At 47.3% G+C, this 57,671-nt stretch carries 47 protein-coding genes (2 of these 47 cut by a window edge); 36 read left to right on the top strand and 11 right to left on the bottom strand.

The window, feature by feature from the left end:
• The 3 genes from ACLHR0_RS16235 to ACLHR0_RS16225 all read left to right on the top strand — a co-directional run.
• Positions 1-1,025 carry the 3' portion of a T9SS type A sorting domain-containing protein gene (locus ACLHR0_RS16235; RefSeq protein WP_436487935.1) on the top strand. Its footprint begins 1,891 nt before the window's first position, so only the last 1,025 of its 2,916 coding nucleotides appear in the window; the start codon falls outside the window, past its left edge; the stop codon is at positions 1,023-1,025.
• Between the two features lie 126 nt (positions 1,026-1,151).
• Positions 1,152-2,054, top strand: coding sequence for a helix-turn-helix domain-containing protein (locus tag ACLHR0_RS16230; RefSeq protein ID WP_436487933.1), 903 nt, complete (start codon positions 1,152-1,154; stop codon positions 2,052-2,054).
• A gap of 107 nt (positions 2,055-2,161) precedes the next feature.
• Complete coding sequence (locus ACLHR0_RS16225; RefSeq protein ID WP_436487931.1) at positions 2,162-2,938, top strand: alpha/beta fold hydrolase; 777 nt, start codon at positions 2,162-2,164, stop codon at positions 2,936-2,938.
• A 49-nt stretch (positions 2,939-2,987) separates the two neighbouring features.
• On the opposite strand, the gene ACLHR0_RS16220 is transcribed toward ACLHR0_RS16225, so the two are convergent.
• A complete protein-coding gene (locus ACLHR0_RS16220) occupies positions 2,988-4,610 on the bottom strand; it encodes an NADP-dependent glyceraldehyde-3-phosphate dehydrogenase (protein WP_436487929.1) in 1,623 nt (540 codons plus the stop codon).
• A 330-nt stretch (positions 4,611-4,940) separates the two neighbouring features.
• Here ACLHR0_RS16220 and ACLHR0_RS16215 point away from each other — a divergent pair, with 330 nt between their 5' ends.
• Genes ACLHR0_RS16215 through ACLHR0_RS16205 form a run of 3 tightly spaced genes read left to right on the top strand, consistent with a single transcriptional unit; the run spans position 4,941 to position 8,510 of the window.
• Entirely contained in the window at positions 4,941-5,777 is an 837-nt protein-coding gene (locus ACLHR0_RS16215) for a hypothetical protein (RefSeq protein ID WP_436487928.1), read from the top strand.
• A gap of 39 nt (positions 5,778-5,816) precedes the next feature.
• Positions 5,817-8,108 carry a glycoside hydrolase gene (locus tag ACLHR0_RS16210; protein WP_436487926.1) on the top strand — a complete coding sequence of 764 codons (2,292 nt, stop codon included), beginning with the start codon at positions 5,817-5,819 and terminating at the stop codon, positions 8,106-8,108.
• A gap of 12 nt (positions 8,109-8,120) precedes the next feature.
• A complete protein-coding gene (locus tag ACLHR0_RS16205; RefSeq protein WP_436487924.1) occupies positions 8,121-8,510 on the top strand; it encodes an STAS/SEC14 domain-containing protein in 390 nt (129 codons plus the stop codon).
• A 78-nt stretch (positions 8,511-8,588) separates the two neighbouring features.
• On the opposite strand, the gene katG is transcribed toward ACLHR0_RS16205, so the two are convergent.
• Complete coding sequence (katG, locus tag ACLHR0_RS16200; RefSeq protein ID WP_429063817.1) at positions 8,589-10,865, bottom strand: catalase/peroxidase HPI; 2,277 nt, start codon at positions 10,863-10,865, stop codon at positions 8,589-8,591.
• Between the two features lie 312 nt (positions 10,866-11,177).
• Between katG and ACLHR0_RS16195 the strand changes: the two genes are divergently transcribed.
• Positions 11,178-11,546, top strand: a complete 369-nt coding sequence (locus tag ACLHR0_RS16195) for a peroxiredoxin family protein (protein ID WP_436487922.1) — start codon at positions 11,178-11,180, stop codon at positions 11,544-11,546.
• Here the strand turns inward: ACLHR0_RS16195 and ACLHR0_RS16190 are convergent.
• From ACLHR0_RS16190 to ACLHR0_RS16175, 4 genes are read right to left on the bottom strand one after another with little or no spacing between them, the layout of a single operon-like run.
• Complete coding sequence (locus ACLHR0_RS16190; protein WP_436487920.1) at positions 11,535-12,284, bottom strand: NADPH-dependent F420 reductase; 750 nt, start codon at positions 12,282-12,284, stop codon at positions 11,535-11,537. The two genes, ACLHR0_RS16195 and ACLHR0_RS16190, sit on opposite strands and share 12 nt — an antisense overlap.
• A complete protein-coding gene (locus ACLHR0_RS16185) occupies positions 12,281-12,751 on the bottom strand; it encodes an SRPBCC family protein (RefSeq protein WP_436487918.1) in 471 nt (156 codons plus the stop codon). The genes ACLHR0_RS16190 and ACLHR0_RS16185 overlap by 4 nt, the downstream gene beginning before the upstream one ends.
• 12 nt (positions 12,752-12,763) lie before the next feature.
• A complete protein-coding gene (locus ACLHR0_RS16180; RefSeq protein ID WP_436487916.1) occupies positions 12,764-13,087 on the bottom strand; it encodes an ArsR/SmtB family transcription factor in 324 nt (107 codons plus the stop codon).
• Positions 13,068-13,520 carry an SRPBCC family protein gene (locus ACLHR0_RS16175; protein ID WP_436487914.1) on the bottom strand — a complete coding sequence of 151 codons (453 nt, stop codon included), beginning with the start codon at positions 13,518-13,520 and terminating at the stop codon, positions 13,068-13,070. Before ACLHR0_RS16175 ends, ACLHR0_RS16180 begins: the two co-directional genes overlap by 20 nt.
• Before the next feature lie 234 nt (positions 13,521-13,754).
• Between ACLHR0_RS16175 and ACLHR0_RS16170 the strand changes: the two genes are divergently transcribed.
• The 15 genes from ACLHR0_RS16170 (at position 13,755) to ACLHR0_RS16100 (ending at position 34,092) form a co-directional block, all read left to right on the top strand.
• Positions 13,755-14,576 carry an alpha/beta fold hydrolase gene (locus tag ACLHR0_RS16170; protein ID WP_436487911.1) on the top strand — a complete coding sequence of 274 codons (822 nt, stop codon included), beginning with the start codon at positions 13,755-13,757 and terminating at the stop codon, positions 14,574-14,576.
• Between the two features lie 147 nt (positions 14,577-14,723).
• Positions 14,724-15,326: an RNA polymerase sigma factor gene (locus ACLHR0_RS16165; RefSeq protein WP_436487909.1), complete on the top strand. Its 603-nt coding sequence runs from the start codon at positions 14,724-14,726 to the stop codon at positions 15,324-15,326.
• A 163-nt stretch (positions 15,327-15,489) separates the two neighbouring features.
• Positions 15,490-16,638, top strand: coding sequence for a FecR family protein (locus ACLHR0_RS16160; protein ID WP_436487908.1), 1,149 nt, complete (start codon positions 15,490-15,492; stop codon positions 16,636-16,638).
• 206 nt (positions 16,639-16,844) lie between these two features.
• Complete coding sequence (locus ACLHR0_RS16155) at positions 16,845-21,062, top strand: TonB-dependent receptor plug domain-containing protein (RefSeq protein WP_436487906.1); 4,218 nt, start codon at positions 16,845-16,847, stop codon at positions 21,060-21,062.
• Between the two features lie 20 nt (positions 21,063-21,082).
• Positions 21,083-22,468: a RagB/SusD family nutrient uptake outer membrane protein gene (locus ACLHR0_RS16150; RefSeq protein ID WP_436487904.1), complete on the top strand. Its 1,386-nt coding sequence runs from the start codon at positions 21,083-21,085 to the stop codon at positions 22,466-22,468.
• 10 nt (positions 22,469-22,478) lie between these two features.
• Positions 22,479-23,210 carry an RNA polymerase sigma factor gene (locus tag ACLHR0_RS16145; RefSeq protein ID WP_436487902.1) on the top strand — a complete coding sequence of 244 codons (732 nt, stop codon included), beginning with the start codon at positions 22,479-22,481 and terminating at the stop codon, positions 23,208-23,210.
• Between the two features lie 106 nt (positions 23,211-23,316).
• Positions 23,317-23,784 carry a DUF2059 domain-containing protein gene (locus ACLHR0_RS16140; RefSeq protein ID WP_429049229.1) on the top strand — a complete coding sequence of 156 codons (468 nt, stop codon included), beginning with the start codon at positions 23,317-23,319 and terminating at the stop codon, positions 23,782-23,784.
• Positions 23,785-23,851: 67 nt separating this feature from the next.
• A complete protein-coding gene (locus tag ACLHR0_RS16135; protein WP_436487899.1) occupies positions 23,852-24,781 on the top strand; it encodes an ABC transporter ATP-binding protein in 930 nt (309 codons plus the stop codon).
• Between the two features lie 10 nt (positions 24,782-24,791).
• The gene (locus ACLHR0_RS16130) at positions 24,792-27,134 is read left to right on the top strand and encodes a Gldg family protein (RefSeq protein ID WP_436487897.1); all 2,343 of its coding nucleotides are present in this window, start codon (positions 24,792-24,794) and stop codon (positions 27,132-27,134) included.
• Positions 27,135-27,146: 12 nt separating this feature from the next.
• Positions 27,147-29,495, top strand: a complete 2,349-nt coding sequence (locus tag ACLHR0_RS16125) for a Gldg family protein (protein ID WP_436487895.1) — start codon at positions 27,147-27,149, stop codon at positions 29,493-29,495.
• 26 nt (positions 29,496-29,521) lie between these two features.
• Positions 29,522-30,853 carry a MutS-related protein gene (locus ACLHR0_RS16120; protein ID WP_436487893.1) on the top strand — a complete coding sequence of 444 codons (1,332 nt, stop codon included), beginning with the start codon at positions 29,522-29,524 and terminating at the stop codon, positions 30,851-30,853.
• Between the two features lie 54 nt (positions 30,854-30,907).
• Complete coding sequence (locus ACLHR0_RS16115) at positions 30,908-32,233, top strand: MutS-related protein (protein WP_436487892.1); 1,326 nt, start codon at positions 30,908-30,910, stop codon at positions 32,231-32,233.
• The gene (locus ACLHR0_RS16110; protein WP_436487890.1) at positions 32,230-33,171 is read left to right on the top strand and encodes a S1 family peptidase; all 942 of its coding nucleotides are present in this window, start codon (positions 32,230-32,232) and stop codon (positions 33,169-33,171) included. Before ACLHR0_RS16115 ends, ACLHR0_RS16110 begins: the two co-directional genes overlap by 4 nt.
• Positions 33,172-33,298: 127 nt before the next feature.
• Entirely contained in the window at positions 33,299-33,649 is a 351-nt protein-coding gene (locus tag ACLHR0_RS16105; protein ID WP_429049213.1) for a hypothetical protein, read from the top strand.
• A 53-nt stretch (positions 33,650-33,702) separates the two neighbouring features.
• On the top strand, positions 33,703-34,092 hold the full coding sequence (locus tag ACLHR0_RS16100; RefSeq protein WP_436487888.1) for a DUF1801 domain-containing protein: 390 nt from the start codon (positions 33,703-33,705) through the stop codon (positions 34,090-34,092).
• Between the two features lie 15 nt (positions 34,093-34,107).
• On the opposite strand, the gene ACLHR0_RS16095 is transcribed toward ACLHR0_RS16100, so the two are convergent.
• From ACLHR0_RS16095 to ACLHR0_RS16085, 3 genes are all read right to left on the bottom strand, one after another.
• Positions 34,108-34,437, bottom strand: coding sequence for a hypothetical protein (locus ACLHR0_RS16095; protein WP_370911973.1), 330 nt, complete (start codon positions 34,435-34,437; stop codon positions 34,108-34,110).
• 103 nt (positions 34,438-34,540) lie between these two features.
• Positions 34,541-35,362 (bottom strand): helix-turn-helix domain-containing protein, encoded by an 822-nt coding sequence (locus ACLHR0_RS16090; protein WP_370911974.1) that lies wholly within the window; start codon positions 35,360-35,362, stop codon positions 34,541-34,543.
• 71 nt (positions 35,363-35,433) lie between these two features.
• Positions 35,434-36,456, bottom strand: coding sequence for an SDR family NAD(P)-dependent oxidoreductase (locus ACLHR0_RS16085; RefSeq protein WP_436487886.1), 1,023 nt, complete (start codon positions 36,454-36,456; stop codon positions 35,434-35,436).
• 187 nt (positions 36,457-36,643) lie between these two features.
• Between ACLHR0_RS16085 and ACLHR0_RS16080 the strand changes: the two genes are divergently transcribed.
• Genes ACLHR0_RS16080 through ACLHR0_RS16070 form a run of 3 tightly spaced genes read left to right on the top strand, consistent with a single transcriptional unit; the run spans position 36,644 to position 38,239 of the window.
• A complete protein-coding gene (locus ACLHR0_RS16080; RefSeq protein ID WP_436487884.1) occupies positions 36,644-36,823 on the top strand; it encodes a hypothetical protein in 180 nt (59 codons plus the stop codon).
• 11 nt (positions 36,824-36,834) lie between these two features.
• A complete protein-coding gene (locus ACLHR0_RS16075; RefSeq protein WP_436487882.1) occupies positions 36,835-37,587 on the top strand; it encodes a DUF2314 domain-containing protein in 753 nt (250 codons plus the stop codon).
• A gap of 19 nt (positions 37,588-37,606) precedes the next feature.
• The gene (locus tag ACLHR0_RS16070) at positions 37,607-38,239 is read left to right on the top strand and encodes an ankyrin repeat domain-containing protein (RefSeq protein WP_436487880.1); all 633 of its coding nucleotides are present in this window, start codon (positions 37,607-37,609) and stop codon (positions 38,237-38,239) included.
• A 6-nt stretch (positions 38,240-38,245) separates the two neighbouring features.
• On the opposite strand, the gene ACLHR0_RS16065 is transcribed toward ACLHR0_RS16070, so the two are convergent.
• Entirely contained in the window at positions 38,246-39,055 is an 810-nt protein-coding gene (locus ACLHR0_RS16065) for a class I SAM-dependent methyltransferase (RefSeq protein WP_436487878.1), read from the bottom strand.
• Between the two features lie 90 nt (positions 39,056-39,145).
• Between ACLHR0_RS16065 and ACLHR0_RS16060 the strand changes: the two genes are divergently transcribed.
• The 7 genes from ACLHR0_RS16060 (at position 39,146) to ACLHR0_RS16030 (ending at position 51,452) form a co-directional block, all read left to right on the top strand.
• A complete protein-coding gene (locus ACLHR0_RS16060) occupies positions 39,146-39,733 on the top strand; it encodes an RNA polymerase sigma factor (RefSeq protein WP_436487876.1) in 588 nt (195 codons plus the stop codon).
• A gap of 77 nt (positions 39,734-39,810) precedes the next feature.
• Positions 39,811-40,983: a FecR family protein gene (locus tag ACLHR0_RS16055; protein WP_436487874.1), complete on the top strand. Its 1,173-nt coding sequence runs from the start codon at positions 39,811-39,813 to the stop codon at positions 40,981-40,983.
• A 401-nt stretch (positions 40,984-41,384) separates the two neighbouring features.
• Positions 41,385-44,615, top strand: coding sequence for a SusC/RagA family TonB-linked outer membrane protein (locus tag ACLHR0_RS16050; RefSeq protein WP_436487873.1), 3,231 nt, complete (start codon positions 41,385-41,387; stop codon positions 44,613-44,615).
• Positions 44,616-44,628: 13 nt separating this feature from the next.
• On the top strand, positions 44,629-46,041 hold the full coding sequence (locus ACLHR0_RS16045) for a RagB/SusD family nutrient uptake outer membrane protein (RefSeq protein WP_436487871.1): 1,413 nt from the start codon (positions 44,629-44,631) through the stop codon (positions 46,039-46,041).
• A gap of 92 nt (positions 46,042-46,133) precedes the next feature.
• Positions 46,134-47,066, top strand: a complete 933-nt coding sequence (locus ACLHR0_RS16040) for an ABC transporter ATP-binding protein (protein ID WP_370911982.1) — start codon at positions 46,134-46,136, stop codon at positions 47,064-47,066.
• A gap of 9 nt (positions 47,067-47,075) precedes the next feature.
• The gene (locus ACLHR0_RS16035) at positions 47,076-49,364 is read left to right on the top strand and encodes a Gldg family protein (RefSeq protein ID WP_436487870.1); all 2,289 of its coding nucleotides are present in this window, start codon (positions 47,076-47,078) and stop codon (positions 49,362-49,364) included.
• Positions 49,365-49,583: 219 nt separating this feature from the next.
• Complete coding sequence (locus ACLHR0_RS16030) at positions 49,584-51,452, top strand: tetratricopeptide repeat protein (RefSeq protein WP_436487868.1); 1,869 nt, start codon at positions 49,584-49,586, stop codon at positions 51,450-51,452.
• Positions 51,453-51,482: 30 nt separating this feature from the next.
• On the opposite strand, the gene ACLHR0_RS16025 is transcribed toward ACLHR0_RS16030, so the two are convergent.
• Entirely contained in the window at positions 51,483-52,328 is an 846-nt protein-coding gene (locus tag ACLHR0_RS16025; protein ID WP_429049189.1) for a class I SAM-dependent methyltransferase, read from the bottom strand.
• Between the two features lie 341 nt (positions 52,329-52,669).
• On the opposite strand from ACLHR0_RS16025, the gene ACLHR0_RS16020 reads away from it, so the two are divergent.
• The 4 genes from ACLHR0_RS16020 to ACLHR0_RS16005 form a co-directional block, all read left to right on the top strand.
• Positions 52,670-55,018 carry a TonB-dependent siderophore receptor gene (locus ACLHR0_RS16020; protein WP_436487866.1) on the top strand — a complete coding sequence of 783 codons (2,349 nt, stop codon included), beginning with the start codon at positions 52,670-52,672 and terminating at the stop codon, positions 55,016-55,018.
• A gap of 200 nt (positions 55,019-55,218) precedes the next feature.
• Positions 55,219-55,998 carry a pseudouridylate synthase gene (locus ACLHR0_RS16015; RefSeq protein ID WP_436487864.1) on the top strand — a complete coding sequence of 260 codons (780 nt, stop codon included), beginning with the start codon at positions 55,219-55,221 and terminating at the stop codon, positions 55,996-55,998.
• A 26-nt stretch (positions 55,999-56,024) separates the two neighbouring features.
• Entirely contained in the window at positions 56,025-56,873 is an 849-nt protein-coding gene (locus tag ACLHR0_RS16010; protein WP_436487862.1) for an isocitrate lyase/PEP mutase family protein, read from the top strand.
• A 55-nt stretch (positions 56,874-56,928) separates the two neighbouring features.
• Positions 56,929-57,671: the 5' portion of an NADH:flavin oxidoreductase gene (locus ACLHR0_RS16005; protein WP_436487861.1), read on the top strand. It continues 343 nt past the right edge of the window; only the first 743 of its 1,086 coding nucleotides appear in the window; its start codon is at positions 56,929-56,931; its stop codon lies off the right edge, out of view.

The raw sequence follows: 57,671 nt of genomic DNA, 5'->3' as shown, positions 1-57,671 counted from the left end.
CGCAGCATGCGTCGCTCGCCAATAATTATACATTGGGAAGCACCGCTGCATTGTATGTTGTTTATAACCATGATGTAAATGCGCCGGGGCAAGTCATGACCGAAGGCCATGAAATCCCTGTTACCCGGTCGCTGCATAACATCACCATCAACAACCCCGGTGGCGTAATGCTCAGCGACAGTCTCACGCTGAAGTCGAGCAATGCGGCTATCACATTGACGGAAGGCATCATCCACCTGCCGGCAGGCAAAGCGCTGATTTGTACCAATACTTCATACAATGGTATTTCGGGCAGCAGCAGTAGTTTTGTGAATGGCGCAGTGGCGCTTACTGCAGGTGCAACGCCTGTTACCAAAACTTTCCCAACCGGATCTGCGGGGGAGTACAGGAAAGTAGTATTAACTGGATTGTCGTCTGTTACCGGCGCGCTGCTGATGCAGGTGTCTGCTGACAGTGCGGTGGGTACGCCGGGTACGGGCATGAGCAGTTTGTCTGCTGCAAGACGCTGGCGTTGCGCCGTGCGCAGTGGCAGTCTTGCTGGTTTCACGGCCATCAGTATCGCTTACGGCACAGATGACGGAGCCACACAAAACCGGCTCGCATTTTCAACTACGCGTACGGGCGCGTATAATGTAATACCCACCGATACCAGCACCGCCGATGCTGTTACCAGTTCAATGGGTAGCTACGGAGCGGGATGGTATTCAACAGGACTGAACGATAGTACTATGCTGCGGACATCCAGGCCCGCCGTGGTTTCCGTAAGTAGCACGCACGAGGCGGATGCTTTTGTTTATCCCAATCCGGCAGCGGAGGTGATTTATGTGGTATGTCCGCGGGCATTGAAACAGAAAATGTATGCAAGCCTGCTTGATTTGCAGGGAAGGGTAGTTCATTATTGGATGTTAACACAGGGGCAGGTGCGGCAGCCGCTGCGGTTCCCTGCGAAAACCGGCAGTGGCGTTTATTTGCTGGTGCTGGAAGGAACAGGATTCCGGCAAACATTTAAAGTGGTGAAATTATAAACAATATGGCGGCGCTTCACGATGAAGCGCCGCTTTGTTATTTGAGCTTACTATATTTTTCCTATCTTCAATAGTGTAGTAAAAATAAGGTGCTTTAGCTGTTTGATTAAAAACCATCTCTAAGTAATGGGCAATTCCAAAGGTGTTATTCCTTTTTACGATGATATTAATGAATTCTTTGCCAGTACGCCGTTTCCTGATAGAACAAATGATCCGGATCTGTTTTGTTTCCGGGTGAGGAAAGGAGAAGACGTAAAAAAATTCTATAAACCCCCGTTCAGAAGATCATTTTATTTTATGGGGCTGATGAGTGGTGTTAGTCAGTCGCAGATTGTTTATGACAATATGAATGAAGTGCGGATGAACAGCTTTCTCGTTTGTCAGGCGCCCGGACTGCTTTCCAGCTTTTACAACTCAGGACTTGCTTATGGATATTTTGTTTATTTTAAGCTGCCCTGTTTTTCTTTCTTCAGACCGGACTTTGAAAAGCAGTTTTCTTTTTTTGATGTACAACAAACGCACTTTTTTGAATTATCGCAGGAAAAATATAATGAGTTCTCCCTGGCGTTTGAGGATTTTTTTATTGCATATGAAAACGCAGACGATAAACTGCACACAGTAGCCAGTTTGAAGATATTGGCTGTTCTGTATCAATTAAAAAGTTTCATCCAGCTTAACCAGCAGCAGGAGCGGATCACCAGACCTGAGTCAATTTTGCTGAAGCAGTTTCTCCAGCTTGTCAACGACAATTATATAGAACGGAGAACAGTGAATGAATACGCCGAAATGCTTTCCATTACCCCTAAATATCTTTCCGAGTATATCAAAACCACCACCGGGAAGAATGCATTGTTCTTAATGCACGAGAGAATAGTAGCCGAGGCAAAATCACTGATCCTATATACTGATTTGGATATGGCTGAAATCTGTTACCAGCTTAATTTCTCTGATCCGGCAAATTTTAATAAATTCTTTAAGAAAAATGCAGGCGCCACCCCTTTGGAATTCAGAAATCAGTATAACAGGTAAATTTACCATTCAAAGCGGTTTTTGGACAAAGCTATCGTAAGTGGCCCATCTATCTTTGTGTTGAAATTACATCGGAACATTAAACAAATCTTTAAAAACAGATCACGATGAAAACAACACACTCCAAAGATGGAACAAAGCTGGCTTACAATATGACTGGCAAAGGCCCTGCCTTAATCTATATTACGGGGGCTACATGCCACCGTGAATTTAACCCGGTACTGTACGATGCATCGGTTTTTTCGGAAGAATTTACAGTGTACAATTATGATCGCCGCGGCCGTGGCGACAGTGGCAATACTTTGCCTTATGCGGTGGAGCGTGAAATAGAAGATATTGAGGCGATGATAGCTGCCGCCGGAGGCCGGGCGTTTTTGTATGGTCATTCTTCCGGCGCTATCCTGGCGCTAAAGGCTGCTATGACACTCGGCAACAAAGTGAGTAAACTGGTAATGTACGACGCGGCTTATTGTCACAATGAAGCCTACCTGGAGGAATTTAAAACCCTCAGCAGGGGTTTATACCAATTGCTGGAGAATGGTAAAAACGAGGCCGCGATCACCGGATTCCTGGAAGGTATTGGTATCCCTGGCGAGGCATTTGATAGCTTATTCCCCGACTGGCCAACCATGGTGGCTTTGGCGCCAACGCTTGCCTACGACACTACTTTGGCCAGTAGCTTAGCACCCGTAAAGGAGGTGGCAACGCTCACTACGCCCACCCAAATTATTGTGGGGGAAAAAAGCCCTGAATCTATTCAGGAAGTCGCCAAACAATTGAATGCTGCCATCCCGAACGTTACCTACACCATGCTGAAAGGCCAGGATCATATGCCTGCGGCAGAAGTGGTGTTGTCTGTTTTAACCAGGTTCCTGAAATCTTAAAAGCGGGTATCATGCCTTGCAGCGGGCAGCTGCAAGGCATAAAGTAATTTTAGAAAATGAAATTGGTGCTGAGGAAGTCGGAGCTATGCTCATTCACAATATCTTCCAGCAGTTTTTTATTCGTATCGTTCATTTTGGTGGCCACCAGTGAGCGGATAGAGAATGACCGCAGTGCATCATGCACGGAGAGCGTTCCTTCTGCACTGTCTTTCCGGCCGGTGAACGGGAATACATCCGGTCCGCGCTGGCACTGGCTGTTAATATTCACCCGGCTTACCTGGTTTACCAGTGGATCTATCAGTGTCGCCACTTCATCAGCGTTGTTGCTGAAAATGCTTACTTGCTGGCCGTGTGGCGATTCGATCAGGTAATCAATGGTTTCTTCTATATCATCATAGGGCACAACCGGGATTACCGGCCCGAATTGTTCTTCCCGGTAGAGTTTCATTTTATCATTCACCGGGTATACCACTGCCGGGAACACAAAGGATTCGTTGGTAGCGCCACCGTTTTCATTAACAACGGCTGCACCGTGGGCAATGGCGTCGTCGAGCACTTCACGGATATAGGCGGGTTTGCCAGGTTCCGCTACCGGCGTGAGTTGTACACCTTTTTCCCAGGGCATGCCGAATTTCATTTTGCCGATAGATTCGCCCAGGCGCGCATTGAATTCGTCGGCGATGGAGCGGTGCACAAACAGTATTTTGATGGCGGTACAACGTTGACCGTTATACGATAATGCACCCAGGATACATTCGTTCACGGCCACTTGTATATCTGCATGCTGCGTGATGATGGCGGCATTTTTGGCATCCAGGCTCAGTACCGCGCGGAGGCGGTTCAGTTTGGGATGGTGCTTGCGCAGGTCGTTGGCTACTTTACTGGAACCGATAAAGGCCAGTACATTGATTTTACCCGTGGCCATAATGCCTGGTATTACAGAAGCGCCGCGGCCATAGATGGTGTTCACCACGCCTTTCGGGAAGGATTCCATGAATGCACGCAGCAGCGGGTAATGCACCAATGTGCCGTGCTTAGGCGGTTTGAAGAGGATGGTGTTGCCCATCAGCAATGCCGGGATCAGGGTGGTAAAGGTTTCATTCAGCGGGTAGTTGAATGGTCCCATGCAGAGTACTACCCCTAATGGCGAACGGCGGATCTGCGCGATGGTGCCTTCTTTGATTTCAAAGCGGGAAGAGCTGCGGTCTATTTCCTTAAGCGCATCTATGGTGGCGTTGATGTATTCTATGGTGCGGTCAAATTCCTTGATGGAGTCAGCAAAGGATTTCCCGATTTCCCACATGATCAGCTTTACGATCAGGGCGCGTTGCTCCGTCATTTTGCGGGCAAATACAGACAAACAGTTGATGCGTCCATCCAGTCGCATGGTAGGCCATTCACCACGGCCGTTATCATATGCGGCGAGGGCGGCATCCAGCGCTTCAAAGGCTTCTTTTTCGGTGCCCAGCGGGTAAGTGCCTATCAGCTTGCGTTTCAGGCCATTTGCAGTAGGGATGTTGATAGGGGAGTACACTTCACTCACCGGCCCATCCCATTGTTTCATTTCCCCGTTTACCAGGTACTCTTTCTGATGAATTTCGGAAATACGGAATTCCTCGGGTATTTCATTTTCTTCAACAAAAAGTTTCTTCAGCTCATCTTGAAAACTCATGTGTTAAAATTTTATGCGTACAAATTACACAAAATAGGCCGGATTGTACGCATAGAATGTTTCGATCGGGGGAATGGAGGAAATCTATAAGGTGGGTAAACCACCAGGAAAAATATGAACTGAACCGGTGCTAACTTTTTTATTTTCAACGATTCACCTATTTTCGCCGGATGTTTTACAGGAGAGAATTAATACAGCGCATAATAGAAAAAGGTTACCGGGAATTGTTTTATGGTCCGTATCATTCATCGTTGCACCAGGGGAAAGAAAGTATTTAAAATAACCCTGGCGGAAACCATTGGATTTGCATATTTATAAAACATCTTGCGCATGCCTTCGACAAAAGTTTTGATTACCGTTAAAAGTTATCCCTCCGTATCTTCCCATTATGAGGAGCAGGTTAGCATTGCCGGTTTCCGGGAAGACGGCGTTTTTATCAGGATATATCCCATCCCTTTTTCAAAGAAAACCTATGACGAACAATATCAGCTCTACGATTGGGTGGAGCTGGATCTCGAAAGGAATACCCGGGATTTCCGGCTGGAAAGTTTCAGACCGGTAAACCCGGATGCACCGGTAAAAAAGACCGGGCACCTGGGAACGGAAGATCATTGGAGTGAGCGGAAAGCCATTGTGCTGAAGAATGTATACCGTAACCTGTCTACGGTCATCATGGAAGCGAAACACGAAGCATTTTATACTTCACTGGTGGTATTCAAACCTGCCAGGATACTGGATTTTGTGGTAGAGGAAACGGAGCGGGAATGGAACCGCAACCGTTTGAATGCATTGCAGGAAGAGCTGCTGCGCGGCGTGGTAGCTGAGCAGCCGGAAGATCCTTTTGCCGCGATGCCAAAGCTGCCGTACAAATTTTCTTTCCGTTTTATTGATGACAAGAACGAAGAAATCACCCTGCCGGTGGAAGACTGGCAACTGGCGTCCCTGTATTTGAAAAGCCTGCAAAAGCAGCGTGGCGCTGATAAGGAACTGAAAGCCATTAACGAGGTGAGAAAGAAATACCTGCACGAATATGCAAGGAACAGCGACCTGTATTTCTTCCTGGGTACTACGCAAAATGTACATGCAAGTGCCAGGCAACCGTTTACGATCGTTGGCTTGTTTCATCCTACGATGCCGCCGGCGGTAATACAGGGCAGTTTATTTTAGCGAAATTGTATATTTGAGCAAATCGCTTAAATAAATAGCATGAAACAAGTACGGGAATGGATGTTAACTGTACGGATCATAATAAGTGTTAACCTGCTTGTTTGTATCTTATCTTATGGGCAACTATTCGCATTTCAGCAGGTTAAACCGGTAGTACCTGCAAACTTTACGTTTGAGGTTATCCCGGAAACCTTTGAGCTGAATCTTTATTACAACGGAATAGCGGAGAAAGCGGGCGATCCGCTGCCTCCCATGCGGGTAGCCAATTTGAAAAAGACCGCTGATTCGGTATCGTGGTTCTATCCTGATGTTCTTGTTTCGGTAAACATTGTAAAGAAAGAAAACTACCTCGACGTTAATATCCGCTCGGAAGGCGCCGGCAAATTTGTATGGCCGCATGTTCGGGCAGAAAGTTATATGCTGCCTTTGTGGGAGGGGAAATATATTCCCGCTAAGGATAACTATTGGAAGTCTTTTTTAAAGCATCAGTCGTTAGATTTTCCCGGAAGTTTTTCAATGGGATTTTTTGCTGCCAACAAGCCGGAGTATACAATTGTGTATGTACTGAAAAATGTTTTTAACAGCGACCTGCATTTCGATGTGAACCCGGACATCAGTTTTTCCTTCTTCCATCAATTTCCCTCTATTAACCCGGACAAAACCTATGGCTTCAGCATTTATGTTACTGCAAATGATCCCGTAGCTGTAAGTACCGTATATAAAAATTATATCCGGGAAAAAAACAGGTTTGAAACACTGGAGGAGAAAGCGGCTAAAAATCCTAACGTCCGGAAATTATACGGCGCACCACATGTCTATTTTTGGCCGCACGGACTTATTACCGTAAAAAATATCCGGTGGAAGCAGTTGCAGGCCTCCTGGCCAGCGAAGGAAAAGTTTTTTTCCCGGCTTATACAATCGTTAAAAGATAATGAAGAAGACGATGCTGCCAATGCGTTTAACCAGGTGTGGCTGGAATGCAAGAAGCAAACGCCCATTAATGATTATCAGAAAAGAATTATCCTTGAAGCCCTGAATAAAGCACTCCGGACGAAAGCGCTGTATCAGCCGGATGTTTTTGGCAGCATGCCAGGGACATCAGCAAGCGCGCTGAGCGAGCAGCAACTGTATGTTTGGAATAAGCGATTAATAAAAAAGGCACTGGGAGATGTTATAGATGATCCCGGCGACTGGGGAAAAGAAAATGTGAGCCTGATGGCGGATATGTACCAGTCGGGAATAAAGAAGGCGTGGATCGGTTTATCTGATTGGGCAGATGGATTGAAGAACCCGCTTTTGGTAGAAGAAGCTAATAAATCCGGTTATCTCATTGGCCCATACGACAGCTATCATTCCATTCATTCAAAAGAGGACAGGGAATGGCGTACCTGCTGGTTTCCTGATTCATCTTTATACGACAATGCTACTGTGACCAATGCCTCGGGGAAAAAAACAGGTGGTTTTATAGGGGTAGGAAGGCAGCTGAATCCCACGCTGGCATTTTCATCTGTAAAACAGCGGGTAGCCGCCATTTTGAGCGATCGTATTCCGTACAATTCCTGGTTTGTAGATTGTGATGCTACCGGTGAGGTGTTTGATGATTACTCGCCAAGTCATGTTACTACAAAGGAGCAAGACTTTAAGGCCCGTCTCCAGCGGATGGAATACATCGGTAATGAAGTGGCGATGGTAGTAGGATCTGAAGGCGGAAATGATTTTACGGCTAAATCACTGGCATTTGCCCAGGGTTTGGAAATGCCGGTGCTGTTCTGGGGCGATCCCGATCTGAGGGAAAATAAAAACAGCCCTTATTATGTTGGGAGTTACTGGGGACAAGGCGGCACCATTCCATCTATCTACACCAAAGTAATACCCATCAAGGAACGCTATGAAAAAATATATGTTGATCCAACCTATTCACTGCCGCTGTTCCGCCTTGTTTACAATGATGCGGTGATAACCACCGCACACTGGGAAAATGGTTCTCTTAAATTAAAGGATGAAGTGGGGACCCGGATGCTGTCGGAACTTTTATATAACACGCCACCTTTATACCATATTGATCAGGCTGAATGGAAGCTCAATAAAACACGGATCATCGATCATATAAAAGTGTGGAGCCCATTGCATGAAAAAGCAGTGGTTCTGCCGGTGACGGCTTTTAATATTCTTTCTGATGACCGGCAGGTGCAACAAATGATATACGGCAACCAGATAAAAGTCACCGTAAATTTTTCCAATAAAGCTGCCATGGCGGGTACAGTACCCATTAAGGCCCGGTCTGCAATTATCGATGATGGAATTAAGAAAGTAAATTACAGCGTACAATAAAACAGTCATTTCATGAACCCGCCCAATAACATTCCACTTATTGAAGGAGAAATAGCGGACTATTATTATGATAGTACGGGGATTTTATATTCCTATTCGAAAAGCACACTGCGAACAGTAGAGAATATTTCGCGCAATATTGCATTGGTGAAACAGATTACCGGGAATAAGAAAGTACCCTTGCTGATTTATCTTTCCAATTCTCCTGTTCCCGATAAGGCCACAAGAAAATTTTCAACAGAGCAATTACCTCATGTATATACTGCCATGGCAATGGTTTCAAAGCCGGGCTTGTCGAAGCTGATCATGAATATACTGTTTAAGTTAAAAACGCCGCCTATTCCCATGAAGTCGTTTACAAACGATGCGGAGGCAAAGGAATGGCTGCTGCAGTATGTTTAGAGGGCGTTTCGCTGGTGAGAAACGGGCATAAAAAAAGAGCCCCCGGTGAAGGAGGCTCCTGTTATTCTTTTAATTTAATTAAGCGAGATCAAACCTGTCGAGGTTCATTACTTTGTTCCAGGCTGCGACGAAGTCTTTCACAAATTTTTCCTGGCCATCTGCGCTGCCATATACTTCCGCGTTAGCTCTCAGTTCTGCGTTAGCGCCCAATACCAGGTCGGCACGGGTGCCGGTCCATTTTACTTCGCCGGTGGTGCGGTCGCTGCCTTCATAGAGTTCCCTGTCTTCAGACACTGCTTTCCATGCAATGCGCATATCAAGCAGGTTCACAAAGAAGTCAGTAGTAAGCTGGCCGGGGCGGGAAGTGAAAACGCCATGTTTAGATCCGTCAAAGTTAGTGTTCAGCACGCGCATACCACCCAGCAGTACTGTTAACTCCGGTGCGGTAAGGGTGAGCAACTGGGCCTTATCTATCAGCAATTCTTCAGTAGACACGGGGAACTTTGACTTGCGGTAGTTGCGGAAGCCGTCGGCCACAGGTTCCAGGTAGCCTACTGATTCCACGTCGGTTTGTTCCTGCGAAGCATCCATGCGGCCGGGGGTAAAGGGAACCGTGATGGTTTGTCCCGCATCTTTCGCTGCTTTTTCAACACCGGCTGCACCTGCCAGTACGATCAGGTCGGCCAGGGAAACTTTTTTACCACCCGACTGGGCGCCGTTAAATTCTTTCTGAATGCTTTCCAGTGCATCCAGTACTTTTTGTAATTGGGTGGGATTATTTACTTTCCAATATTTTTGAGGAGCCAGGCGAATGCGGGCGCCGTTAGCGCCACCGCGTTTGTCGGATCCACGGAAGGTGGAAGCTGACGCCCATGCAGTGGAAACCAGCTCGGATACGCTTAATCCGGATGCCAGTACTTTTGCTTTCAGGGCCGCAATATCTTTCTCATCTATCAGCGCATGGTCAACCGCAGGAATAGGATCCTGCCAAAGCAGTTCTTCTTCCGGCACATCGGGGCCCAGGTAACGCGCCTTGGGGCCCATGTCGCGGTGTGTTAATTTAAACCAGGCCCGGGCAAAAGCATCTGCAAATTGATCGGGATTTTCCAGGAAACGCCTGGATATTTTTTCGTAGGCCGGATCCATTCTTAGAGCGAGATCGGTAGTCAGCATGGTTGGCAGGTGCTTTTTGGAGCTGTCGTATGCATCAGGGATAATGCTGTCTGCGTTTTTAGCTACCCATTGGTGTGCACCAGCCGGACTTTTAGAAAGTTGCCATTCAAATCCAAAGAGGTTTTCGAAGAAGTTATTGCTCCATTGGGTAGGCGTTTTCGTCCATATTACTTCGAGTCCGCTTGTAATGGTGTCTGCGCCTTTACCGGAGCCATAGCTGTTTTTCCAGCCCAGGCCCTGCATTTCCAGGTCAGCTCCTTCCGGTTCTGCGCCTACGTGGGTGGCAGGTGCGGCGCCGTGGGTTTTGCCAAAGCTGTGTCCACCGGCTATGAGGGCCACTGTTTCTTCGTCGTTCATGGCCATGCGGCCAAAAGTATCCCGGATATCTTTGGCGGCTGCGATGGGATCTGGATTACCATCGGGGCCTTCGGGGTTTACATAGATAAGGCCCATTTGCACAGCGGCAAGGGGCTTCTCGAGGTTGCGGCCGTGAATATTACCATCTGCGTCGTCGTCTGATACCAGTACGCCATGATTTTCTTCCACGCCGGGGGAGCCGTGCGCATAACGCAGGTCGCCACCGAGCCAGGTGGTTTCGGAGCCCCAGTATACATCTTCATCCGGTTCCCATACATCTTTACGTCCCCCGGCGAAGCCAAATGTTTTGAAGCCCATTGACTCCAGTGCAATATTGCCGGTAAGGATCAGGAGATCTGCCCATGAAATTTTGTTACCATATTTTTGTTTGATGGGCCAGAGCAATCTGCGGGCTTTATCCAGACTTACGTTATCGGGCCAGCTGTTAAGCGGGGCAAAACGTTGCTGTCCTGAGCCTGCGCCGCCACGGCCATCACCTACACGATAGGTGCCTGCACTGTGCCATGCCATACGGATGAACAGGGGGCCATAATGACCAAAGTCGGCCGGCCACCAGTCCTGCGAGTCAGTCATGAGTGCATGAAGGTCTTTCTTCACTGCTTCCAGGTCGAGGCTTTTAAAAGCTTCGGCATAGTCAAAATCTTCACCCAACGGGTTTGATTTGGAGGAGTGCTGGCGCAGGATACTCAGTTTTAACTGGTTGGGCCACCAATCCCGGTTCCTGGTGCCGCCACCGCCAACATTGTGCTTCATACTGCCATTATGAAACGGACATTTACTGATGTCGTTTGATTCTTTTCCCATTTTTAGAAGTTTTATGGTATTGAAAGAACACTTGCCTGCACCTTTTAGTTGTGCATAATGATAAAGTTATGGTATTGAAAGAATAATCACAATCAATTAATTTCTATGTTTCAATAGTTAAAATCTATTTGTAGTGTGTTCCTGCACGGAGAGAGAATTTAAGCATAAAAAAGGGAATTTGCCCTATCTTGTTAAAACAAGTCGATAACGCTAACCACCATAAGATGATTTATACTATAAAAAGGTTTACCTGGCCATTTATTTGCCTCCTGTTAGTGTTGTTGCATTTGGATGTTCACGCACAGCAGGAAGATGTCATCTGCACAAATGAAAGGTAAAGTGATGTTACTGGATTTCTTCTTTATCGGGTGTGCGCCCTGTATGCTTTCCCTGAAACCATTGAATCGTCTTCATGAAAAATATAAGAACCAAAACGTTGCCATGGTGAGCCTGACGGAAAGGGACAGCCGGAAATCCGTTCTTGGATTCCAAAGGAATTATCGCATAAAGTATCCCATGTATGTTGATGCAAAGGAGGTGGTGCAATCATACCATGTAGCAAGCTTCCCGACTTTCTATTTCATTGGCAAAAATGGAAAAATTGCCCAGGTCATTGAAGGGTATGAGGAGGGGTTTGAAGAGAAGGCTACTGCCATCATCAACGACCTGTTAAAGAAATAGCCGTTCATCCTGCAGGCTTTCCAGATAAGCAGGATAGTCTGTCTTCATCAGTACTTCATCGCTGTTCCGTTTTCCAATGATTACATTGTGCATGTCTGTCCATGCAGTTCCCATTGCATGTACCCTTTTTTTTAATTCTTCCAGGTTAATATCCCTGCAATAAATGGTGGAACCTGGCTGCTGCTTCCATGATTGGGCGATAGTACCCACATCGAAGGGATCAAAACCTACATCGTTTACCAGTGTAAATACTACTTCTTTAGCGGCGTCGTTATCGCCCGAAACGGCCAGTGCGATGCGGTTTTGAGCACCTTTGGGTTGGCCCAGGGCTTCCAGGCTTTCCACAACAATAGAGTTAAAAACTTTCACAACGGGAACGCCTAACTGCTCCTGTACCCACAGGCTGTCGATGCCACTTTGAATAAGTGCCGGTATGATGCCATCGCGGAGGGTAGGGTAATAATTTCCCGTGTCAATAACCACTACATCTTCCGGAAGATCTTTAAAAATATTTTTAGGAAGATCGGTGATGCTTTTCTGGGGAATAGTAACAACAATCACTTTTTTATTCCTGGCAGCTTCTTCTACACTAACGGCTTTTGCCCCGGTGTTCTCTGCCACTTGTTGCAGGGATGCGGGACCACGGGAATTAGCGATTGAAACGGTATGTCCCAGTTTTACAAATTTTGATGCCAGACAGCTTCCGATAGCGCCTGCGCCGATAATGCCTATATTCATGGCTTAGTATTTTTAATGGCATTCTCAATGGGATTTGGCTGGCCTTTACCTGTAGTGATCAGGTTGCGCAGGCTGTTCCCGATATAGTTGCTCCAGGCATCAAAACAAACATGATAGCATTCATATGCGGGAACCAGTCCGTGGTGCGTGAAGTGAAGCTGTGTCTGATGTTCTTTTTCAGAGATCTCAAATTCGATTTTTGTACCAGTCCATTCTGTTTTGTCTTCCGTGAAATCGAAGTAGTTGTCCAGCACCTGCCAGGTAACTTTTTTATCCGGGACCACTTCTGTCAATTTCATGGTACACTTATGAACGTCTTTGAACTGGTAGGTAAACTCATCATTGAGCTGTGCAGTACCGCCTTCAATGTTTTGGGACCACCATCCGCGAACATTCGTAATGGCATTGAATACCTCCGCGGGCGTTTGATCTACCAGGATGGTAGTGTTAAAATCTGATGCAGACATGTTGTTGACTTTTTAGTTGGGTAATTTGTTATTTAATAAAGTTTCTAACTTTTTCAGTTTAGATGTCCAGAACTTATCGAAGTAGGAGATCCAGTTCTGCAATTCCTTAAACCCGTCCTGTTTCAGTGTGCAATACCGTTCCCGGCCTATATCCTCGATGGAAATAAAGCCTGCGTTATACAGTATTTTGATGTGCTTTGAAACGGCGGGGCGGCTCATATCAAAGTTATCTGCCAGGCTGTTGATGGTCAAACTATCTTCTGAGAGCAGCATCAGCATTTTCCGCCTGCTGGGATCTCCGATTACCTGGAATGCGTCAAGTGTTGGTGTTGCCATGTTGTGCTGCGTTTATACGGTCCGCAATTTTGTGCAAATTCTTCAGCCAGCCGTCGGTCAGAGCATTGAACATATTCAGGTTTTCATCTTTCGTGAAACCGCTATGCTCCAGGAAAAGCTCTGTGCCTTTATCGGTTGGTTCCAGTTTCCATAATACTACAGAATCCAGTGTGATCTTACCATCGCCGGGGCCACTTTTCCAGGAGTAGGAGAGCCGCTTAAAGGGAACAACCTCCAATACCTTACAGTAGAAGATCCCGTCGAAGTCGAGGCTGGGTATCGGGTTTGTTCTGAACTGAAAGTCGAGTCCCACGATGGGCTGGAAATCATTTTTCATAAGCCACAGCTCCATCAGTTCGGGTTTGGTGAGGTAGTTCCAAACTGTTTCAGCCGGGTGTGGGAAGAAGAACTGGTGTTTAATTGATCTGGTCATGATAAGTAACTTTGAAGTTACATAAAGGTATGTGTAACTTTTGAGTTACCCAAATATTTTTCAGAAATAATGTAAAATGGAGAAGAAGCATGATACAGATCAGCGGAATAATTTTTTGTTTTTCAGACGAACAACATCTATTAAATCTTTGTTAGCAGGAATGAATGCCGGCTAAACAAGCTTAAATTGATGACATCTGAAAAATTTTTAACCAAATAAATAAAGCCAAACAACATGAGTAAAATCACCGTAAAAGATGGTACTGAAATTTATTATAAGGACTGGGGAACGGGCCAGCCCATTGTATTTCATCATGGCTGGCCTTTGTCCGGCGACGACTGGGACGGGCAAATGATGTTCTTCCTGGAGCAGGGCTACCGGGTTATTGCGCATGACCGGAGAGGTCATGGAAGATCCAGTCAAACCGCCACCGGCCATGACATGGATACCTATGCCGCCGATGTGGCGGAGCTTACCAAGGCGCTTGATTTAAAAGATGCCATCCACGTTGGTCACTCTACCGGCGGCGGGGAAGTAATCCGTTATGCTGCGAAATATGGTAAAGGCCGTGTGGCAAAAGCGGTGCTCATCAGCGCGGTAACGCCCCTGATGGTGCAAACAGCCGGTAACCCCGACGGCGTGCCGATGTCTGTATTTGATGATATCAGAAAAAATACGGCCACACAACGCCCGCAGTTCTTCCAGGATTTTACGCTGCCATTTTATGGATACAACCGTGAAGGGGCAAAGATATCGCAGGGCGTGAGGGATAACTGGTGGCGCCAGGGTATGATGGGAGCCATCAAGGCGCATTACGATTGCGTGAAGGCATTCTCTGAAACAGATTTTACAGAAGATCTTAAAAGTGTAGACATTCCCGTGCTGGTGCTGCATGGTGAAGATGACCAGATCGTTCCGTTTCCCATTTCAGGCGCAAAAGCAGTGGGCCTGTTAAAGCATGGAAAGCTCATTTCCTATCCGGGGTTCCCTCATGGTATGCCCACTACAGAAGCGGCCACGATCAACAAGGATCTGCTGGCCTTTATCAAATCATAATATAGTAAGATATTAGTGCCACAGCGATGAAAAAGCGTGATACCTTCTTCCGGATGGTATCACGCTTTTTCATTTGCCGGCGCCGATAAAATTAGTTTGATATTTTCCGGCAAAGGATTATCTTGTTATCTCAACATCTAAGCCACTTTGCTGCCGGGTACTTTTTCATATGATGAAGAGAAGTTAGTTATACAGATCTCAGAAGGAGACGAAGAGGCCTTTACCCGCCTGTTTTACCATTACGGGGCTATTATTCATCCCATTGTACTTAAAATAGTAAAAGAGGAAGCTGCTGCTGAAGATGTGGTAGCGGAAGTATTTCTGAAGCTCTGGATAAATAGAAAAGGGCTCACCGCTGTTACCAATCTCTCCGGCTATATTTACCGCATGGCCACCAATTTTTCCATCAATCACCTGAAACGTAACAAAACAGAGGCGCATGTATTACAGGATATGTACCTGGATGTGCCGGGTCATGATGCTACCGCGGACGAACAGCTTACTGTACAGGAACTGAGAAAATCCATCCACAAAGCGGTAGACGGGCTACCCGGGCAACGCCGCAGGATATATGAGTTAAGCAGGGAAAAGGGATTATCCAGGAAAGAAATTGCCGACCTGCTCCAGATTTCAGAAAATACTGTAAAGAACCAACTGCGTATTGCGTTACGCCACATACAGGAATCTATACTAAAGGACCAGGGCACTTTAATAGCGGGTATCTTTTTTATAGAGATCATCACGCATTAACGCCCTGCTATCACCGGTCAATGCCCACCACCTGCCGGTTGCTGCAACAAACACTTCCTATGTATTACGCTTAAATTTTTTTTTATTCCGGAGGAGTACCGGTAATCATTTTTGGTGTCTATTACTAAGAACGACCTGGCCGGACCGGGACAAAACGTATACTGTGATACAGGAAGACCATATAAAACAGTTGTTAGAACGATATATAAATGATCTGTCCACAGAAGAGGAGAGGATACAGCTATTGGACATCATCGACTCCCGGCCTGAGATAGACTGGTATGCCCTGCTGGCGCCTGCATTTACGGATGCCGTTGCCGATAAAGCGTTTACTTCTGAAAAGTGGCAGCCGGTACTGGATAGCATCCTGAAGTATCCGCAGGTAGAGAAAGAGACGAAGGTAGTACCTCTTTTCAGAAGATGGTGGTCAGTAGCCGCAATGCTTGCCATACTGCTGGGAGCAGGGTGGTGGTTTTATCGCGCCGGCAATGCAAAGGTGAGTCCACCGGTAATAGCCATGGCGGATGTGCCGCCGGGTAGCAATCGCGCCGTACTGAAGCTGGCCAATGGGCAGGAGATCACCCTGGATAGTGCGCATGGTAATATTGTTCAGCATGGCAATTTTAAAGTGAACAACGACAGCGGTACGCTGAATTACGAGGGAAAAGCCAATGAGGCAGAGTATCATACGCTGTCAACGCCACGGGGAGGGCAATACAAGCTGCAATTGCCGGATGGCACCAATGTATGGCTGAACGCGGCTTCTTCCATTACATATCCAACGGTTTTCACCGGGAGGAAGCGGGATGTGGCCATTACGGGAGAAGCATATTTTGAAGTAGCGAAAGATCCCGGTAAACCGTTTAATGTACAGGTCAACCAAATGAATATAGCCGTATTAGGGACGCATTTCAATGTTAATGCTTACAACGACGAGCCCGATGCTAAAACAACACTACTGGAAGGCGCGGTAAAAGTGAACGCCGGCAACCAGGTGAAAATACTTGCGCCGGGCCAGCAGGCGCTGTTAGAAAAAAATAATACGCTCAGGCTCATTGAACAGGTGAATGTGGAAGATGTGATTGCCTGGAAAAACGGGTACACCGTTTTTGAAAATGCCGACATCCAAACCATCATGCGGCAGGTATCCCGCTGGTACAATGTAGATGTTGTTTTTGAAGGGAACATTCCTCAAAGACAATTCGCCGGAGGCATCTCCCGCAAATCCAGCCTGGCGGAACTTTTAAAGGTACTGGAATTTGCCAATGTAAATTTTGTAGTAGAAGGGAAGAAGATTGTCGTAAAACCATAGCATATCCCGTGGCCGTTCCCTTCGCCGGCAACACGGATAATCCGAAAGTATTTTTTTAGTCATGTGAATAACTAATATCAACCAAAAGGCTTGCAAAAAAAAGCCGGAAGCGTTCGCGGCGCATCCGGCAAGGCTTTGGGCAACCCTTTTTCCAACAAGGCGTTTGAAAAAGTAATTTAATTATGAACCCAAAACAGTTCAAAACTATGAATTTTTATTCATTACAGGTCCCTGTATTTTTTACACATCACAAAAAGCTGACGAAGATTTTTCTGCTAAAGACGATTACGGTATCAGTATTGTTATTTGCGGGCGTATTCGCAAGTACTATAGCAGCGGCGCAACAGATTACGCTGAATGAAAAGAATGCGCCCTTAAAAAAGATATTCAATCTTATCAAAAAACAAGGGGATTATATCTTCTTTTACGAGAAAGGTGTGCTGGATAAAACAGCGCCCGTAAGCATCCAGGTGAGCAATGCCGGGATCCGTGATGTTCTTGAAATTTGCCTGAAAAACCAACCATTATCTTACATTATTTCCGGTAATAACATTGGCATTAAAAGAAAATCTGTAGGATCAGAAGAGGGCAGGGAGGCATCGCCGGCGGCGTCGCCGGACGAAGATATCCTGATTGGAGGACTGGTGGTTGATTCCATTAGCATTCCTAAGCAAGGTGTAACTGTTACCAGCATATCCGGCGGGTCGCACCAGAAAACATTTTCCGTTACCAATGCCGACGGCACCTTTCAAATATATGGGCAAAAAGGCGACAAGCTTATATTCAGCGCCATCGGGCACAGGAATGTGGAAGTTCGGTACAATGGTGAAGTGAGCCTGAAAATAACGATGAAAGTGGCGCCCATAGAAATGAATGCCGTGGTGATTGACGACATTGACATGAGCCGGAAAAGGACACCTTTTACGGATACCATCGACATGACCCACCGGACGCACCTGAACCTCGGGCAGTTGTTACAGGGCAGTATCCCCGGCCTCACTTTGCAAAATTCTTCCCAGAGTCAGCAAACATTGCAGTCCATCGACTTTACCGGGCGGGGAGTACCCATAACAGGTACTTACACACCCACTATTGAAGCTTTACGGGCACACTATAATCAATATCAGAGCATCTATTCGTCGACCGGTTATCCAACCTTTGATTCGTGGATCAATTCTATGAAAGGTGTGGATGGCATTCGTTTTAATTACAGCACTTCCGTTGGTAGTAATGGCCTGGTTCCCCAATTAAGAGGCGTAAGTGGATTTAGTGGGAACACGTCGGGTATGCTGGTCATCATTGATGGTTTTCCGCAGGATGGTTTTCCTGCCAATTACCCGATGACCAATATAGAATCGGTGAAGGTGATCAAAGACCCCGAAGAACTGACCAAATGGGGACCTGCCGCCACCGGTGGCATCATTATGATCACCAGCAAGCGCGCCGTGAAGGGAAAACTGCAGCTCAGTTATAGTTCCAACTTCGGTTATGCAGCGGCGCCCCGGTTTAACCGCAGTAAACTACGCCTGGCTTCTTCCGCCGATATGATCGACTATTTAAGGTCTGCATCAGATTCGGGGTTTATGGTGCTGGCAAATAAAAATGATCCACGTGTAGCTTTTAGTCTCAATCCTGCTGAGCGTATATTTTATGGCTGGCAGCTGGGCACACTGTCTGAGCATGACTATAACACCCAACTGGATTCGCTGGCCAGGCTATCCAATGAAAGCCAGTTAAAGCTGCTGCAACAAAATTCCTTTAACCAAAACCAGATGCTTACCCTTTCAGGAGGCAGCAATGCCTGGCGCTTCAGGGCTGCCGGTATTTACAACACCGACCGTAGCAGCGCCCTGGACAATTATGGCCGGACCTTCAGCCTGAATATGAACAACGACTTCTTATTATTTAAGAATAAACTGCGCGCGCAATGGTATGTGAATGTTGCTCAAACTACAGCCAGGACCGGGGCCAACGCCGACTTCCGCAACCTGCAACCTTACCAGCTGCTTGTTGATCCGGAAACCGGAAAGTATGTATACGATTATTCTTCCTTTAACCCGGATGCCAATACCGCCCTTAAGAAATACGGGTATGAAGATCATGGCGCCAATATGCTGGAGGATGCTCGGATAAACAGCCAGATCAGCAAAAACCTCCAGGTGCAGTCGAGGCTGACTACCGACTGGGATATCCTGCCCTCTCTCCGGTGGTCCACTTCACTGCAATATGATCTGCTGAATGGCAGAACAGAGGACCTGCAGGACGCAGCTTCCAGCGGGGCGAGGCAGTTGGTAAATGAATACGGCAGCCCTGTGTTCGACGACTTCGGCGCCCTTACCGGCATCGATTTTTATGTGCCCCGTGGGGGCATTATGCAAAAGCCATCTTTAAAAAACAGGGAATGGAATCTGAGATCCGCCTTGCTGTTTGATAAAAGTTTCGGGAAGCACCGCCTTGCTGTAACACTGGGTGGCGGCGGTTTTGGTAATGCATCACGCAGTCCTTCCTATACGTCCATTTATGGTTATAATAAACAAACCCGCCAGGGCCAGGCCGTGCAGTTGCCATCGCCCGACCCTACTGCAGGTGTCCTCAATTTATTCAGCCTGCCCGACAGGTATTGGGAAGGTACCTATGGCAGAATGGTTTATCCGAATACATTACTAACGCCGCAGGCAGGCGATACTACTATCTCACGGGGGCTCAACTGGAACGGCAGCTTTTCTTATTCCTATGACGGTACTTATATACTGAGCGGCAAGTACAATACAACATTAAATCCTGACTATGGCAATCCGCATCCCTATACCAACCTTACTAACTATTCCGCGGATGCCACCTGGCGGTTAAGCAGGAACCATTTTTTTCAGGCTCCTTCCTGGGTCAGTAACGTAGCACTGTCGGCCGGCGTAAACGGAATCAGCATACCCGGTTTATCCACGCAAATTGCCGCGCAGCGTAACCGTCAGAGCAACTGGAATAACTATGGCGTTTGGGTAACCCGTTTTAACCTGCCCCAGCAAAGCGGACAAAGTTCGTACAACGTGTATGAGAAACTCGGGATAGGCCTGTTGGACGACCGTTATACTTTTGATATCAGCTACAACAGCTTACGCATCAATAATAATAGCGGAGATAAAAGCACCAATGGCCTTGAAATAAAGAATTATGTGGGCGCAAACGCACGGGTGAGACTGAGAGAAGGGCTCCTGCATTTATATGCGGGTTATGGCTATTCGTTGGACGGGAATCCTCAAACAAATATCAGGGTTGCTTATGACATCGGCAGGGAATCTTATTTTCATGCCGGCGCTATCAGCAAATTAATGGCGGATTTTACCCTGCAAAATATCAGTGGTTTTCAAGGCATGGAAATAATGACAGGCACCAATGCGCCGTTATCCGGCGGCGGATTTACGATGGCTGTAAATAGCAACTTCGGGCAGCTTCCGCCAACAATAAGAAACCTGGAAGCGCATACAACGCTGGGATTAGCCAATGACCGTTATCTTTTCGACTTCCGCTATTACCAGACAAACACTTCGGGGCTCAATAATTTTATCCCGGTTCCTACCGATCCTTCTACCGGCTTAGGAACAAAAATCAGTTATAGTGAGATAGTAAAAAAAGGAGTAGAGATGTACCTGCAAATAAAAGTATTGCAGCAGAAAGATTTTAAGTATGTGATTACGCTCAATGGCGCCTATAATAAGAATATTGCGAAAAAAGTGCCGCTGGTGAATTTTTCACAATCCGCTCGTTATTTAACGGACTATCGCAACGGTTACAGCACAGAGAACCTCTGGAGTTATCGCTGGGCCGGACTGGATGCTACGGGAAGCCCCATGATATATGACGCCAAAGGGCAGAAGACAGCCAGCCCCGACAGCGCTACGCTGGCTTCCTCGCTGGTGTACAGCGGGGTTACCCGCGCGCCTTTTACAGGTGGCCTTATACAGGAATGGGACTATAAAGGGTTTTTCCTGAGAGCAACATTGCTGCTGAATTTTGGTCACGTGATGCGGGAATACCTGCCGTCTCCCTCCAGAACGGCTGACAACAGTCTCCTGATCCGCGACCGCTGGCGGAAACCGGGAGACGAGGCCTTTACAGATATCGCGGCCATGTCGGGAAATGCAGATGAAGGCAGTACACGGAAATTCATTATCCAGAACTCATCGAACAGTATTATGTCTGCAGACAATATCCGTTTGCAGGAAGTGCAGATAGGCTGGCAGGTGTTATCCGGCGAAATACTGCGGCGTTATTTTATCAAAGATCTTACGGTATCCCTGCAAATGCTGAATGCCGCTTTATGGACCAGCAACAGGTTGCATGTGGATCCCCAGGCGGTGGCAAATACAGGGGAGATAGGGCTGCCGGTTCCCCGGCAATATATGTTCAGTGTTAATATGAAATTTTAAACAAGCGACAACGAACGAATATGAAAAGAAAATTTTTACGGCATAGTAGCCTGTCAGTGATGATCGCTGCGCTTTGCGTACTCCTGCTCCTGTCGGCTGGTTGCAAAAAATTCTTTGATGTGCGTCCCAGCACTACCAGCATCAATCCTACTACGCTGGGGGATTTTGAAGAGATGCTGAATAATGATTCCATGGCGATATGCAATTACCTGTTGGCCGACTTCATGAGCGATGATGTACGGCTGGAAGATGCGCACCTGTCTGCCGATGCCGCTTCATCCTATACGCGTTCTTATTTATGGGAACAATCGATCTGGAAACCGGGTGATGCGGACTTTATGTACAACGCGTCGTATACCCGTATCCTGCAAATGAATATTATATTGGAACGGATAGGCCGTTCAGCAGGCAGCGAACAACAGAAAAATGTGATCCGTGCACAGGCCCAAATTAACCGCGCATGGTATTACCTGCAATTAGCCAGTTTGTATGGAACAGATTACCAGGCGGCAACAGCTGCCGCCGAGCTAGCTGTTCCTTTGGTATTGTTTCCTGATGCCAGTGCACAACCGGTGAGGGCTACCGTACAACAGGTATACGACCAGGTTATCAGCGATCTGACGGCTGCAGTAGCCACGCCGGGTTTACCGGGTATGGGCCAGGATGTGGTGCATCCCGGCAAAGCAGCGGGATATGCATTACTGGCAAGAATTTATCTGAACATGGCTAAATATCCCGATGCACTCAACGCCGCACAATCAGCATTAGCCATTAACAGCCAGCTGCTGAAATATACCCGGGATTATGCACCATTTTCCAGCCTGCTCGACCTGTCGAAGAATCCGGAAATATTACTTGCCAGGCTGTGCATCGATTATGATTTCTACAGCATCCGGCATACCGGGCTTAATATTAGTCCCAGCCTTCGTGCCGTACTGGACAGCAACGATATAAGGTTGCTCAACAATTTTGCGGATGGGGGACTTTATATTAACGGCCTCGCCTTTAGTGGAACAGCCTATGATTATAGCCTTGGCGTACCGGAAGTAATGCTGATAAAAGCAGAATGCCTCGCCAGGCAGCAGGATGCAGCGGGAGCGCTGGCGTTGGTGAATGAGCTTAGAAAAAACCGCCTGGTTACCTATGCCCCGCTGAACAGCAGTACAGATGTGCTGACCACGGTATTAGAGGAAAGAAGGAGGGAACTCTTTTATCACGGAGGGCTCCGGCTCTTTGATCTGAAAAGGCTGAACAGGGATAACCGCTTTGCACAAACCCTGCAAAGGTTCGCCGATAACGGCACTACGCTGAAGGCCACATTAACCGCTAATTCACCGCGTTACCTGATGCCTTTTTCGCCCCTCATTATTGCTAATAACCCCGCTATTATACAGAACCCACGGTAAAATCAGCGTCATGATAACGATGAACCAGTCGATAGAAAATCAGTTACGTCCCGGCAATGAAGCGGGAACAGATCGTATGTGTTTTGAAGACGAAGCAGGATTTAATGAAATCGTACGATGTTATTCCACGAAGCTGCTCACCATTGTTACTTATATCACCCGGAGCCGGCAAACAGCGGAGGATATTGTACAGGAAACTTTCCTGCGGTTGTGGGAAAAACGGGTGGCAATCACACCGGGTAATGTGGGCGGCTGGTTATATAGAGTGGCCACTAACCTGGCCATGGGACATTTGAAAAGAGAGTCCTGCAAAACCAGGGTATATGCTTCTTTACGTACATCGCAGCAGGAATTTTCTACCGAAGTGGAAGAGCGTTTGGTACAAAAAGAAAACAGGATTGTTTTAAATAAAATATATGCCCGGCTACCTGAACAACAACAGGCCGTATACCACCTGAGCAAAGTGGGCGGGCTCTCCAGGGATGAAATTGCGCATCATTTGAAGATCTCTCCGCATACTGTTAAGAACCATCTGGGCAGAGCCGTTCAATATATAAAAGAACATATTGGCGGGGTTACCCTCTTCATTTTATTTTTCGTTTTTAACAATATATTTTTTAATCGCACTAGTACAAAAGTGAAGTCTGATAGTTTATATACTATACAGCAACAGGCAAACGGCAAACCAATATTCCCTTTAAAATCAGGTGTGTCTGAATTAATGAAACTGGCGCTGAAATAAGGCCGTCATTGATCCGGATGGGTGAATGAATTCATGGAGCATTTCATGAAACAGGATTCGCTATGCCTAAAGAAAAAGAAATTATTCAACAATTAATATAAAAAATATGAGATCAAGAACACTCTTACTGGCCGCTATGATGATCTGCGGAACATTTGCTGCACACGCACAACAGGATAATACAAAACAGTACCAGAAAATAGAGCAGCTGTTTGCTGCGATGAACCTGGAAGAAGCCTATAAGCAATCAGCTATTGTGGCGGCCGACCAAACCGCTGCAGGTTCGCCGCAACTGGCTGGAAAGAAGGAAGAAGTGCGGGCCTTTTTTATCAAATACGCGTCGTATCCGGCCTGCAAAAATGACCTGCTGAAGTTGTACGCAAAATATTACAGTACGGAAGAAATAGAAGTGCTGACAGCATTTTACAAAACATCGGCCGGAAAGAAACAGCTGACCACTGCTGCCCAGTTACAGATGGAATCGGCGCAAATGATGAGTAGCAACCTGCAGGCCCACGCGGAAGAATTGAATAAATTAAATACGCCTGCTGCCGGCGGTCCTCAGACCCGTTAGTTGTACCGTACAAACCGCCGTTATTGCGCAACGTATTTAACAAGCAAATTGTCAAACGAATAAATTTATGACTTCCATTTTAAGAACGGAAAATCTTTCTCACCGGTATTCCAGTACCTGGGCCATCCGCGACATCAATATTGAGGTGGGGCAATCAGGCATAGTAGGCTTGCTGGGCTCAAACGGCGCCGGCAAATCTACCACCATGAATATTATTTGCGGTGTGCTGAATCAAACGGAAGGAAGCGTGTATATCAATGGCATTGATCTCAGAAAGCATCCGGAGGCGGCGAAGAAAGAGATCGGGTTCTTACCGCAGAATCCTCCGTTGTACACGGATCTCACTATCGACGAATACCTCACCTACTGCGCGCAACTCAGGCTGATGGAAAATGATAAGATCAAACCGGCTGTGGAAGAAGCCAAGGAACGTTGCGGCATCACACACTTCAGCTCCCGGCTCATCAAAAACCTGTCAGGTGGCTACCGTCAGCGGGTTGGTATTGCGCAGGCCATTATTCACAAGCCCAAACTTGTGGTGATGGACGAACCTACCAACGGGCTTGATCCCAACCAGTTGATTGAAGCCAGAAAACTGATCAGGGAAATAGCCATCGATCATTCTGTGCTTTTATCCTCACATATCTTGTCCGAAATCAATTTGCTCTGCAAAGAGATCATCATGATAGAGGCGGGCCGGATGGTGTTTTCAGACAGTATGGATGCGTTCAATAATTATGTGCAGTCGAAAATTATGCTTTTACGCATGGACAACCCTCCGCCGAAAAGCGACCTGTTAAAAATTCAGGGCGTTACCCAGGTGGAATTTATGACGGACAAACAAGCGAGGGTTTATTTCGATGGCAGTCATGAAGATATCTCGGACCGGCTGATAACGGCGAGTGTGGAACAGGGGTGGAAGTTAAAAGAGATAGCGCTTGACAAGGGCCTGCTCGATGATGTTTTCAAACAACTATCCTCCCAGTCTCCACAATAAAGCGCAACTAATGAAGACGATATTTCAAATAGCAAAGAATGAGCTTCGTAACCTGTTCTATTCACCAATAGCCTGGTTTCTGCTGATTGTTTTCCTGGTGATGTGCGCGTATTTTTATACCGGCACCACTTATACCTGGGCCAAGCTGGCCCACCTGGCGTATTCCAATGATCCTAACTGGGTTTGGCGTGCCACGCAATCCGGGACTTCGAGTATTTTCCTGGATGGCGACGGTATCCTGGTCAATGTATTACAGAGCATCTATTTGTTTGTGCCCCTTCTTACGATGGGGATCATCAGCCGCGAGATCAACAGCGGGACCATTAAACTGCTGTACTCTTCACCGGTTAAATTAAGCCGGATCATCCTTGGGAAGTATCTTGCTTTGATGATTTATAACCTGCTGCTGGTCCTTATCCTCAGCATTTTTATTATCTCCGGGTTTTTCGATATCAAATCGCTCGACTATGGCCCGCTATTATCGACACTGTTTGGGTTTTACCTGTTGTTATGCGCTTTTACGGCCATCGGTTTTTACATGTCCAGTCTGACAACTTATCCCATTGTGTCTGCCATCGCCAGTTTTACGGTATTTTTTGTACTGATGAGTATCGGGCGCTTATGGCAACAGTATGATTTTGTAAGAGATCTTACCTGGTTCCTTTCTATTGCGGGACGTACCGAAAAAATGGTGATCGGCCTGATCACTACGAAAGACGTGATCTACTACCTTATTATCATCTACCTGTTTATCAGTTTTACGTTATTAAAACTGCAGGCCGGGCGTGAAGCCAAACCCTGGCTTGTAAAAGCCGGCAGATACGTGGCTGTGATCGTGGTGGGCCTGTTGATGGGCTACATCAGTTCGCGTCCCCGCTTTACCGGGTATTGGGATACCACCGCCGGGCAAATCAATACACTCCTTCCGCACTCACAGAAAATTATCAAATCATTCGACGATAGTCCGCTTGAAGTAACGCTGTACACCAATTTACTTGGTGCCGCTGCGCAGCATGGCCTTCCGGAATGGCGCAATATTTACCTGAAGCGCTGCTGGGAAAATTATCTCCGTTTTAACTGGAACATCGATTTTAAGTATGAATATTATTACGACGTTGACAGCACCGATGCGACCAACACTGTTTTCAAACAGTTTCCGGGAAAGAGCCTGGAACAGATAGCAGGGGAAGTAGCGAAAGTGCTCAAAGTGGATGTATCCTCCTTTAAGCCTCCGGCAGAGATGCGCAAGCTCATTGATCTTAAACCGGAAGGTTACCGCCTTGTGATGCAACTGAAATATAAAGACCGCGCTGTTTTCCTGCGGACATATGGCAGTGTCGAATGGCCCAGCCCTGCAAATATCGATGTAGCACTGGAAAGGCTGCGTGGTGTTAAAATGCCAAAAGTAGCCTTTGTTAGCGGAGACCTGGAACGTAGTATTTACAAGCGTGGAGAACGGGAGTTGTTCCTCCAGGTAATAAACAACGATAATTCCGGGGCATTGGTGAATACCGGCTTTGATGTGGACACCGTTAACCTGTCTACACAGGACATTGCGCCTGATGTGACCACGGTGGTACTGGCCGATCCAAAAATGGAATTAGGCACTGCTGCATTGAGCAAACTTAAAAGCTATATAAGCAGGGGAGGTAATATGCTGATACTGGGCGAACCCGGTAAACAACATATTTTGAACCCCGTACTTGAGGAGACCGGCGTTCAGTACGTGAACGGCAAGCTGGCACAGCCCGGCTATAATAACGCGCCGGATATGGTGACGCCTTATATGACGGCGGCAGGCCTCCGTATTGCGCATGAAGAACCCGCCTTGCTGATGAATCGTTTATGGTCCAACGGCGTGTATGACGACACGCTAAAAATACAGATGCCTTCCGCTATGGGAATTGCTTATTCATCGGATAGCGGCTTTGCCGCAAAACCATTGTTTGCAACGGTTCCCGGAGCCGTATGGTCAAAAGCCGGAAAATTTGTGACGGACTCCGTTGCCCCGGTATTCAGTCCGCAGGAAGGCGACATTCAGTTTAACGCTTTTGCTACCTGTATTCAGCTAACGCGACAAATCAATAACAGGGAACAACGGATGATTGTGTGTGGCGATGCCGACTTTCTTAGCGACAGGGTATCATACGCGGGTTGGGTGAGCAGGACATTCTACTGGTGGCTGAGTGATGGCCGTATGCCGCTTTACTCAATCTATCCGTATGCCAGCGACAATATGCTGCTGCTCAGCCCGGCCAGGGCAACGGTACAAAGAATAGCATACCTGTGGGTATTGCCTGGTATATTAATCTTCCTGAGCACTGTATTGCTGATCAGGAGAAAAAGGAAATAAATAAGCGCACCCATGAAGTTATTATTTAGAATTGCAAAGAATGAATTCCGGTACCTGTTTTACTCGCCCATTGCATGGTTTCTGATCATCGTGTTCCTGGTGCAATGTGCGCTCGTGTATACGAGTCCTGTTTATGACCTGGCACTTTACCAGGATATGGTGCTGAAAAACAATCCCATGCCCAGAATATCGATGGCGACGGAATCATTAACCCTCAAGGTTTTCCTGATGGGTGGCATATTCTCCCGTGCGATAGGAAATCTGTATCTCTTTATCCCTTTGCTCACTATGGGGTTGGTGAGCCGGGAAATCAATAACGGGACGGTTAAGTTATTGTATTCTTCGCCGGTTCAACTGCGGCAGATTGTACTGGGAAAATACCTGGGTATTATGCTTTACAGCCTGCTGCTGATAGGGATCATCGGAATTTTTATGATCACCGGAATTTTTAATATTAAAGATGCTGATTACGGCATATTGTTTTCTGCCGCCCTGGGTTTTTACCTGATTGTATGTGCTTATTCAGCCATCGGGTTATTTATGTCCAGTCTTTCCACTTACCAGATCGTATCGGCGCTCGCCAGTTTTACGATCATTTTTATCCTCAGCCGGATCGGTGGACTGTGGCAGAAATATGATTTTGTAAGGGACCTTACCTATTTCCTGTCTCTTCAAAACCGTACCGGGAAAATGTTGCAGGGATTGGTCACCACTAAAGATGTCATCTATTTTATAGTGGTTTCATCGATGTTCGTTGGCTTTACACTGATAAAACTAAGGAATGGCAGGGAAGTTAAACCCTGGTACATAAAAGCAGGCCGCTTTGCAGGCGTTTTTGCGGCAACCCTTATAATAGGCTATGTCACTTCCCGCCCGGCACTCACCGGTTACTGGGATACCTCCGCCACCAAAATGAATACCATACATCCCCGTACACAGCAGCTCCTGAAGGAAATGGGTGATACTACGCTGGAGGTTACGCTGTATACCAACCTGGTAGACCGCATGGTATCTAGTGGACTTCCCGACGTGCGGAATGTAAATTACCTGGGCGATTTCTGGGAAGCCTACTTACGCTTTAAGCCCGGTATCTCATTTAAGTATGAATACTATTACGATAACGACGCTAAAGCAACGGACAGCGCATTGTATAAAATGCTTCCTGGTAAAAGCCTGAAACAGATTGCAACGGAGTTTGCAGAATCGCTGGACATGGACTTGTCGATGTTTAAGACACCGGAAGAAATGCGCAGGATGATTGATCTTAAACCGGAGGGCTATCGCCTGATCATGCAATTAAAATACAAGGGACGCACCGAATACCTGCGCACTTTTGAAGATAATTTTGTATGGTCCGATGAGCAGAACATGAATGCGGCCCTTAGGCATTTATTATATGGAGATGTACCAAAGTTATTATTTGTAAGCGGCGAGCTTGAGCGCAATATTTATAAAAAAGGGGAGCGGGAATATGCTTTTCATACCACGTTAAAAATAGCGCGCAATGCTTTGGTGAATATGGGCTTTGACGTAGATACCATCAACCTTGCCACGCAGCATATTCCGGAGGGGATTACGGCACTTATACTGGCCGATCCCAAAATGGACCTGAGTCCTGCTGTGCATGATAAACTTAAAAACTATATCGATGCAGGTGGTAATATGCTGATCACCGGTGAACCCGGCAAACAATATGTACTCAACCCATTGCTGAAGCAAATCGGCGTGCAACTGATGAATGGGCAGCTGGTGCAGCCAACGTATAATGAAACCCCTGACAGGGTAATGCCCTATCTCACAGCAACAGCTGCCGGTCTTGCTGAAGAGCCTCTGGTGCTGTACTTACGGAAGATGCTAGAGGCGCATAATACCCGTGATTCAGTACAAACGCAGATGCGCGGGGTTGCGGGAATTTCCTGCGCCGGGGATAGCACCTTTAAGGTGGCGCCCTTGGCTATGACCAGTCCTGGTCGTGTATGGCTGAAAGCGGGCGACCTGGTAGCGGATTCCACGCTTCCTCCATTTAACCCGCTGGCAGGCGATATAAAACAAGCTTCCTTTCCCACCATGGTGCAATTAACAAGGTCCATTCATGGGAAAGAGCAACGGATCGTTGTGTGTGGCGATGCCGATTTTTTGAGTAACAACCAGACGGGGGACCACTCTGTTGGCAGGGCACTTTATAGCTGGTTAAACTATAACCAGTACCCTGTTTATACGCCGCGTCCACAACCGGAAGATACCCGTTTACAGATCAATGCGGCTATTGCCGGTGTACAGAAAATCGTATACATATGGGTGCTGCCGGGTGTGATACTGCTACTGGGCACCATACTACTGATCCGCAGGAAACGCAAATAAGCATACTTCTACTAAATACACATCAGATGTTACGAACCGACGAACAAACCATAGACGACCTTGGAATATTTGGAAAGAAAAGCGGCAGCGGGATTTATGATATCTATAACCGCTCGCACACCAGGGGCGGCGAGGCCTTACTGGAAGAGATGTTCCGCAGCCCTTTGTCTGATAAGGATACTATCAACCGGCGCAGCAGCATCATCGAAAATTTTGCGCGGCTGGGCATGTCCTTCCCTTACAATGCTTCGTTATTTGACATGGCGGAGAAGTATCTTATCAGCGGGGAAAAAAATGCAAAAAGCAAAAACGATCCAACCTTACTCGGTGAAAAAGAGGTGCAAAACGGGGTGGGAGCGGTAATAGAGCTTATCCGGCTTACGAAAAAATTTGTTGAGCAGCCCGATGTAAAAAATATACCTGCCTACGCATCGGAGTGTGAAGCCATTACCCGGTTGCTGGCGGATCCTGTTTTTGAACCTGCACTCAAAGAACAACCCAAAGGAAAACTGTCTTATGGCGCTGTTACGGCTTATGATGCCCTGTTCAGGGTAAGCGACCGGCCCAAGGTGGAAAAATTGTTAGGCTATATCTACTACCTGGATGTGTATATGTCTGTTGCCAAAACAGCTACAGAAAGGAATTTTATTTTCCCAAAGGCGTTGGACAAGGGATTGTGCGAACTCAAACTGGAAGGCGTATATCATCCCGCATTAAAGAACCCGGTTGGCAATGATATTACGATGAACGCTGCACAGAATGTGATTTTTCTGACCGGCGCCAATATGGCTGGTAAGTCCACCTTTCTCCGTTCCTTGAGTACCGCTTTGTACCTGGCGCATATGGGATTTCCGGTCGCCGCAAAAGCGATGACCTTCTCCGTTATGGATGGTATTTATACCACGGTGAACCTGCCCGATAACCTGGGCATGGGCGCCAGCCATTTTTATGCGGAGGTGCTGAGGGTGAAAAAAATGGCGACAGAGTTAAGCTCCGGGCAATCATTTTTTATTTTATTCGATGAACTGTTCCGCGGTACCAATGTAAAAGACGCCCATGAAGCCACTGTTGCCGTTACAAATGGCTTTGCAACAAAACAAAACAGCATGTTCATTATTTCCTCGCATATCGTGGAAGCAGGAGAGGAGCTTAAGAAAAAAAGCAACATCGACTTTCTTTACCTGCCCACACGAATGAACAACCATGTACCGGAATATACTTACACACTGGAAAAAGGTATTACAGATGACCGGCACGGCATGGTGATCATCCGTAATGAAGATATCCTGAACATACTGGAGAAAGGGAAGAAGAAAAGAGCGCCGGAGTCAGCAGCTCAAAGGGTGAAGCCAGTATAAATCAGCCAGGAGCCGTTTGGGAATTAATCACCGGTAAAAAAAATAACTGTTCGTATGAGTTTTGGAATCGACAAACAAACCCTTGATGAGCTGAACCTGCTGGGTAAGTTCCGGCAAGGATCAGTATATCATTTATTTAACCGCGTAAAAACGCGCGGCGGAGAGCAGCTGCTTGACAACATGTTCCGCTTTCCCTTGAATAGTGAAACCGCGATCAATGAGCGGAGCAGTATTTTTCAGTATTTCCAGCAGGCAAAGCTCTCTTTCCCCTTTGATGTGCAGCAGGTAAGCCTTATGCGGGAGTACCTTGATGTGCAGGCGAATAAAAATGCTGCGCTGGTATTGGCTGGCACACTAATTAAAAAATGGCTTTCTACGCTAACAAGGGACGAACAGTATAAAAAAAATGTACAGGGATTACAGGCAACTATCATTACCCTGAACAAGTGCCATGCTTTCGTAACAGCTATGTATCCCGCGGAAAATCCCTATTATTCCCGTGTGCAGGCAATGAAGGATATCTTATCGGATAGGCGGATTGAAATCCTTCGGAATATCGACATCTACCAGGCATTGCCGATAAAAACCTTAGCCAGTTACGATCATCTGTTGAAGGGAAGGCTGCTCCGGCAGATGGAAGATATTTTACAATTTATTTATGCAACAGACGTATACATTTCCGTGAGCGCTGTGGCGGCAGAAAAAGCATTCAGCTATGCCCGGGCGCTGCCGCCGGAAGCCAATGTGTTATCGGCTTCCGGGCTTGCCCATCCATGTATCGACGGGGCTGTAGGCAACCGGATCTTCATGGATGCAGACAGTAATGTATTATTCCTCACAGGAGCTAATATGGCAGGTAAATCCACGCTGATGAAATCGGTGGGTATCGGATGTTACCTGGCGCACATGGGCTTCCCGGTGGCGGCGGAGCGCATGGAATTCTCCGTGAGGGAAGGATTGTATACCTCCATCAATGTGGCAGATAATATAGGTCTCGGCTACAGCCATTTTTACGCCGAGGTAGTAAGAGTAAAACAGGCCGCGGAAGCGGCGGCGAGCGGCAAAAGGCTGCTGCTCATGTTTGATGAGCTGTTTAAAGGAACGAATGTAAAAGATGCTTACGACGGTACACTTGCTGTAACGGAGGGTTTTTCCGGTTACGAAGAATGCCTGTTCATCGTTTCTACACATATTATTGAAGTGGGCGAAGCGTTGAAGTACCGCGACAATATTCATTTTGTATACATGCCTACGGTGATGGATGGCGCTTATCCCCGTTATACTTACCAGCTGCAGGAAGGGATTACGGAAGACCGGCAAGGGATGATGATTATCCGCAACGAAGGTATCTTAGAACTGTTGTACAACAAATCATCATGACTAAAAATACATGCTTATTAACGGGCATCCTTATAGTATCCGGATTATTGCGGGCCGGGGCGCAAAGTTCGTCTACCGCCGATATATACACCAGCTATCAACACTACTATAGTGGCTTGAAATTTATGCCTCCCGGTAAAAGTGCCATGATACAGGATTTGAAGGACAGCACAGCACTGCTGGCCGACGAAGCATCTCCGGCAGGAAATAAAATCAAACTCCTTTCCGCCACCACCAAGGTACTGGCCGATGAAGAAATTTATGCCAGGAGGAAAAGCAGTGTATTTATTGTGGGGAAACTGCAGAAGACCGGGAACGGCACAGACCCGTTATCGTTCGCTTTAACAGGCACTGCTTTCGCGCTAAACGCCGATGGGATATGTGTAACCAACTATCATGTATTGAAAAGCATTATTGTAAGTGATAGTCCGGATGCTGTGAAAGACAGCGTTTACTTTATTATTACCTGGGACAAACAGCTCTATTTCATAGAAAAGATACTCGCCTATTCCCAAAACAATGATCTCGCCGTTTTCAAGGTGAATACCAATGGTAATAAACTCCTGCCGGTACCGATAGGGAAGCCTGCGGAAGTAGGGGCGGCCGTTTACTGCATTTCCCATCCTACCGGTTATTTTTATTATTTCAGTAAAGGAATGGTAGCAAGAAATGTGGCCATCAGTGCCCGGCAGACAGCGGCCGGCTATAATCCACTGGGTAAGCCGCCCATCCGGATGGAGATTACCGCCGACTATGGCGTGGGTTCAAGCGGGGGACCGGTATTGGACAAACGTGGCAATCTTGTTGGAATAATTTCGGCTACCATGCCGCTGGGATCCATGATTAAAGACGATACAGGTAACGTTACAGGGCACCAGCAGATGGTGATAAAGGATACTTTGCCCGTGAGTGCATTATTGGAGTTGCTGGGCAATTAAAATCTTCAAAAGATCTGTCGGTAATTTCCAGATAGTCTTATATTTAGATGTGAGATTAAAATGGGAAATACTATCCGGAAGGCGATTTCATCCCAGGCTTTATTGATTACACTATAAAAAGTAATGTATGAAATTTCTTTCCCTGCAACCATTTGTTCCTTCGGGAAGTGATTTTGAGAGATCAAAGCAGTTATTTTCAGCGTTAGGGTTTAGTATCAGTTTTGAGGCGCCTGGTTATGCCGGTTTTGAGAAAGACGGCTGCCGGTTTATTTTGCAGGACTACGATGTTCCTGACTTTGCCCAAAACTTTATGATCACTGTACAGGTTGAAAGCGTAAGTGAATTCAGAAGTGAAGTGATCGATAAAAAACTGCCGGATCTGTTCGGGATACGGATCGGTGAAGTAACACAGCAGCCTTACGGAAAAGAAGTGAATATTATTGATATAGCAGGTGTGTGCTGGCATTTTGTTGAATAATTTATTTGTATTTTTTATTTGAGCCTATTGTTTTCGTTTACAAAACCTGCAATATGAACAAAGAAATACAGGCCTACAACGATTCACTGTCAGCCGCAGATAAAGCTATTGGCGATAAGCTGGCCCGGGAAATTAACAAGCATCTGGCCAACGCAGAAGGTAAAATATGGCACCGGCACCCGGTGTGGTTCCTGAATGGCAATCCCATTGTTGGGTACAGTAAATTAAAAGACAGTGTGCGCCTGTTATTTTGGAGCGGACAATCGTTTGAGGAAGAAGATCTGCAACCGGAAGGCACTTTCAAGGCCGCAGAGGCCCGGTACACCGATGTAAAACAGATAGACACCGGGCTGCTAAAACGCTGGCTCGAAAAAGGCACAAAGATCCAATGGGATTATAAAAATATCGTCAGGCGGAAAGGCGTGCTGGAACGATTGCTGTAGCAGCGTTTTAGCTTTCTATACCGTAACCCGCTGCAATAACTTCCTGCTTTCTTTACTCACAAAAGTAATCGGCACAAACTTGTCTGTAGGTGCGCCGATATAATATACGGTCCATTCCGGATCGTGATGCGACAGCATTTCACTGATACAATCTGCCCGGTGGCCCATGGGATTGGAACAATCGTCCCAGTAAAACAATTCTACCCGGTAGTGCAGCTGCTGCTTCTGGTTGTTGATGGTCACTTCAACTTCAATCTCCTGCTTACCCGGGAGTGGGGGAATAGGAATCACGATGTGGCTCATGGTGTTGTTGTTATACAAGCGTTTCCGCAAGAAGGTTGCCATATCCGGGCAGTATGCACATACATTACTTATGTATAATTGTTTTCTGTAATTGTTCATACACGGGCGCGGGGTGTCCGGAAACGGACAGTTTAAAGCAAAAAGGTCAACGGGGGGCACTGTTATTGAATAACGCGTTAGGCGGATACCCGAAATAATTTTTAAATGCACTTGAAAAATGCGACAGGTTTTCAAAGCCTACTTCAAAATAAACGTCAATGGGTTTCCGCTTCTTTTCCGACATCTGGTAATGCGCCAGCTGCAGTCTTTTTTCTGTCAGCCATTTTTGCGGCGTGGTATGATAGGTCTTTTTAAAATCCCTTCTGAAAGTCGCCAGACTCCGGCCGGTTAGGTAGCCAAACCGGTCCATCGTCATGTTAAACATAAAATGCCGCTCCATAAAATCGGGAAGATCTATTTTCCCCGGCTCGTCAAAGTCGGCCAGGAGGCCATCCACGCTTTTGTCGATAGACCTCAGTATGCTGATGGCTTCTTCAATTTTAATGGCAGCGATATCCCGCGGAAGGTTTTCTCCCAGATCAAAATAGGGGATCAGTGAAGCAAGACAACTTTCCAGCAACGGGTGTTTGGAGAAGTGATATATTTTTGAATGGGAGGCTGTTCGTCCGGCTGCTTTATGCCGGGAATAAAAATCCCGCAGCCGTTCTTTGGTTAAATGCATGGCTACTGCTTTATGCGGCATCCCGTTTTTCGGGTAATTGATCACCGTTGTCAATTGATTACGTGGAATCAGGAAAATATCGCCGGTATTAAAAGTATAGGCAGCATCAGCCTGTATAATTTTTGTTTCACCAGAGATAAACCAAACCAGGATATGGTGCTCAAATATTACTTCCGTTTTGAATCCTTTGCCGTTAAACTCCGACAGCTTGATATCCGGTGTGATATATTTTGTTTCAAACTCCATTTTTCAACAATAGATTTAAGCCGAATATAAGAATTCGGCTTGTGAGAGAAGATTTTAATTGCGGGTAATTATCAGTTGACAGGAAATGCAATACCCGTTAGTTTTTCCGTTAACGCCCACAGCTTCCTGGCATTTTCAGCATCCACCGAATAAGGTTTTACGCCTCTCAGGGAAGAAGGATCGTTATAGTTGTGTGCAATATTTCCTTCATCCAGTCCGGCTACGTCTGCATCCTCGCAGTATACGCCACCTATGTCATTTAACCGGGGGGTAGTTGCGCACCATACGGATGTTGCAGCGCCCTGCCCGATCGTTTTGAGTGTGGCCGCAACCTCCGGCCGGATATTTCCCGCTTCATCATGCGTACCCATTTGCTGGAACAGGGCCATGGGCGCAACACGACCGAGGTCCGTACCATTTACCGATCCGGGATGCACGGAAAAAGCACGTACGCCAAACACTTTGCCGCGATGATCAAGTTCCACCGTAAAAAGATTATTCGCTGTTTTTGATTGTCCGTAGCCCTGCAATGTTTCATACTCCCGGGCGATAAAATTCGGATCTTCAAAATTGAACGGCGCCATCTGGTGACCGTATGATGATACATTCACCACACGCGCACCACTGCTTCTTTTCAGAGCAGGCCAGAGTTTTGCTGTTAGCTGAAAATGACCTAAGTGGTTGGTGGAAAGTTGTGACTCATAACCCCGTTTATCGCGTTGCAGAGGTACCCACATAATACCTGCATTATTAACCAGTATATCCAGTGTATTATTGGCAGAAAGGAATTTTTCTGCAAAAGCATTGACAGACGCAGGGTCCATAAGATCCATTGCTTCGATGGTTACGTTACTGATCCCTTGTAGATTATTGGCCGCTTTGCGGATATCACGGGCGGGTACTGTCACCTTTGCGCCGGCGGCAACAAACGTTTTAACAGTTTCAAGTCCTATGCCTGCATAGCCGCCGGTAACAATAGCTGTTTTACCGCTGAGGTCAATACCCTTTATCACGTCGTGTACGGTAGAGGTGGCGTTAAACCCGGAGTGGATTGGTTGCTGAAAGGCGCCGTTATAATTGTCTTTTAAATTCATCGTTTTAAATTTTATGAAACAAAGCTAGCGACAGCCCGATGAAACCGTTTTGTTTAAAACGTCAAAGTACTTTGTTTAAAACGTCATTTATTATCCGGTTTGGAACAGTCATTAAGCATCTGCTCCGCAGTCTGATCATCGCGGAATTTCGGGATTAGTTCAAATCAATCTTTTCCTATATTGCAGTATGAAAATATTATTGATAGCCATAACGCTAACCGGTTTCTGCAGCTGCTACAATAGTAAGGAAGGCTATGATGAAAGCCGCGAATTGGTGCCCAATCCTGAGGGATATAAGAAAGATACCTTTATTCAATCATCCGCGGACACCGTTGCCCTGATAGATACTGTTAGTAAGAAAAAATAAATATTTTAAATATGGCAGAGAAGACCATCTTTTATTCCGAATCAGATAATCCGGAAATGATTAAAGCCTTTCATAAAGCACAGGAAACATTTAAGTATTTCTGGAGAGAACTTTCCTGGGAGTACCGGAGAATTGTTCCTGCATTAGACCTGGCTTGTGTAAAAGTAGCCTTCATGCAAAATGTGGCGCATCAAACAACTCCGCTGGTAGAGCATATGTGGATTAATGAAGTGGAATTTGATGGCGATATGATTAGCGGCGTACTTATAAATGATCCGACTGAGCTGACAAATATCAAGAATGGAGACTTTGTGGAAATACCGCTAAGTCAGGTCAGCGACTGGTTATTCAGCAGCCAGGGAGATACCTATGGAGGATTTACCATACAGCTGTTAAGGTCCACCATGGGCAAGTCGGAACGTAAGCAACATGATGAGGCCTGGGGATTGAATTTTGGGAACTACCAGGATATTCAGCTCGTTTATGGACAAAAGGAACACCCGGAACATCTTATTGAGCACCCTATGAGTATTAATATGAAGGATAGCTTAGTGAAATTTCTACATGAGCATCCGCAGGAAATAACTAATCAGAACGAAGCCGGGTATACACTTTTGCACAGGGAAACAATATCAGGCAACCGGAGTTCAGTTGAAATTTTGTTGCAGCTGGGGGCGGATAAAACCATTAAAACCGGTAAAGGAAAAGCAGCATTGGATTTTGCAAAGCAGCTTGGTTGGGAACACCTGGTTCCATTGCTTTAGTAACTTTATTTAAACTCCCATGAAAGAACTGATCAGCAATAAAGACTATGAGGGAATCGAAAAGGCGCTCTCTCAAAATCCTTCACTGGCTAATGAAGGGATTCCTTTTGATGAAAAGAATACGACCAAAGCCCATCCGTTGCATCGGATCTGTGACGGCGTATTTGCCCATACTTATACGGATCAGGAAGCCGTGGAGATGGCCCGGATATTTTTAGCGCATGGCGCAAACGTTAATGGTAATGAGTTCACCGAAGGACGCGACACGCCGCTGATTGCAGCGGCCAGTTTGCTTGCAGAGGAAGTAGGTATTTTATACATAGAAAATGGCGCCGTTATTGATCATGCCGGTTGTCATGGCGGAACGGCTTTGCACTGGGCTGCCTGGACAGGGCAGGATAAGCTGGTAGCAAGACTGATCAGGGAAAACGCAGACATTCATAAACGATGTATAGATTTTAAAGGAACCCCGCTTTTGTGGGCTGTTCACGGGCTCAAACATGGAGGCCCGGAAAACCGGCATCACCAGGTTGAATGCGTGCGGTTGCTGATAGCAGCAGGCGCCGACAAAACCGTTCCCAATATAGACGGCACCACCCCATTGGAATTTCTTGAGGAGGCCGATAAGGACTTAATTGACCTGTTAAAATAAACGGACTTACTTTTGCCCGATGCCTGCCAGCGCGCTCAATTCAAATTCAAAAGCCGCTGGTCCGAACCGTTGAATAAGCTGTTGCTCCAGTTCATTTGCCACGCGATCGTAGGAAGCAGGCGCCTTTTCCTTTACCTGCCGGCCCAGCGGATGCTGGTGAAAATAACTGTTTACCACATGTTTGGCAGAAGAGGCATGTCCTTTAATTTTCAGATACACGGCTTTATGGCTGGTAAAACCGGCTTCTTTAAGGTAGTTGTTCAGCACTTGCGGATCATGCAGCGCGAACGGTGTATGGAAGCGGCTTGTATCTTCTCCTTCAAATAAGGGAATAATTGTTTCGTCGATCAGCAGTTTAAATAATTCCATGCTGCCAGTATGATCCCAGGTAGTGAACACAAAATGACCGCCGGGCTTCAGTACACGGAATGCTTCATTCACGCCGCCCTGCTTATCCGGCAGGAACATTAATCCAAACTGGTTTACAACCAGGTCGAAGGACTGATCTGCGAAAGGTAATGCCTGCGCATCGGCCAACTGAAAAGTTATAGCAGAATGATTTAATTGCTGTTGCGCCAACTCCAGCATATCAGGGTTGATATCGGTAGCCGTGATACGGGTAGATGCAGGAAAGTTTTCCCGGAGGTGTTTGGTGAGCCTGCCGCTTCCGGATGCTATTTCCAGGATAGACGTTGCGGGAAGGGTTATAATATGTGGCAGCAACGCTTTGGCCGATGGTTCAAAAATGAGAGGACCCAGGTGTTCCTCATAGTTGGAAGCGTCGTTTCTTGTAATTTTATATACTTCTTTATTCATAACTGTGTATTTAAAAAGATGCCTGTTGAGGTTTTGAAGTAGTAAAATAACATTTTTTCTTACTTTTACCTTCTTACCTAGCTAAAGAAGGTGATCGCAGCCAACATCTACATAGAGCACGAAGCCGTTTATCTTCGGCGTATCGCCAATGGTGACCACCTGGCATTTGAAGTGGTATTCCGTTTTTACCGCGACAAAGTATTCAACATTGCTTATAAGCTCACCGGTTCCCGCGGGATGGCGGATGATATTGTGCAGGATATTTTTTTGCAGGTATGGCTGAAACGGAGTATTATGGCAGATGTACAGCATTTTAAGGCTTATCTGTTTACGCTTTCCCGGAACTATATTGCCCGCTATATGAAACGCAATGCCCGTCTCATTTTTACCCAGGCGTCTGAAAACGATGGGGTAGCAGAGGAACCGGCCGACAGGCTGCTTCGTGAAAAAGAATATGATGGCATCCTGCAGCAGGCCATTGCAAAACTTCCGGCACAACAGGCGGAAGTATACCGCCTGAGCAAACAGGAAGGGCTAAAAAGGGAAGAAGTAGCCGCCATCATGGGGATTTCCCCTGAAACGGTGAAAGCCTACCTGGCGCTGGCTATGCGCAGCGTCAGGGCTTATTGCATGGTACGCCTTGGTATTCCCGTTCTGGTATACCTGCTTATTTCATAATTTTTTTGCCCCTATACCCCCTTCTTTCTTTTCTGAGCCTCTCATATAGCAGAAGCACTAACGCTGCTCCTTTTTATATGAACGAAACCAGGTTATCATATCTGTTTAAAAAATTATTAGATCAGTCTTTGTCGCCGGCGGAAAAGCAGGAGTTGGGCATACTGATAGAGCAGCAGCAGGACGATGCGCCGCTCGGGGAGCTGATTGGGCAGGCACTGGAAGATGCCCCGGTAGAGTACCGGATGGATGACCAGTCGACCCGGCAGGTGCTGGATGCTATCCGTTTCGCAGACAGTGAACCGGCGTTATACGTCCGCAGCAGGCGTGGCTGGCTGCGCGCTGCAGTAGCCGCAGCTGTATTTACAGCCGTGGTGGCTACCGCGTACTATTACTGGCCGGTGCGTTCCGGCAGAACGCCGTTGGTGAAAGTGGAAGATGTACGGCCCGGCGGCAATAAAGCACTGCTTACACTGGCCGATGGCAGCGTAGTAGCGCTGGACAGCAACAGCACGCAAACCATGCAGCAAGGCGCCGCTTCTATACAGAAACAAGGCGGGCAGCTGGTATATACGGCCGGTAAGCATACCAGTCAGCCGGAATTTAATACACTCCGCACACCCCGTGGCGGACAGTTTAAAGTACAGTTGCCGGATGGTACCAATGTATGGCTCAACGCCGCCAGCTCACTCAGGTACCCGACAGATTTTAATGGAACGGAACGACTGGTACAGGTATCGGGAGAAGCTTTTTTTGAAGTGGCAAAAGATGCCACCCGGCCATTCCGGGTTACAGTGAGTAAGCATCATTCCATTATAGTACTGGGTACAAGTTTTAATGTAAAAGCCTACGATGATGAGCTGATCGCAAAAACCACTTTGCTTGATGGCGCCGTGAAGGTAATGTTCAGCACGGGTAAGGTATCCGAAGTGCAGTTAAGGCCCGGCCAGCAGGCACAGGTAAGCGCTGCGGAAGAAACGATGCAGCTGGTTAAACAGGTGAACCTCGACCAGGAAATGGCATGGCGTTCGGATGCCTTTAGTTTCGAGGGACAAACACTGGAAGAGATCATGAAAGAGATTTCCCGTTGGTATGATATCGATGTGGTTTTTCCCGGCAAAGTGCCTGATATCACTTTTGGAGGTGGCATGAGCAGGGATGTAAATCTGAAAGAGGTACTCGACTTTCTCCGGGATTCGCGGGTACATTATAAGCTGGAAAGCAACGGCAAAAAACTGATCATCACACAATAGCCTATACTATTACTTATCAGATACCAACCATTATTTTTTTCAAACACTATCAACCAGATCTATGTATGATGAATGCAACGTAGTTAAAAGAAGGCACCGGGATTTCCAATAAAAAACGGCGGCGATTGGACCCGCCACCGTTTAAAGAGATTGGGATTCAGTATCACAACAATTGGCTTAATCATTATTTACATCAACCCAAACATTGCAAATCTATGCAAATTAAACCACATTGCTACCAATGTGAGAAGGGGACTGCTCATGCCCATAGCGAGGCAATTCCGCCCCTTTTGTACAGGTGCTCAACCAAAATCGGATGCTCCACTGCAAGGCTTTTCCAAACAGTTCAGGGCCCGGCGAATAAAACAATAGGTAACGCAATGAAGTTAACTTTTGTACTCATGACTGTTGTCATCCTGAATGTTGCGGCAAAAGGTTATGGTCAGCTGGTTACATTGTCCGGTAAAAATATACCGGTAGAAAAGGCGCTAAACGCGGTGAGAAAACAAACCAGCTTTATAGCGGCCTACTCCAGGGAAGTACTGGCCGCGGCAAAGCCGGTTACCATAGATGTGCGTAATATGCCGCTGGAAGAATTTATGCAGCTGCTGGTAAAGGACCAGCCATTGAAATTTAAGATACAGAACAACACCATATTCATTACAGAAAACCCGCTTCCTGTTCCCGTAACCGCAGCAGCACCCGTAAATGTAGCAACGGAAATATCCGGTACGCTGGTACATGCACATACCAACCAGCCGCTGGAAGGCGCAACGGTGCATATTGTAGGGCAAAGGATCATTGTAACGGCGGATGTTAACGGAAGGTTTTCCATTAAAGCGGAAATAGGGGATGTGCTGATGATTACCTTCGTTGGATTTACTACCAAAGAAGTAAAGATCACCAGTACCAACATGGGCATCATCGTGCTGGAACCATTTACCAGCAGGCTTTCAGAGGTGGTGATCAATAAAGGCTACTACACAGAATCACAGCGCTTATCTACCGGCAGCGTAACAAGGGTAACGTCTAAAATAATAGAGCAACAGCCCGTCACCAACGTATTGCAGGCTTTACAGGGCCGTATGCCCGGCGTATCCATTGTACAGAATAATGGTTACCCCGGCGCATCGATCGATGTACAGGTAAGGGGCGTAAACTCCCTGCTGCGTACTTCGCAGCCATTGTACATTGTAGACGGCGTACCGTTTTTATCGGATGCCATCAATGCACAAACGGGTAATGTGCTCAATGGCGCCAACGGGCCTACCAGTCCGTTGAACAGTATTAACCCGGCAGATCTGGAAAGTGTGGAAGTGCTGAAGGATGGTGATGCCACCGCTATTTACGGTTCGCGGGGCGCTAACGGGGTGATATTGATCACCACAAAAAAAGGACGTGCAGGTAAAACCAGGATCGACATGAATCTCAATACCGGGATGTCGCAGGTAGCGCATTTCGTACCTACTTTAAATACAGAGGAGTTTCTGGCGCTTCGTAAACAGGGGTTTAAAAATTCCAATATTACGCCCACCACCGCCAATGCACAGGATTTGCTGGTATGGGACCAGCATGCTTATACAAATTTCCAGAAGTTGCTGATCGGGAACACCGCGAATTTCACAGATGCCAGCGTGAGTATATCCGGTGGCGACGACAGAACGAACTTTCTGCTGGGAGGTACCTACCACAAGGAAACCACGGTGTATTACCTGGATAAATCTTACAAACGTGGTGCCGCTAACCTGAGCATTAACCACAGCAGTTTGGATAGAAAATTTAAACTTGGATTTTCAGCGATGTATGTGGCAGATAATAATACATTGGCGATAGAAGATCTTACGAGCCGTGCGTACCAGTTAGCGCCTAACTTTCCTTTATACAAGCCTGATGGCAGCCTGTACTGGTCCACCGATTTCTTTTCGCAAAATCCCCTCGGTGTGATGATGCGGACCAACCGTAATAAATCGTCTAACCTGAACAGCGCCCTGAATCTGAGTTATACGCCGGTGAAGGGCCTGGAGTTTAAAACGCTGCTTGGTTTTGGCCGTTCAGATATGGACCAGGTACAGCTTACGCCGCAGTCGTCGCAGGATCAGACAAATGCCACCAACGCTGCCCGTGCTGCTTTTGTATATAGTTATACCAATAACTACATTATAGAGCCGCAGGTAAGTTATACTAAAACATCAGGCGCCCACCATTTTTCCGGCCTAATAGGTGGCTCCTGGCAATACCGTATGTCACGCCAGCCTTATTATACCATTGCATCGGATTTTACTTCGGATGATTTTATCGAGAACCTGGCGTCTGCTGCGAGTATCTTTACCCGCTCCAGTTCTACCGATTATAAGTTTGCATCGGTTTTTGCGCGGCTTAATTATGTGTACAACGACCGCTACGTGATCAACGGTATCTTCCGCCGCGATGGCTCGTCCCGTTTCGGACCCAGCAGCCGCTTTGGTAATTTTGGTTCACTGGGCGCCGCCTGGTTGTTTACAGAAGAATCATTCTTCAAAAATCGCCTGAAATGGTTAAGCAGTGGTAAACTGCGCGGCAGTTATGGTATCACCGGCAGCGATAATATCGGCAACTATGCCTATCTCGATTCCTACAGTACCACCGGTTATGTATTTAACGGCGTTACGGGCCTGGTGCCCTCACGGATCGCCAACAGCGACTACCGCTGGGAGCAAACGGACAAACTGGAAGGGGCGCTGGAACTGGGCTTCCTGGACGACAAACTGCAGTTAACAGCCGCTTACTATAATAATATTACCAGCAACCAGCTTATCAGCTATACTATCAGTACACAGGCCGGCTTCAGCAACTACCAGGCAAATCTGCCGGCAGATGTGCAGAACAAAGGATGGGAGATCTCGCTGAATACCGTGAATATCCGGAACAAATATTTCAGCTGGACATCTAACTTTAATTTCTCCGCCAACAAAAATAAACTGAAAGCATTCCCCAATCTTCAGAAAACTTCCTACTACACCAGTTACGTAGTGGGCAACCCGGTAAGCAGTGTATACCTGTATAAATACGCCGGGTATGATCCTGCTACTGATCTTCCCATTGTAGCAGATTTAAATAATGATAAAGCCATCACCTTTGGGCTGCAGGCAATTGGCAGGGGAGACCGGTATTACGTAGGTACCAGCTATCCCGACTTTTTCGGTGGCCTCACCAATACGCTCAGTTATAAAAACTTTACACTGGATTTCACTTTTCAGTTTGTAAAACAGAAAGGCCGCAGTCTCGGATCTTCTATGACGTATCCGCCGGGATTTAGTTATAATCTTTCCAGGGATGTACTGGATGATTACCTGGCCGATGGAGGCCCCGGTCAACGCCATGTGCTGGCGGCCTATAGCCCTGTTGCCAATAACTATTTTGGCTCCGATGCTACCTGGGTAGACGCATCTTTTGTAAGGTTGAAGAACCTTTCCTTTTCCTACGATTTTTCACCGTCACTGCTGAAACGTGCGCGGATTAATCAGGCCAGGTTGTTTATGCAGGCGCAGAACCTCTTTACAATCACATCCTACAAAGGCTTCGATCCGGAATCAAGAGGTACTTCGCTGCCTCCTTTGCGCACGCTGTCTGCTGGTTTTAAACTTTCGCTTTAAAAAGATTGATGACATGTTAAGGAAAATATATTCTATAAAAATAATCGCAGGTTTGGTAGCAACGTTGGCAATGGCTGGCTGTGAAAAGCTGATAGACATTCCTGCCCCGGTAACGGAGATTTCTTCTGCACGTGTTTTTACGTCTGATAAGCTGGCACTGTCGGCTTTATCCGGCGCATTCAGCAGTGCCTTCGGTTCACAAACGTTGGCTATTAACCTTACGTCCATGACGTCACTGGCATCCGACGATATGATCTATCTCGCCAACACCAATTATGACGAGCTTACCAGCAACACCTATGTACCTGCTTCCAGCACATCGGCGGTGAGTACGCTCAATGGGATCTGGATAGATCTGTACGCGGGTATTTACCGTTTTAACAGCCTCATAGAAGGAGCGGCGGCGAGTGCCGCTTTATCCGATTCGGTTAAACAACGGGTGGTGGCGGAATCGAAATTCATGCGGGCTTACTGCTACTTTTATCTTGTAAATCTCTATGGCGAAGTACCGTTGGTACTGCAAACAGATGTAAGCAAAACTGCGCTGCTGCCTAAAACCAATGTGGCGGCTATCAATACGCAGCTCATCACTGACCTGCTGGACGCCCGTGATCATTTGCCGCTTGATTACAGCGGAGCAGCAGGCTTCCGCACCAGTGTAACCCGCTGGGCCGCAAGCGCTTTGCTGGCAAGGGTTTACCTGTATAATAAACAGTGGGCACTGGCAGAACAGGAAGCATCCAAAGTAATAGACAACGCCGGTTCGCTTTATGCGATGACACCCGCCGCTACTTTGGAGAATACCTTTCTAAAAGCTTCTGCCGAAGCCATTTTCCAGTTCGGACCTTATCTCAGCATCACCAGTGGTTATACTTACGAAGGCTACACTTTCGTTGCCAATACTTCTCAATATTCACTCACAGACGACCTGGCAGGTATTTTCGATGCGGCAGATGCGCGCAGAACAAAATGGATAAAAGATACCACCTTCAGCGGCGTCTTAAATCACCAGTCCTATAAATACCGCCTGACGTCGATCGCTGCCGCAACAGCGGCCGGCAAACAGGAGGCGCCCACCGCATTACGGCTGGCAGAGCAATACCTGATCCGTGCAGAAGCCCGGCTTAATCAGCAGAACCTGTCTGATGCAAGGACCGATCTGAACGTGGTACGTGTACGCGCTAATACTGCTGCCAGCATTTCCACCGCAGAAAACGTAGTCCGGCTTGAAATCGAAGACGAAAACCGGCGCGAGTTTTTTAATGAATTCGGCCACCGCTGGATGGACTTACGCCGTACCGGCCGGATCAATGCGGTGCTGGGCGCCAAAAAGAGTACCTGGCAGGCGCGCGCCGCTTATTTCCCGTTGCCGCAATCTGCCGTGGATGCCAATCCTAACCTGGTGCAAAATCCGGATTATAACTAACATCCGATACTGATCACTCCAAAGTATGTGCCTGTGGGCGGTTCCGGCCGCCCCTGTCCATACTTTGCCTTTACCATGCTAAGCAATCATTTATGAATACAAGTATTGTTAAAATCGAGCATTTATCGCACAGGTACAGTACCGCCTGGGCAATAAAAGACATTAACCTGGACATCAGGCATAAAGGAATAACGGGTTTGCTCGGCTCTAACGGCGCGGGGAAATCCACCACCATGAACATCCTTTGCGGTGTGCTCAATCAAACAGAAGGATCGGTGCTCATTGATAATATCAATCTGCGTGAACACCCGATAGCCGCCAAGAAGCTGATCGGTTTCCTGCCGCAGAATGCGCCGCTCTACCTGGATCTCACCGTAGATGAATACCTCACACATTGCGCGCATATGCGGCTGATCCCGAAAGACCGTATCAAAGCGGCTATGACAGAGGCAAAGGAACGGTGCGGGATTGCGCACTTCAGCAAACGACTGATCAAAAACCTTTCCGGCGGGTATAAACAACGGGTAGGCATTGCACAGGCCATCATTCATAAACCGAAACTGGTAGTGCTGGATGAACCCACTAATGGCCTGGACCCTAACCAGATTGCGGAAGTGCGCCTGCTCATCAAAGAAATCGGGGAGGAACGCTCGGTTATTTTTTCGTCGCACATTTTATCGGAGGTGCAGGCTACCTGCGATACCATCAAAATGATTGAGCAGGGCAGGGTGGTTTTTACCGGTACCGTAAACGACTTCAATAATTATATCGCTCCCAACTCCATGCTGCTGTACTTCAGCAATGCACCGGAGCTGTCTGTACTCAAAGCGATACCTGGTATTACCGGCGCATTGCCAACAGACAACGGCTGGTGGCGTTTGCATTTTGATACAGCGCCTGAAATCGCGGAAACAGTAGTGGAACTCAGCGCCCGCAACGGATGGAAGCTGCGGGAAATCCAGCTGGAAAGAAGTTCGCTGGAAGAAATCTTTGCAAAATTATCAAACAAGGTTAAATCATTATAATCAGTACTTATGAAACTTACATTAAGGATTGCAAAACTGGAACTAAGCAATCTGTTTTATTCCCCCGTTGCATGGGTTGTGCTGGTCATTTTTATGGTGCAGTCGGGGTGGGAGTTCACCAGCATGGTAGAACGTTTCGAAAGGGTACAGCAGTTGGGAATGAACCGCAGTGGGTTGACCCACACCTTTTTTGCAGGGTTTTCAGGTTTGTTTACAAAGATGCAGGAAAACCTGTACCTGTACATCCCGCTTTTAACGATGGGCCTTATCAGCCGGGAAACGGGCAGCGGCTCTATCAAACTGGTATATTCATCGCCCGTAAAATTAAGTGCAGTCGTATGGGGTAAGTACCTCGCCATGGTATTTTATTGTGTATTGCTGATGTGCTGTTTCGTGATCTTAGGTATTGTTGCTTCCTATATCGTGAAAGACGCGGACGGGTCATTTATTACTTCCGGTATCATTGGGCTGTTCCTGCTCATCTGCGCTTATTCGGCTATTGGACTGTTTATGTCGTCGCTGACTACCTACCAGGTGGTGGCGGCTATTAGTACGCTCGCGCTTTTAGGTGGATTGAACTATATAGGTAAGTTATGGCAGGACATGGATTTTATCCGCGACCTGACCTACTTCCTGTCCATCTCCGGCAGGGCAGAAAACTTTGTAGAAGGGTTAATTACCAGCAGGGATGTTTTCTATTTTATTATCGTGATACTTTTATTTGTGGGGTTAACGATATTAAAACTCCGCGCCGGTAAGGAATCGAAACCGCTGCTGGTGAAAGTGGCGCGCTATACCGCCCTGGTAGTATGCGCCTTGCTGGCCGGCTATGTTACCAGCCGCCCGGGTGTAGTGGCGTATAAGGACATGACCGCCAACAATGGCCGCACGTTAACAAAAGGCAGCCAGGATGTACTGAAACAGATGAAAGGCCCGCTGACGATCACGGCATATGTGAACCTGCTGGATGCCAACTACTTTTCTTTGGCGCCCATTTTCCGTAATTCGGACCTGGAAAGATTTGATAAGTACTTCCGTTTCAGACCGGATATCCGCATGAAATATATTTACTACTACGATAGCACCAGCAATCCTGACCTTTACAGCAGGAATAAAGGACTGAACACCGAACAGTTGGCCCAACGCGTAGCTTCGTCGTATAAACTGGATATCAACGATTTCCTTACGCCGGCGCAAATCCATAAAAAAATCGATCTGTCGGGAGAGGGGAACAGGACCCTGCGCCTGCTGGAATACAACGGTAAAACCACCTTCCTTAGAATTTATGAAGACCTGATGCGTCAGCCCGATGAAAAAGAAATTACCGCCGCTATAAAAAGGCTGGTAACAGAGCCGGCTAAAGTAGCTTTTGTAACAGGGCATAATGAAAGAAGCATTAAGCGCATGGCAGATAATGATTACAAACTATCTACCGTTGAAAAAACTTTCCGCTACGCCTTGCTCAACCAGGGCTTTTCCGTACAGGAAATTTACCTGGGGAAAGATAGTATCCCGTCAGATATAGCGGTGCTGGTAATTGCAGATCCGGGGATGCCTTATTCACCGGAGCAGCTGCAACAGGTAACAACGTTTATAAATGGCGGTGGTAACCTGCTGATTGCCGGGGAGCCTTCCAGGCGGGAATACCTCAATCCGCTGCTGTCAACACTGGGCATGAGCATTGAACCCGGCACTATATTGCAGAAAACAGAAGATCTGTCACCGCGGTTTGTTCAATGCGCGCTCTCTGCACCGGGATTGAAACTGTTAGGTAATTCACCTGCCTTCCAACAGGATGATATCGTTATTAGCTTTTCGGGTGCAGGCAGTATTGCCGGCAATGCCAACAATGATTATCACATCACGCCGCTGATTGTAAGCAACACCGCCAATACATTCAAACGCACGGCGCCTATCGACGACAGCCTGCGTACTGCGGTATTCACGCCTGAACTGAACGATGAGCGGGGCGCTTTCCCGATGACAGTCGCTTTAACAAGAGAACATAATGGCCGTCAGCAACGGATCATTGTTTCGGCAGATGCTGACTTTATGAGTAATGCCGAACTGCTGAGAAATAATATCCGCACCGCCAATTTTCTGTTTACCACGGAGTTGTTCCGTTGGTTCACTTATGGATTGTTCCCGGTGGATACTTCCCGCCCGCCGTTAACAGATAGCGACCTGCGGATCAGCGCTACCGGTGTCAACTATCTCAAAATGGGTCTGGTAGGATTCCTCCCGGCGCTGATTGTAGCAGGAGTAGTGATAATGATGATAAGAAGGAAAAGAAGATAACCGTTTTTTTAAGAGGGGGCCATCAGGTCCCCTTTATTTTTACTTAATAATCAGTTAGTGCTTTCCGGGTACTTAAATATACCTGGTTAACGATAGCCTCTTGGGAGTACTTTGGCGTTTAAGATTATGCATTATATTTGCGGGCAAAATGTTGTGCATTTTTGTTAATCATCGAACAACATTTCTTGTTACCCACGTAAGTTACTTAAGCCAATGTATATGATCCGTTATTTCGTGAAACGAATACCAGCCGTCGTCCTTGTTATCAGTGGAATGCTGTCCACCGCTTCCGGTCAGAATAGCTCAACAGCAGATAATGCGTTAACCCTGCTTATGGAAGGAAACTTTGCAAAAGCAAAAACTCTTGCCGGGGAAGCCATCAGCTCAGGCAAGAACAGTGGCCTGGCCTATGCCGTTCGCGGGCGGGCAAAGATTGCTACAAATGAGGTGACCTCCGCACAGCAGGATATTAATGAAGCCATCAAACTTAGCCCGGATAACGGCGTCTATTACACTTTCCAGGCAATCGGTTATCAGCTTCAGAAGAATGACGGCCTGTCGGCAAAAACATTTGAAAAGGCGCTGGGGTTACTGGCTTCACCAAAATCTGCTATTGAATACTATGCCCGCGCAATTGTTTATGAAAACACAAAGAATGAGGAAGCCGCGCTGGCAGATTATAGTAAGTCCATTGAGCTGAACCCGCGTTTTGCCCTTTCCTATGTAAAGCGGGGCTGGATTTATTCCGACAGGAAACAGGCAGATGCTGCCATCGCAGAGTTTACAAAAGCCATTACGGTGAACCCCACTTATACCAGCTGTTATTTTGCCCGCGGCAATGCCTATTACGGGCAGCAGCAGTACGATCAGGCAATAGCCGACTTCACAAAAGTAATTGAACTGGACCCTAAAGATGATAATGCCTATTTCAACCGGGGGGTGATGTATAAGAAGAAAGGAAAGTACGAAGAAGCGCTGGCCGACTACGCCAAAGTAATTGAGCTTTCCCCTAAAGATGCCTCCCTGTACGGGAATCGGGGGAATATTTATTTTATCCTGGAAAAAGGAGACCTGGCATTCAGCGACTACAACAAAGCAATTGAGCTGGACCCAAAGAATGCGCTTTACTACGTGAACCGCGGTAATACCTACGTTCGCTGGGAACAGTGGGATTCCGCACTGAACGACTATAACAAGGCCATTTCACTGGATCCGAAATATGCCGATGCGTACCTGGAACGGGGTAATATTTACCTGAATAATAAAAAACAAAGTGACCTGGCCCTGGCCGATTTCAATAAGGTAGTTGAAATTAACCCTGGCTATTCCAATGGGTATCTGAATATTGGCGTTGTTCACCACGACAAACAAGCATATAGCCTGGCAATAGCCAGTTATACAAAAGCCATAGAAGCCGACCCGGCAAATATCCTCGCTTACCTCAACCGCGCGGATGCTTACGATGCCATCGGCAGCAAGAAGCAGGCGGACCTCGACCGGAAGAAGTATGCCGACCTGGGTGGAAAGATCACTGCGTCTGCCGGGAAAACGCGGAGCGAAATATTCCCACAGGGAACATTTGATGCTAAGTTGGCGGAAGCCGCACTAGGCCGGGGCTTATCAAGGATTGTAGGGAAAGCCTGCACCAAAAAAGACGGGCTGATATTCCCTGCCGCCGGGGTGATCGTAAAACTGTTCCCGGTTACGCCGTACCTGGAAGAATGGCATAAGTTGCGCGATCAGAAAGAGAGCAGGAAAACAGGCGTTTATATGTCGAAAGAAGCAAACAAATACTCTATCGAAGCAGTGGCCAACTCCGATGGTAAATTTGCTTTCGAAGGACTTAAACCCGGTAAATACTTCGTACAACTGATCCACAGTTTCAATCAACGGAAAACCGCGCGGGTATATACAGGTTCTTATACCTCGCAGAACGGCCCGGTGCGAGAAACCACCAACTACTACTATGATGAGGATTATATAGTGGGTCGTTCACAACGACTCGAAAAGTTTATTGAAATTAAAGAGGACGGCGAAACAAAAAAGTTTACACTGGCCAATGGCTTGATTAAAACCTGCGAGTTTTAATAATTTTTTCATCAATATAAAACAACATCATTATTTCTCTCCATAAATCACCAGCGCACTGGATTCGATCATCACCTCTCCGGAGGGATATTTCTGATCTACGGCAGCAAATACTTCTCTCTTTATTTTTTCTTTCATGGCCTCATCACATTTGCTGAGCGCTGCCACAATGGGAGCGCCTATTTCGGTCATCATACTCCAATACACCTCTGTTGTTTTACAGTTCAGTTTTCCGGTAATTTCTTTTTGGGAGATGTTTTTTAGTCCCGCGTGTGCAAACAAGCCAGCGATCAGCTGATCTTTTGCGCAGCGGAACATTCCCGGTGCGTCCGGAGGTGGCGGCGGCAGTTCCATATTCCGGTTGATGGTGCCCATAATTGCGGTAATCCAGAAGTTTTTCTCCGGAACATTCCATACTGCAGTGGCTAATCTGCCGCCTGGTTTAAGTACCCGTACCATTTCATTCGCCGCCAGCTGCATGTCGGGGAAGAACATAAATCCAAACCGGCAGCTGATAGCATCAAAGGTGTTGTCGGCAAATGGAAGTTCACAAACATCGCAGGCAATTGTTTCCACGTTTTTGATACCTCTTTTGGCGGCATTTTCCCGGGCTATTTCCAGCATGTGTTCAGCAAGATCGGTGATCACTACCTTACCGTTCTTCAATTTTGAGGCAATGGTGAGCCCTGGCTCACCGGTTCCTGCGGCTATGTCCAGCACTGTATCATCGTCTTTAAGTTGGAGCGCACGGATGATTTCATCGCCCATTGGCTGCAGGAAGTCCATGGTAAGTTCATCCCATTTTTTCCAGCCGGGAGAGAACTTATTCCAGGCGTCCTTTTGCTGATCACGGATTTGTTCAAGTACTTGTTCCATAATGTGGGGTTTAATTAAAAGATTACAATCATTCGTCTTAACTCCTTGTGCCATTGATAGTGAAAGTGCCTGATGCCTGGCGTTTGCCGGCAATCAGTGTTTTGGGGTGCTGTGGCCTGGCGGTTGATTTGTTTACCAAAAGTAAGCTCTTTTGACGGGAAAGCCCCGGACGTTTTTTTTCTGATTTGAGCATTTGCAATTTCCGGTTTCCTTCAAGGAATACAGGTACAGTATTGCTTTTTCAGGCATCTGTTGCCTCAAACCTGTTCCGCCGTAAAATTCCGGATTAGATAAACTCCGTGGCGCCACATGTATTCTCTTTGCAATACTAAATTTTAAATATGAAGCAACATTGCCAACCTTATATCTTTTTTTGCATCTCTACCTTTCTTTTATTCCTGTTACCGTTGTTCCTGCAGGCAGAAAATGGCGTTACCGGTATAAAGGGGCATGTGCTGTCGGCCGACGGTAAACCCGCGCCCGGCGTAACGGTGGGGTTAAAGTCCACCCGGTATTATACCGTTACCAACGAAAAAGGACATTTTGAAATAAAGGCGCCTGCTGGCAGTTATACATTAACTGTTTCTTTTATCGGCGCTAAAAGCCTGGAACAGCCGGTAGTAATCACCGATGCAGCGGTTACCGGTATTCCCGCTATAAAGCTGGAAGAAACAGCTTCCTCGCTGGGGGAAGTGGTAGTGGTGGGAAACCAGTACCGCGTAGCAGATAAGGAAAGTGAGTATGTAGCTAAAATGCAGCTGCGCAACCTGGAAAACCCGCAGGTATATTCAGTGGCATCCAGGGCTTTATTGCAGGAGCAGGCCATCGTGGACTATGTATCTGCACTGAGGGCTATTCCCGGCGTTAGCGGTGCGTTAATAAGACCCGGATATAACAGCTGGGTATACCTCCGTGGATTTGTTGCCAGCGATAACTTCAGGGATGGCATGTATGTGGACCAGGGAGTGAACGCTGATCCGGTGAACACAGAAAGAATAGAAGTGATCAAGGGCCCTTCCGGCACGCTGTTTGGCGCCAACGGTGTTTCTTATGGCGGGTTGATCAACCGCGTTACCAAAAAACCTTTCGACAGAAGAGCCGGTGAGATCGATGCCAATCTAGGCAGCTATGGCTACAGCCGCCTAACCGTGGATGTGAACACGCCGCTGAATGAAGATAAAACAGCACTCTTCCGCGTTAATGCCGCCGGCAGCTGGGACAACGGTTTCCAGGATTATGGGTTTAAAAAATCCTATACGATTGCACCGTCGTTTTCCTATAAGCTGGATGACCGCACAGATGTTCTCTTTAGTACAGAATTTCTCAACATGAAAGCCAATTCACCGGTGCGGGTAAGCGGTATCGATGTGCCGGGTGTTACAAACATCAACCAGTTACAACGCGATTACTTTAAATCCTATGGCTCTAATAAGCTGAGTGGCGTATTTAATATCCGGAGCTTTTATACAAAGATCACCCACCGCTTTTCGGATGACTGGAAGCTGGATGTGAATGTAAACTACTCCGACTACAACTACGAAATCGGTAATGTTTTCCTGAATTTTAAGAAAGATAGTCTCTGGCGCTATTACGGCGCTTTTTCCAATGCCACCAAATCACTGGCTATACAACCTAACCTGACGGGCGATTTTAAAATTGGTAAGCTGCGTAACCGCCTGCTGGTAGGCCTGGATTACCTGCACCGCGACACCCGTTATTCGCCCCTGGGAAATACCGTACTGGTAGACGGACTGGATTACACAAAATCCTTTGTGCCGCCGATAAATGCCGCCAAAGTGCTGGCAGATGGCGAAGCGGCAGCAGTAACCACCCTCAGCAAGCCGGTGAGTTATGCCGCCTATGTAACGGATGTTATTTCCCTGACCGACAGGTTAAATGTATTGCTCAGCTTACGGATCAACTACTTCGATAACAAAAAAGGAACAGAAGTACTGGAAACCGGCGAAGTATCGGGCGATTACGACCAAACGTCGCTGTCACCGAAGTTTGGCGCCACCTACGAGGTGATAAAAGACAAAGTTTCCCTGTTTGCCAACTACCAGACCGGGTTTAATAATGTGTATGGACAGGACATTTTTGGGATCAGTTTCAAACCGGAAAATGCACGGCAGGCAGAAGGCGGTGTGAAAATGGAGCTGTTGAACGGACGGCTCAGCAGTACCGTTAATTATTATAATATACTCGTGGAGAATGTGGTGCGCCAGGACCCTGGTAACCCGGCGGCGAGTATCCAGGATGGTACCAAGAAAAGCCGTGGAGTGGAAGCCGAAGTTACCGGCACCATATTGCCTGGTTTAAACGTAGTGGCAGGATATGCTTACAATGATATTCTTTTCCTGAAAACCAATAAAGGGTATGAGGGCAAGCGGCCGGCCGGCCCGCCGGCGCATGCAGCCAACCTGTGGGTGAGCTATAGCTTTGTAAAAGGGCGCTTAAACGGCCTCGGTGCAGGCTTTGGCGGCAACTACAGCAGCAGTGCTTTCTGGAATGATCTTAACACCATTACGGTACCGGGATACACCATTTTAAACGCCGTGGTGTTTTATAATACAAAACGTTACCGTTTTTCTGTGAAGGCAGATAACCTGTCGGATCAGCGCTACTGGGATGCCAGTGGTAACCCGCAGATGCCACGGCGGCTGATGCTTGGCATTGCCTTTAAATTTTAAAGAATCCATGTAGCCTGGCAGCCTGTATTTTAGTACCTTTGCGGCGATTAAAAGTTTTTTCAGGTCTGAGCAGGTGACGCTGGTCCGGGAGGCGATCCCGGAAAGCTGCATTTAAGACATATATTATCCCGTAAGGGTCATAGATAAAAAAGCTTCAGATTATACTGAAGCTTTTTTTATTAAATTTTACAACGTTGGTAATGGATAGTGTGAGTTATGAGCCATCGGCATTCAGCCCTTTCGACGAATCAACAACCGTTAGTGAATTAGCAGCAGGGCTTACTTTTTCATTGAACGATGCGCCGCACCCGCTTTGCCTGCTGGCAGCGGAGCGTTTGCAGGCGCATTTGGAGCAGCAGGAGTGGGAGCATAACTTTGGTTTGCCGGGTAATGCGGCAGGTACCGTTATTGGAAAGATGTTCGGCGTGTTGATCGTTAGAACCAGGGATAATGAGCTGGGTTACCTGGCGGCATTCTCGGGTAAACTGGCAGGTGGCAACCACCACGCGAAATTTGTGCCACCCGTTTTCGATGGGCTTGAACCGGGCGGGTTTGTGAATACCGGCATGTTAGAACTCACCGCTATCAACAAAGAAATCAGCCTCCTGGAATCGTTTACCGACGACGAAAGCGCAGCGCAGGTCCGTCTGCTCAAAATATTAAGGAAAAACCATTCTACCGCACTGCAGCACAAAATTTTTGAACAGTATCATTTTCTGAATAAAGCAGGGACATCTAAAAGTTTAACAGAGATTTTTGCGCATACGCCTTCCGGGAAACCACCAGCGGGCGCCGGCGAATGCGCCGCCCCGAAGTTGCTGCAATATGCTTTTCAGCATGGGATGGAGCCATTGGCACTGGCCGAATTCTGGTGGGGACAATCGCCCAAATCCGACTACTGGCAACATGGTCATTTTTATGCTCCCTGCCGCGAGAAATGCGCAGCAATATTGGCGCATATGTTGGGAGAGCAGGAGTGATTATATTTACCGGGTAAATATCCGATATGAAACCATCAGCAGAAAACTCATTACGCGCCCGGGCCGAAGCATTTCAGGCACTCCACCGGCGCGCCGGTATTTTTATCGCTCCCAACCCCTGGGACGCAGGTTCCGCAAGGATACTGGAAACGCTTGGATTTAAAGCACTGGCTACTACGAGCGCCGGCCTCGCCTTTTCCTTGGGTAAACCCGATGGCCACGCGGCTGTTACCCGCGAAGAAACGCTGCAAAACGTCCGGGACATTATCAGCGCCACTGCTTTGCCGGTAGCTGCCGATCTGGAAAATGGATTTGGCGACGATCCTGCGGTATGTGCCGAAACAATATTGCTTGCCGCAGAAGCCGGGCTGGCCGGAGGTTCTATAGAAGATGCCACCGGTAAACCGGAAGATCCGATATATCCTTTTGATGTTGCTGTGGCGCGCGTGAAAGCCGCTGTAGCGGCAGCGCGGAGCTTACCTCATCCTTTTATGCTTACGGCGCGGGCGGAGAATCTCATTTATGGCCGCCCCGATCTAAAAGATACTATCAGGCGGCTGGAAGCTTTCGCAGACGCCGGCGCCGATGTGCTGTTTGCACCGGGACTGAAAACGCCGGAGGAAATAGCCGCTGTGGTTAAAGCGGTAGCACCCCGTCCAATAAACGTGGTGATGGGACTTTCCGGTGGTAACTTTTCATTGCGGCAGCTGGAAGACCTGGGCGTAAAACGTGTAAGCATTGGCTCCTCGCTCATAAGGGCAGCATATGGCGCCGTTTTCCGGGCGGCAGAGGAAATACTTCACCAGGGCACCTTCAGCTATGCAGCGGAGGCAAAGCCTTATGGAGAGATCAATAAATTGTTCGGCGAATATTAACATGCGTTGTCCCCCTTTGGCGATGTCGGTCGTCATAGGCTATAAACAACGCAATATGAATACCAGCAGCTTATTCAGGCCATTTGCCCTGAAATCATTGCATACAAAGAACCGCTTTGTAATGTCCCCTATGACCCGGTCCTGTTCTCCGGGCGGGGTTCCTGCCGGCGACGTAGCAAATTATTATACACGACGTGCCGAAGGAGAAGTGGGTCTGATCATTTCTGAAGGAACGGTGATCGACCGGCCTTCATCCGCGAATGAAGCAAGTGTCCCTAAATTTTATGGTGAGGAGTCGCTGGCCGGCTGGCAGCAGGTGATCAACAGTGTGCTGGCTGCCGGCGGCCAGATGGCGCCACAGCTCTGGCACTGCGGCATCCAGGAGAACCATGTTTCCGGATGGCTGCCGCCGGCGCCGTTTGAAGGTCCTTCCGGGATAGGCAACGGTGTAGCCATGACCGACGCCGCTATTGCGGATACCATCCTGGCCTTTGGCCGCGCCGCTGCCGATGCAAAACGCATGGGATTTAACAGCGTGGAAGTACAGGGCGCCCATGGTTATTTAATCGACCAGTTTTTCCGCGATAACACCAATACGCGGACGGATTTTTTCGGGGGTAAAACACTGGCAGAACGCAGCCGGTTTGCCGTTGCCATCACCAAAGAAATACGGCGGCAGGTAGGAGAAGATTTTGCCATCATGATGCGATTGTCGCAATGGAAACTCACCGACCTGCATAGTAAACTTGCCACTACGCCGGCGGAAATGGAAGCCTGGTTAACGCCGCTGGCAGATGC

This window comes from Chitinophaga sp. ARDCPP14, from assembly GCF_051362515.1.
Classification (GTDB): Bacteria; Bacteroidota; Bacteroidia; order Chitinophagales; family Chitinophagaceae; genus Chitinophaga.
This window is presented reverse-complemented; position numbering and strand designations above follow the sequence as displayed.

Coding starts and splice junctions, on each gene's coding strand:
- ACLHR0_RS16020 (WP_436487866.1), top strand. CDS start 52,670: ATGAAGCAACATTGCCAACCTTATATCTTTTTTTGCATCTCTACCTTT.
- ACLHR0_RS16070 (WP_436487880.1), top strand. CDS start 37,607: ATGAAAGAACTGATCAGCAATAAAGACTATGAGGGAATCGAAAAGGCG.
- ACLHR0_RS16230 (WP_436487933.1), top strand. CDS start 1,152: ATGGGCAATTCCAAAGGTGTTATTCCTTTTTACGATGATATTAATGAA.
- ACLHR0_RS16175 (WP_436487914.1), bottom strand. CDS start 13,520: ATGACCAGATCAATTAAACACCAGTTCTTCTTCCCACACCCGGCTGAA.
- katG (WP_429063817.1), bottom strand. CDS start 10,865: ATGGGAAAAGAATCAAACGACATCAGTAAATGTCCGTTTCATAATGGC.
- ACLHR0_RS16130 (WP_436487897.1), top strand. CDS start 24,792: ATGAAGACGATATTTCAAATAGCAAAGAATGAGCTTCGTAACCTGTTC.
- ACLHR0_RS16170 (WP_436487911.1), top strand. CDS start 13,755: ATGAGTAAAATCACCGTAAAAGATGGTACTGAAATTTATTATAAGGAC.
- ACLHR0_RS16120 (WP_436487893.1), top strand. CDS start 29,522: ATGTTACGAACCGACGAACAAACCATAGACGACCTTGGAATATTTGGA.
- ACLHR0_RS16080 (WP_436487884.1), top strand. CDS start 36,644: ATGAAAATATTATTGATAGCCATAACGCTAACCGGTTTCTGCAGCTGC.
- ACLHR0_RS16110 (WP_436487890.1), top strand. CDS start 32,230: ATGACTAAAAATACATGCTTATTAACGGGCATCCTTATAGTATCCGGA.
- ACLHR0_RS16095 (WP_370911973.1), bottom strand. CDS start 34,437: ATGGCAACCTTCTTGCGGAAACGCTTGTATAACAACAACACCATGAGC.
- ACLHR0_RS16135 (WP_436487899.1), top strand. CDS start 23,852: ATGACTTCCATTTTAAGAACGGAAAATCTTTCTCACCGGTATTCCAGT.
- ACLHR0_RS16195 (WP_436487922.1), top strand. CDS start 11,178: ATGTCATCTGCACAAATGAAAGGTAAAGTGATGTTACTGGATTTCTTC.
- ACLHR0_RS16205 (WP_436487924.1), top strand. CDS start 8,121: ATGAACCCGCCCAATAACATTCCACTTATTGAAGGAGAAATAGCGGAC.
- ACLHR0_RS16100 (WP_436487888.1), top strand. CDS start 33,703: ATGAACAAAGAAATACAGGCCTACAACGATTCACTGTCAGCCGCAGAT.
- ACLHR0_RS16085 (WP_436487886.1), bottom strand. CDS start 36,456: ATGAATTTAAAAGACAATTATAACGGCGCCTTTCAGCAACCAATCCAC.
- ACLHR0_RS16115 (WP_436487892.1), top strand. CDS start 30,908: ATGAGTTTTGGAATCGACAAACAAACCCTTGATGAGCTGAACCTGCTG.
- ACLHR0_RS16090 (WP_370911974.1), bottom strand. CDS start 35,362: ATGGAGTTTGAAACAAAATATATCACACCGGATATCAAGCTGTCGGAG.
- ACLHR0_RS16210 (WP_436487926.1), top strand. CDS start 5,817: ATGAAACAAGTACGGGAATGGATGTTAACTGTACGGATCATAATAAGT.
- ACLHR0_RS16215 (WP_436487928.1), top strand. CDS start 4,941: ATGCCTTCGACAAAAGTTTTGATTACCGTTAAAAGTTATCCCTCCGTA.
- ACLHR0_RS16045 (WP_436487871.1), top strand. CDS start 44,629: ATGTTAAGGAAAATATATTCTATAAAAATAATCGCAGGTTTGGTAGCA.
- ACLHR0_RS16065 (WP_436487878.1), bottom strand. CDS start 39,055: ATGAATAAAGAAGTATATAAAATTACAAGAAACGACGCTTCCAACTAT.
- ACLHR0_RS16125 (WP_436487895.1), top strand. CDS start 27,147: ATGAAGTTATTATTTAGAATTGCAAAGAATGAATTCCGGTACCTGTTT.
- ACLHR0_RS16010 (WP_436487862.1), top strand. CDS start 56,025: ATGAAACCATCAGCAGAAAACTCATTACGCGCCCGGGCCGAAGCATTT.
- ACLHR0_RS16155 (WP_436487906.1), top strand. CDS start 16,845: ATGAATTTTTATTCATTACAGGTCCCTGTATTTTTTACACATCACAAA.
- ACLHR0_RS16035 (WP_436487870.1), top strand. CDS start 47,076: ATGAAACTTACATTAAGGATTGCAAAACTGGAACTAAGCAATCTGTTT.
- ACLHR0_RS16185 (WP_436487918.1), bottom strand. CDS start 12,751: ATGTCTGCATCAGATTTTAACACTACCATCCTGGTAGATCAAACGCCC.
- ACLHR0_RS16225 (WP_436487931.1), top strand. CDS start 2,162: ATGAAAACAACACACTCCAAAGATGGAACAAAGCTGGCTTACAATATG.
- ACLHR0_RS16220 (WP_436487929.1), bottom strand. CDS start 4,610: ATGAGTTTTCAAGATGAGCTGAAGAAACTTTTTGTTGAAGAAAATGAA.
- ACLHR0_RS16180 (WP_436487916.1), bottom strand. CDS start 13,087: ATGGCAACACCAACACTTGACGCATTCCAGGTAATCGGAGATCCCAGC.
- ACLHR0_RS16055 (WP_436487874.1), top strand. CDS start 39,811: ATGAACGAAACCAGGTTATCATATCTGTTTAAAAAATTATTAGATCAG.
- ACLHR0_RS16145 (WP_436487902.1), top strand. CDS start 22,479: ATGATAACGATGAACCAGTCGATAGAAAATCAGTTACGTCCCGGCAAT.
- ACLHR0_RS16190 (WP_436487920.1), bottom strand. CDS start 12,284: ATGAATATAGGCATTATCGGCGCAGGCGCTATCGGAAGCTGTCTGGCA.
- ACLHR0_RS16040 (WP_370911982.1), top strand. CDS start 46,134: ATGAATACAAGTATTGTTAAAATCGAGCATTTATCGCACAGGTACAGT.
- ACLHR0_RS16150 (WP_436487904.1), top strand. CDS start 21,083: ATGAAAAGAAAATTTTTACGGCATAGTAGCCTGTCAGTGATGATCGCT.
- ACLHR0_RS16030 (WP_436487868.1), top strand. CDS start 49,584: ATGATCCGTTATTTCGTGAAACGAATACCAGCCGTCGTCCTTGTTATC.
- ACLHR0_RS16015 (WP_436487864.1), top strand. CDS start 55,219: ATGGATAGTGTGAGTTATGAGCCATCGGCATTCAGCCCTTTCGACGAA.
- ACLHR0_RS16050 (WP_436487873.1), top strand. CDS start 41,385: ATGACTGTTGTCATCCTGAATGTTGCGGCAAAAGGTTATGGTCAGCTG.
- ACLHR0_RS16025 (WP_429049189.1), bottom strand. CDS start 52,328: ATGGAACAAGTACTTGAACAAATCCGTGATCAGCAAAAGGACGCCTGG.
- ACLHR0_RS16105 (WP_429049213.1), top strand. CDS start 33,299: ATGAAATTTCTTTCCCTGCAACCATTTGTTCCTTCGGGAAGTGATTTT.
- ACLHR0_RS16140 (WP_429049229.1), top strand. CDS start 23,317: ATGAGATCAAGAACACTCTTACTGGCCGCTATGATGATCTGCGGAACA.
- ACLHR0_RS16075 (WP_436487882.1), top strand. CDS start 36,835: ATGGCAGAGAAGACCATCTTTTATTCCGAATCAGATAATCCGGAAATG.